Annotated in this window: 43 protein-coding genes; 26 read left to right on the plus strand and 17 right to left on the minus strand. The window is 31.3% G+C overall.

All coding sequences use genetic code 11. From position 1 onward, the window contains the following. The first annotated feature begins 42 nt into the window (after positions 1–42). From K8Z87_RS11985 to K8Z87_RS12010, 6 genes are all read left to right on the plus strand, one after another. Complete coding sequence (locus K8Z87_RS11985) at positions 43–387, plus strand: hypothetical protein (protein WP_227477809.1); 345 nt, start codon at positions 43–45, stop codon at positions 385–387. A gap of 123 nt (positions 388–510) precedes the next feature. Then, the gene (locus K8Z87_RS11990; protein ID WP_227477810.1) at positions 511–1,320 is read left to right on the plus strand and encodes a GLPGLI family protein; all 810 of its coding nucleotides are present in this window, start codon (positions 511–513) and stop codon (positions 1,318–1,320) included. A gap of 54 nt (positions 1,321–1,374) precedes the next feature. After that, the gene (locus K8Z87_RS11995; protein WP_227477811.1) at positions 1,375–4,047 is read left to right on the plus strand and encodes an outer membrane beta-barrel family protein; all 2,673 of its coding nucleotides are present in this window, start codon (positions 1,375–1,377) and stop codon (positions 4,045–4,047) included. A 119-nt stretch (positions 4,048–4,166) separates the two neighbouring features. Continuing rightward, on the plus strand, positions 4,167–6,026 hold the full coding sequence (locus K8Z87_RS12000) for a DNA topoisomerase IV subunit B (protein ID WP_227477812.1): 1,860 nt from the start codon (positions 4,167–4,169) through the stop codon (positions 6,024–6,026). Then, a complete protein-coding gene (locus K8Z87_RS12005) occupies positions 6,023–6,502 on the plus strand; it encodes a hypothetical protein (RefSeq protein ID WP_227477813.1) in 480 nt (159 codons plus the stop codon). The genes K8Z87_RS12000 and K8Z87_RS12005 overlap by 4 nt, the downstream gene beginning before the upstream one ends. Before the next feature lie 6 nt (positions 6,503–6,508). Further along, positions 6,509–9,205 carry a DNA gyrase/topoisomerase IV subunit A gene (locus K8Z87_RS12010; protein ID WP_227477814.1) on the plus strand — a complete coding sequence of 899 codons (2,697 nt, stop codon included), beginning with the start codon at positions 6,509–6,511 and terminating at the stop codon, positions 9,203–9,205. An 84-nt stretch (positions 9,206–9,289) separates the two neighbouring features. On the opposite strand, the gene K8Z87_RS12015 is transcribed toward K8Z87_RS12010, so the two are convergent. Together K8Z87_RS12015 and K8Z87_RS12020 are read right to left on the minus strand one after the other, a co-directional pair. After that, positions 9,290–9,679, minus strand: a complete 390-nt coding sequence (locus K8Z87_RS12015; RefSeq protein WP_227477815.1) for a hypothetical protein — start codon at positions 9,677–9,679, stop codon at positions 9,290–9,292. 45 nt (positions 9,680–9,724) lie between these two features. Beyond that, on the minus strand, positions 9,725–10,087 hold the full coding sequence (locus K8Z87_RS12020; RefSeq protein WP_227477816.1) for a helix-turn-helix domain-containing protein: 363 nt from the start codon (positions 10,085–10,087) through the stop codon (positions 9,725–9,727). A 302-nt stretch (positions 10,088–10,389) separates the two neighbouring features. On the opposite strand from K8Z87_RS12020, the gene K8Z87_RS12025 reads away from it, so the two are divergent. The 3 genes from K8Z87_RS12025 to K8Z87_RS12035 all read left to right on the plus strand — a co-directional run bounded on the left by K8Z87_RS12025 (position 10,390) and on the right by K8Z87_RS12035 (position 12,675). Beyond that, positions 10,390–11,544, plus strand: a complete 1,155-nt coding sequence (locus tag K8Z87_RS12025; RefSeq protein WP_227477817.1) for a M14 family metallopeptidase — start codon at positions 10,390–10,392, stop codon at positions 11,542–11,544. 62 nt (positions 11,545–11,606) lie between these two features. Then, complete coding sequence (locus K8Z87_RS12030; protein WP_227477818.1) at positions 11,607–12,086, plus strand: Lrp/AsnC family transcriptional regulator; 480 nt, start codon at positions 11,607–11,609, stop codon at positions 12,084–12,086. 82 nt (positions 12,087–12,168) lie between these two features. Further along, positions 12,169–12,675 (plus strand): DinB family protein, encoded by a 507-nt coding sequence (locus tag K8Z87_RS12035; RefSeq protein WP_227477819.1) that lies wholly within the window; start codon positions 12,169–12,171, stop codon positions 12,673–12,675. Between the two features lie 15 nt (positions 12,676–12,690). Here K8Z87_RS12035 and uvrA read toward each other — a convergent pair whose 3' ends face one another. Continuing rightward, complete coding sequence (gene uvrA / locus K8Z87_RS12040) at positions 12,691–15,480, minus strand: excinuclease ABC subunit UvrA (protein WP_227477820.1); 2,790 nt, start codon at positions 15,478–15,480, stop codon at positions 12,691–12,693. A gap of 234 nt (positions 15,481–15,714) precedes the next feature. Between uvrA and K8Z87_RS12045 the strand changes: the two genes are divergently transcribed. Continuing rightward, positions 15,715–16,299: an RNA polymerase sigma factor gene (locus K8Z87_RS12045; protein ID WP_227477821.1), complete on the plus strand. Its 585-nt coding sequence runs from the start codon at positions 15,715–15,717 to the stop codon at positions 16,297–16,299. A gap of 58 nt (positions 16,300–16,357) precedes the next feature. Further along, a complete protein-coding gene (locus K8Z87_RS12050) occupies positions 16,358–16,501 on the plus strand; it encodes a hypothetical protein (protein WP_227477822.1) in 144 nt (47 codons plus the stop codon). A gap of 25 nt (positions 16,502–16,526) precedes the next feature. Here the strand turns inward: K8Z87_RS12050 and K8Z87_RS12055 are convergent, their stop codons facing one another. Both K8Z87_RS12055 and K8Z87_RS12060 read right to left on the minus strand, forming a co-directional pair. Beyond that, positions 16,527–17,072 carry a hypothetical protein gene (locus K8Z87_RS12055; RefSeq protein ID WP_227477823.1) on the minus strand — a complete coding sequence of 182 codons (546 nt, stop codon included), beginning with the start codon at positions 17,070–17,072 and terminating at the stop codon, positions 16,527–16,529. A gap of 42 nt (positions 17,073–17,114) precedes the next feature. Further along, positions 17,115–17,771 (minus strand): endonuclease III domain-containing protein, encoded by a 657-nt coding sequence (locus tag K8Z87_RS12060; RefSeq protein WP_227477824.1) that lies wholly within the window; start codon positions 17,769–17,771, stop codon positions 17,115–17,117. Positions 17,772–17,806: 35 nt separating this feature from the next. Between K8Z87_RS12060 and bcp the strand changes: the two genes are divergently transcribed. Continuing rightward, positions 17,807–18,262 carry a thioredoxin-dependent thiol peroxidase gene (bcp, locus tag K8Z87_RS12065; protein WP_227477825.1) on the plus strand — a complete coding sequence of 152 codons (456 nt, stop codon included), beginning with the start codon at positions 17,807–17,809 and terminating at the stop codon, positions 18,260–18,262. A gap of 147 nt (positions 18,263–18,409) precedes the next feature. Here the strand turns inward: bcp and K8Z87_RS12070 are convergent, their stop codons facing one another. Further along, on the minus strand, positions 18,410–19,861 hold the full coding sequence (locus K8Z87_RS12070) for a TonB-dependent receptor (RefSeq protein ID WP_227477826.1): 1,452 nt from the start codon (positions 19,859–19,861) through the stop codon (positions 18,410–18,412). A gap of 88 nt (positions 19,862–19,949) precedes the next feature. On the opposite strand from K8Z87_RS12070, the gene K8Z87_RS12075 reads away from it, so the two are divergent. After that, complete coding sequence (locus K8Z87_RS12075) at positions 19,950–20,711, plus strand: MBL fold metallo-hydrolase (RefSeq protein WP_227477827.1); 762 nt, start codon at positions 19,950–19,952, stop codon at positions 20,709–20,711. A 2-nt stretch (positions 20,712–20,713) separates the two neighbouring features. Further along, positions 20,714–21,217, plus strand: coding sequence for a hydrolase (locus tag K8Z87_RS12080; protein ID WP_227477828.1), 504 nt, complete (start codon positions 20,714–20,716; stop codon positions 21,215–21,217). Here the strand turns inward: K8Z87_RS12080 and K8Z87_RS12085 are convergent. The 5 genes from K8Z87_RS12085 to K8Z87_RS12105 form a co-directional block, all read right to left on the minus strand. Beyond that, positions 21,214–21,861, minus strand: coding sequence for an alpha/beta hydrolase (locus tag K8Z87_RS12085; protein WP_227477829.1), 648 nt, complete (start codon positions 21,859–21,861; stop codon positions 21,214–21,216). The genes K8Z87_RS12080 and K8Z87_RS12085 overlap by 4 nt on opposite strands. After that, positions 21,862–22,194 (minus strand): hypothetical protein, encoded by a 333-nt coding sequence (locus tag K8Z87_RS12090; RefSeq protein ID WP_227477830.1) that lies wholly within the window; start codon positions 22,192–22,194, stop codon positions 21,862–21,864. Beyond that, on the minus strand, positions 22,194–23,447 hold the full coding sequence (locus tag K8Z87_RS12095) for a dihydroorotase (RefSeq protein ID WP_227477831.1): 1,254 nt from the start codon (positions 23,445–23,447) through the stop codon (positions 22,194–22,196). Before K8Z87_RS12095 ends, K8Z87_RS12090 begins: the two co-directional genes overlap by 1 nt. Continuing rightward, positions 23,444–25,366: a BatA domain-containing protein gene (locus K8Z87_RS12100; RefSeq protein WP_227477832.1), complete on the minus strand. Its 1,923-nt coding sequence runs from the start codon at positions 25,364–25,366 to the stop codon at positions 23,444–23,446. The genes K8Z87_RS12095 and K8Z87_RS12100 overlap by 4 nt, the downstream gene beginning before the upstream one ends. 97 nt (positions 25,367–25,463) lie before the next feature. Further along, a complete protein-coding gene (locus K8Z87_RS12105; protein WP_227477833.1) occupies positions 25,464–26,471 on the minus strand; it encodes a glycosyltransferase family 2 protein in 1,008 nt (335 codons plus the stop codon). A 95-nt stretch (positions 26,472–26,566) separates the two neighbouring features. Between K8Z87_RS12105 and K8Z87_RS12110 the strand changes: the two genes are divergently transcribed. Beyond that, a complete protein-coding gene (locus tag K8Z87_RS12110) occupies positions 26,567–28,459 on the plus strand; it encodes a M61 family metallopeptidase (protein WP_227477834.1) in 1,893 nt (630 codons plus the stop codon). A 51-nt stretch (positions 28,460–28,510) separates the two neighbouring features. Here K8Z87_RS12110 and K8Z87_RS12115 read toward each other — a convergent pair whose 3' ends face one another. The 4 genes from K8Z87_RS12115 to K8Z87_RS12130 are packed head-to-tail and all read right to left on the minus strand — an operon-like array spanning position 28,511 to position 34,024. Next, entirely contained in the window at positions 28,511–29,998 is a 1,488-nt protein-coding gene (locus K8Z87_RS12115) for a S10 family peptidase (protein WP_227477835.1), read from the minus strand. A gap of 28 nt (positions 29,999–30,026) precedes the next feature. Next, entirely contained in the window at positions 30,027–30,797 is a 771-nt protein-coding gene (locus K8Z87_RS12120; RefSeq protein ID WP_227477836.1) for a TIGR02757 family protein, read from the minus strand. A 16-nt stretch (positions 30,798–30,813) separates the two neighbouring features. Beyond that, entirely contained in the window at positions 30,814–31,194 is a 381-nt protein-coding gene (locus K8Z87_RS12125; RefSeq protein WP_227477837.1) for a RidA family protein, read from the minus strand. A gap of 19 nt (positions 31,195–31,213) precedes the next feature. Further along, positions 31,214–34,024: a putative LPS assembly protein LptD gene (locus K8Z87_RS12130; protein WP_227477838.1), complete on the minus strand. Its 2,811-nt coding sequence runs from the start codon at positions 34,022–34,024 to the stop codon at positions 31,214–31,216. 110 nt (positions 34,025–34,134) lie between these two features. Between K8Z87_RS12130 and K8Z87_RS12135 the strand changes: the two genes are divergently transcribed. The 10 genes from K8Z87_RS12135 to bshA all read left to right on the plus strand — a co-directional run bounded on the left by K8Z87_RS12135 (position 34,135) and on the right by bshA (position 46,552). Then, a complete protein-coding gene (locus K8Z87_RS12135; protein ID WP_227477839.1) occupies positions 34,135–35,268 on the plus strand; it encodes an N-acetylmuramoyl-L-alanine amidase family protein in 1,134 nt (377 codons plus the stop codon). 54 nt (positions 35,269–35,322) lie between these two features. Continuing rightward, entirely contained in the window at positions 35,323–36,264 is a 942-nt protein-coding gene (locus K8Z87_RS12140) for an MlaD family protein (protein WP_227477840.1), read from the plus strand. Between the two features lie 12 nt (positions 36,265–36,276). Then, positions 36,277–37,581 carry a 4Fe-4S dicluster domain-containing protein gene (locus K8Z87_RS12145; RefSeq protein WP_227477841.1) on the plus strand — a complete coding sequence of 435 codons (1,305 nt, stop codon included), beginning with the start codon at positions 36,277–36,279 and terminating at the stop codon, positions 37,579–37,581. Positions 37,582–37,617: 36 nt separating this feature from the next. Beyond that, the gene (locus K8Z87_RS12150; RefSeq protein ID WP_227477842.1) at positions 37,618–38,406 is read left to right on the plus strand and encodes a (Fe-S)-binding protein; all 789 of its coding nucleotides are present in this window, start codon (positions 37,618–37,620) and stop codon (positions 38,404–38,406) included. Positions 38,407–38,426: 20 nt separating this feature from the next. Continuing rightward, entirely contained in the window at positions 38,427–38,945 is a 519-nt protein-coding gene (locus tag K8Z87_RS12155; protein WP_227477843.1) for a PH domain-containing protein, read from the plus strand. Further along, a complete protein-coding gene (locus K8Z87_RS12160) occupies positions 38,932–40,419 on the plus strand; it encodes a PH domain-containing protein (RefSeq protein WP_227477844.1) in 1,488 nt (495 codons plus the stop codon). The genes K8Z87_RS12155 and K8Z87_RS12160 overlap by 14 nt, the downstream gene beginning before the upstream one ends. Positions 40,420–40,453: 34 nt before the next feature. Further along, positions 40,454–40,939 (plus strand): ABC transporter ATPase, encoded by a 486-nt coding sequence (locus K8Z87_RS12165; protein WP_227477845.1) that lies wholly within the window; start codon positions 40,454–40,456, stop codon positions 40,937–40,939. A gap of 116 nt (positions 40,940–41,055) precedes the next feature. Beyond that, complete coding sequence (gene serB, locus K8Z87_RS12170) at positions 41,056–42,282, plus strand: phosphoserine phosphatase SerB (RefSeq protein ID WP_227477846.1); 1,227 nt, start codon at positions 41,056–41,058, stop codon at positions 42,280–42,282. Positions 42,283–42,419: 137 nt separating this feature from the next. After that, positions 42,420–45,359 carry a glycoside hydrolase family 3 N-terminal domain-containing protein gene (locus tag K8Z87_RS12175; protein WP_227477847.1) on the plus strand — a complete coding sequence of 980 codons (2,940 nt, stop codon included), beginning with the start codon at positions 42,420–42,422 and terminating at the stop codon, positions 45,357–45,359. Between the two features lie 50 nt (positions 45,360–45,409). Further along, positions 45,410–46,552 carry an N-acetyl-alpha-D-glucosaminyl L-malate synthase BshA gene (gene bshA, locus K8Z87_RS12180; RefSeq protein ID WP_227477848.1) on the plus strand — a complete coding sequence of 381 codons (1,143 nt, stop codon included), beginning with the start codon at positions 45,410–45,412 and terminating at the stop codon, positions 46,550–46,552. A gap of 68 nt (positions 46,553–46,620) precedes the next feature. On the opposite strand, the gene K8Z87_RS12185 is transcribed toward bshA, so the two are convergent. Then, entirely contained in the window at positions 46,621–47,097 is a 477-nt protein-coding gene (locus K8Z87_RS12185; RefSeq protein WP_227477849.1) for a hypothetical protein, read from the minus strand. Between the two features lie 102 nt (positions 47,098–47,199). Here K8Z87_RS12185 and K8Z87_RS12190 point away from each other — a divergent pair, with 102 nt between their 5' ends. After that, a complete protein-coding gene (locus K8Z87_RS12190; RefSeq protein WP_227477850.1) occupies positions 47,200–50,124 on the plus strand; it encodes an FAD-binding and (Fe-S)-binding domain-containing protein in 2,925 nt (974 codons plus the stop codon). An 88-nt stretch (positions 50,125–50,212) separates the two neighbouring features. Here the strand turns inward: K8Z87_RS12190 and K8Z87_RS12195 are convergent. Then, positions 50,213–50,460: OmpA family protein (locus K8Z87_RS12195; protein ID WP_227477851.1), on the minus strand; the 248-nt coding region annotated here is incomplete at its 5' end.

The raw sequence follows: 50,460 nt of genomic DNA on the forward strand, positions 1-50,460 counted from the left end.
TTATTAACCGATTTATATATATAAATCATAAATTTTAAAATCATGAAAAAATTATCATTTATTTTTTTAATGTTATTTAGTATAACATTGTTTGCCAATAATTCAAATCCATTAGTCAAAAAAGATTTAAATCCAGAAACGAATATAGATTCTATTGAGATTGTTGATCCTACTGAAATTTGTGATTGTAAATTTGAAATAACTGAGAAAGATGATATTTATGTAGCATCATGTTGGGGAACAGCAACTAATATGGATGATGGGCGAATTATTAGAACTAACTCTACAGGTTTTGGTACAACTAGACAAGAAGCTATTGATAACTGCTATAAGAATGTACAAGCGCAATTAGAAATTTTAATTATAATATCAGATTTACGAGACTAGATAGTGTTATTTAGTGGAGATTTCTAAAATATTTTTTTAAATAAAAAACATTAACAATAAAGACAAGGTTGTGTTAACATTTTTAAATTAAATAACACAGCCTTACTTATTTCAAATTAAGTTATGACACGACAATATTTTTTTTTAGTTATTGGTTTTTTAAGCCTTTTAAGTTATTCTCAACAAAATGATCAAATAAATTTTTATAAAATTAATTATTTAAAGACTTTTACTTTTGAACATTTAGCAAATCAAAAACATAATTCAAATTATACTCTAAACATATATGATGACTTTAACAAATCGATTTTTCAAAAAGAAAATAACGAGTCTAATCTAGTTGAAAAAAATAAAACTAAAGGGGGTAATCCAAATGTTACTTTTACACCATCGGGTAAAAATATAGGTGTTGTATACAAAGATTATGAACTACAAGATATGATTTACAAATACTCTAACAAGCATATAATGAAAGATTCTATGACTATTTTTGGTTGGAAAATTATAAAGGAAACTAAAAAGTTACTTGGGTATAATTGCCAAAAAGCAACAATGAATTTCAGAGGGCGCGATTATATAGCATGGTTTACAAGTGACCTTCCAGTTGGTGGACCTTGGAAATTTGACGGCTTACCAGGTATGATATTAGAAATTAAATCTACAGATGATTTTATAAAATTTAAAGCGTCTAGTATAAATAGTGCTTACCTAAATGATAATTTAGAAAACCCGTTTAATGCAGTTAATAAATTTATAACATGGCAAGAGTATAAAGACAGATATAGAAAGAAAGCAATACGAGCATTAAGCTATAGACCAACAGCATCTTCTCGAGGATTTGAATACTCAAGAGGAGGTATAGAAATTTTTATAGATTATGACGATGAAGAGTATAATAAAATTATAAAAAACTACCGTAAAAACAATCACTAAACATAGCGGTGCTAATATCTTCTATTAAGTTACAGTATCATTTATTTATAAAATATGCAGAATTATTATAGCTATGTTAATTTTAGCATTGCATTTTTATGTTTTTTTACTAACGTTTCTGCTCAGGTTATAAAAGGATCTGTTACAGATATAAACAAAAACTCTTTATCTGCTAAAATACTTATTAAACCATTAAACAATCCTAATTTAATTAGTGAATTTGTGATTACTTCTAATGGGTCTTTTTCATACAATTTAAAAAAGGAATACCCTATGGGCTTTATTATAGAGGTTAAATCGACGGGATTTAAAGAAGCTAAAGAAGAAATAAAAGACAATGATAGCTCTAAGCCACTTTTATTTGAATTTATTTTAATTAAAGAAAAAATTGAAAAACTAGAAGAGGTTATTATTAAAGGAAAGAAAAAACCGTTTATAAGAAAAAAAGATACTATAGTATTTCGTGTAGATTCTTATAAAGATGGAACAGAGCGTAAGGTGGAAGATTTGCTGAAAAGGTTACCAGGCGTTGAAGTTGACGATAAAAATGGCACGGTTAAGTATAAAGGAAAATCCATTGAAACAGTAACTTTAGAAGGAGATAATCTTTTTGACTCTAATTACACAATTGGCACAAAAAATATTAATATAGATCTTGTAAAAGAAATAGAAGCTATAGAAAACTATTCCGAAAATAAACTTCTTAAAGGAATAGAAAATAGTGACAAAATTATTTTAAACCTTAAGCTTAAAGATAATAAAACGGACTTTAGTGGTAGTGCAAATGTAGGAGTGGGGGATTTTTCAGGTAGTAAAGAGGTAGCGTCAAATAATGTTGTTAACCTTTTAGGGATTAACAAAAAAATTAAATCCTTCTCCTTAGCTACACATAATAACATAGGTGTTAATCCTTCTCCATTTAATTATTTTGGTAATTCTTTTAGTGCAGAGCAACTTAGGGAACAAGATATTTTTGCTAAAAAAATAATACCAGAAACTATATTACCACAGTTTGCAAATAATAATTTAAGCAACATAAATAATCAATTCTTTGGTAATTTTAATAGCACATTTAATTTATCAAGCAAAATTAAAACAAGAGTTAACCTCTTTTATATTACTGATAAAATTAAAAATAATGAATTTTCTGAAAGTACCATTACTATAAATGACGAGCAGTTTTCAATATTTGATGATATTTTTATTCAAAAAAAACCAAGACAGTATAGAGGAGATGTAGAGTTGAAAGTAAACACTTCTAAAAATGCATTACTGGAATATAATGTGAGTTACAGAAACGAGACTATTGATACAGAAAATTCTATTTTCTCTAATCAAGGAAATAATTTTTCATCTAATTTAGGGACAAAGAATCAGCTTATTAAGCAAGATGTAGAATTCACAAAACGAATTAGTAAAGATAAAGCTTTACAATTCAGGTTAAGAAACACTATTAATAATTTAGACCAAAATTTTAATATTAGTCCTTCAATATTTAATAATTCTGAATTCATTAATGATGTCCAGAAAAATGCCTCAAATAAGGTGCTAACAAGTTTTAATGTTATTTTATTAGGAAAAAAAAATAAAAGTAAATATAATTTTGTTTTTGGTGGAAATTTGGATAGGGAATCATTACAGACTAATTTGTTTAGTCAAAATGATGCAGTGGAGTCTTCAATATCAAATGGATTTAATGACATTAAGTATAGAAAGAATGATTTTTTTTCCTCTGGATCTTATAATTGGAGACTAGGAAGGTTTTTTATATCTCCAAAATATACACTTAGATTTTTAAACCAAAACCTAGAGTTTATAGATAATAATACCTTTGATGAGTTGAGCAGAATTATTTTTGAACCCTCTATTTCTGTTTTATATTATATTAATGATACTTCATTTTTAACTTTAGGTTCTTTTATAAGTCAAAGCCCTAATACAGTAGAGAATTTATTTACTAACCAAGTTATTACTAATAATCGTTTGTCAAAAAATAATATTCCAAGCTTGAGATTAAGGAAAAACCAAACATATAATTTATCCTATAATAATAATGATTTATCTAATCAATTAAATTTATCTATTGGAGCTAATTATACGATAACAGATGGTAACTTTTTTAACAATACTCAAATTGATGAATTTAATACTATAACTACAAACTTCTTTCTGTCTGAAAACACTAGTAATGTTAATTTATACTTCAATTTCTCGAAACTTATCTATCCAATTAAAACTAATATTAAAATTAATTCAAGCTATTCAGTACTGAATTTTAAAAATATAATTAACAATTCTGATTTAAGAGATAATAGAAGCACTTTTTTAAATAATTCAATTTTTTTAAAAACAGCATTTAATCTCCCTGTCAATATAGAAAATACAATAACACATTTGTATAATATTAATGAAAGTCAAGGTATATTTGAGAACCAAAGCATTGAAAACAAATTAAAGTTACTTATTAAACCATCAAAACAGTTTTTTGTAAACATTATCTATAATTTATTTGTTCCTGACATTAATAGTTCAAATAGCTTTTCATTCTTAGAATCGCAATTAAACTACCAGCCAAAGAATAAAAATTGGCAATTAAGCCTTTCAGGAATTAACTTATTAAATGAACGTTTTTTTGAACAGATTTCTACCACAGACTTTTCTATAAGTCGTAATCGCTTTAATTTATTAAATAGATACATTTTATTTAATTTTAATTATAGTTTTTAAATTATAAGTTGAAGTATAATTGTGAAAAGGTAATTGTTAATAACTGCTTGTACCTGCTATTTCATTTTTTAGAGTAGTATCTTATATTAGCCTTTCATCTAAATTAAGTCCTTATTTCTATGGCTGAACAGTCTAACTATACCGAAGATAATATACGCTCGCTCGATTGGAAAGAACATATCCGTATGCGACCAGGTATGTACATCGGTAAACTCGGTGATGGATCGTCGGCAGATGATGGTATTTACATTCTTCTTAAAGAAGTTTTAGACAATTGTATTGACGAATTTGTCATGGGAGCGGGTAAGACTATAGAAATCTCTATTCAAGGCGATAAGGTTATAGTTCGTGATTATGGACGTGGTATTCCCTTAGGTAAAGTGGTGGATGTGGTCTCTAAGATGAATACAGGTGGTAAGTACGATTCTAAAGCCTTTAAAAAATCAGTAGGATTAAACGGTGTTGGTACAAAAGCGGTTAATGCATTATCCTCGTATTTTAGAGTAGAATCTACACGTGATAATAAATCAGCTTCTGCTGAGTTTGAAAAAGGAAACTTAATTAATAAGGAGCTGTTAGAAGATACATCTCGTAGGCGAGGTACCAAAGTGTCTTTTATTCCAGATAACACCATTTTTAATAAATATAAGTATCGTAATGAGTATATCGTAAAGATGCTTAAAAATTATGTGTATCTCAACCCTGGGTTAACCATAGTTTTTAATGGCGAAAAATACTTTAGTGAAAACGGACTTAAAGATTTATTATCTGAAAATATTAAGGATAGTGATATGCTGTATCCGATTATCCATTTACGTGGTGATGATATAGAGCTAGCTATAACACATAGCAAAACACAATATAGCGAAGAATACCATTCGTTTGTTAATGGACAAAACACAACGCAAGGTGGTACACATTTAGCAGCATTTAGAGAGGCGATTGTAAAAACACTAAGAGAGTTCTATGGTAAAAATTATGAAGCTTCAGATGTTAGAAAGTCTATAGTTTCAGCCATTGCTATAAAAGTAATGGAGCCTGTATTTGAGAGTCAGACGAAAACCAAGTTGGGTTCTACAGATATGGGAGGAGATTTGCCAACAGTACGGACTTATATCAATGATTTTGTAAAAACACAATTCGATAATTTTTTACATAAAAACTCGGATGTAGCCGAGAGTATTCAACGAAAAATCCTTCAGGCTGAACGCGAACGTAAAGAATTGTCAGGCATACGTAAACTGGCAAAAGACAGAGCGAAAAAGGCAAGTCTTCATAATAAAAAGTTACGAGATTGTCGCGTGCACTTCGGAGATACTAAAAATGAGCGAAATTTAGAAACCACATTATTTATTACTGAAGGAGATTCAGCATCTGGTAGTATTACAAAATCTAGAGACGTTAATACACAAGCCGTATTTAGTTTAAAAGGAAAGCCGTTGAACTGTTACGGATTAACCAAAAAAATTGTGTACGAGAATGAAGAATTCAATTTGTTACAAGCAGCATTAAATATTGAAGAATCTTTAGAGGATTTAAGATATAACAATGTGGTAATCGCTACAGATGCAGATGTAGATGGTATGCATATTCGTCTGTTATTAATAACATTCTTTCTTCAGTTTTTCCCTGAGATTATAAAAGAAGGCCATTTGTATATTTTGCAAACCCCTTTGTTTAGAGTACGTAATAAAAAAGAAACGATTTATTGTTATTCTGAAGAAGAACGTGTGAATGCTATAGAAAAGTTAAAACCAAAGCCAGAAATTACACGATTTAAAGGATTAGGTGAAATATCGCCAGATGAGTTTAAACATTTTATAGGAGCAGATATTCGCTTAGATCCAGTGATGTTAGATAAAGAAATGTCTATAGAAGAATTGTTATCATTTTATATGGGAAAAAACACGCCTACTCGACAAGAGTTTATTATTAATAATCTTAAAGTAGAACTAGATATAGTTAAGGAAGATGTATGAGAACTGATAATGGAAAAGTAAGAGGCTTTATTATCTCTGTCTATTTTGTTATTATCATATTTGCCATTATATGGGTCACTGTATTTAATGCATTTAAAGAGGTTGCCAATAATCCATTAGCAGTTTTTGGTATTGTAACAGCTTTGCTTTTGGCTTTATTTATTGGAGTGCACGCCATAGCACGTTATTTTGAGTATGACAGCGATGGAGTTAAGGTTGTAATTGTAAATAGGGGTTTGTTATTGGCAGATCGATTTAATTATAGAGAACGTAAAATAGAATTCTATAAAAAGAATCTTGTTGGTTATAAATTTAATAATTATGTATTTTCTAAAATACTAAGAATAGTTATTAGACGAAGTGATGGAAATGTATCTAAGCATCGTTTTAATGTGACTTTGGTAACAAAACGAAAGCGAAAATATGTAAGGCAATCTTTAAGTAAAATACTTAAGGAAAATAAAAAGAATACCTAGGAATAAATGAGTGAAGTAGATGATGATTTATTAGACGGAGAATTGCATAGTGAAGACTCTGGTAATCAGGAAACGATTACTAAAGTTACAGGCATGTATAAAGATTGGTTTTTAGATTATGCCTCTTATGTAATTCTAGAACGTGCCGTACCAGCTATTGAAGATGGCTTTAAGCCTGTACAGCGACGTATTATGCATTCTATGAAAGATCTAGACGATGGACGCTACAACAAAGTAGCTAATATTGTTGGTCATACCATGCAGTATCATCCGCATGGAGATGCAAGTATTGCAGATGCTATGGTGCAAATAGGTCAAAAAGATTTATTGATAGATACGCAAGGAAACTGGGGAAATATATTAACAGGTGACAGAGCAGCAGCATCTCGTTATATAGAAGCAAGGATTTCTAAGTTTGGTTTAGATGTTGTTTTTAACCCAAAGATTACAGAATGGCAAGCCAGTTATGACGGACGCCGTAAAGAGCCTGTAAACCTTCCGGTAATGTTCCCGTTATTGTTAGCGCAAGGTGGAGAAGGTATTGCTGTAGGTTTGTCTACTAAAATATTACCGCATAATTTTATTGAGCTTATAGAAGCTTCTGTGAAACACTTAAAAGGAAAACGTTTTACAATTTTTCCTGATTTTCCAACGGCAGGTATTGCCGATTTTACAGGTTATAACGATGGAAATCGCGGTGGTAAAGTACGTGTGCGTGCTAAGATATCTCAACGCGATAAAAATGTATTGGTCATTTCAGAAATTCCGTTTAGTACCACAACATCTTCTCTTATAGATTCAATATTAAAGGCGAATGACAAGGGTAAAATCAAAATAAAGAAGATTGAAGATAATACCGCTGCTGAGGTAGAGATTTTAGTGCATTTACCTTCGGGGATTTCACCAGACAAAACCATAGATGCTTTATATGCATTTACCAATTGCGAAAGTTCTATTTCGCCATTAGGTTGTGTTATTGAAGACAATAAGCCATTGTTTATTGGTGTGTCTGAAATGCTGCGTCGCTCTACGGATAATACAGTTCAACTTTTAAAACAAGAATTAGAAATAAAACTTGGAGAATTAGAAGAACAATGGCATTTTGCTTCTCTAGAACGTATTTTTATTGAAAACAGAATTTATAGAGATATTGAAGAAGAAGAAACTTGGGATGGCGTTATAAATGCTATAGATAAAGGTTTGCAACCGCATATAAAACATCTAAAACGTAAAATTACAGTAGATGACATTACGCGTTTAACAGAAATACGAATCAAACGTATTTCTAAATTCGATATAGATAAAGCACAACAAAAAATTGATGCTTTAGAAGAGCAAATTGCTGAGGTAAAACATCATTTAGCAAACTTAATTGATTATGCAATTGCTTATTTTGAACGCCTTAAAAAAGAATATGGCGAAGGAAAAGAGCGTAAAACAGAAATAAGAATTTTTGATGATGTCGATGCAACAAAAGTGGTGATTAGAAACACAAAGCTTTATGTAAATAGAGAAGAAGGCTTTATAGGAACATCATTACGTAGAGATGAATATGTTTGCGATTGTAGTGATATCGATGATATTATTGTTTTTACCAATGACGGTAAAATGATGGTAACTAAAGTGGGTACCAAAACGTTTATAGGTAAAAACATCATCCATGTCGCGGTCTTTAAAAAGAAAGATACAAGGACTATTTACAATTTAATCTATAGAGATGGTAAAGGCGGATCTTCATATGTAAAACGTTTTGCAGTAACTTCTATTACTAGAGATAAAGCCTATGATCTTACCAATGGAAACAAAATGTCTCCAGTTCTATATTTCTCTGCGAACCCTAATGGAGAAGCTGAGGTAGTTACTATTAACTTAAGGCAAGTAGGAAGTATTAAAAAATTAAAATGGGATTTAGACTTTGCCGATGTCTTAATTAAAGGGCGTACTTCTAAAGGAAATGTGGTTTCTAAATATACTATAAAACGTATTGAGCTTAAAGAAAAAGGTGTATCAACGTTAAAGCCACGTAAAATATGGTTTGATGATACGGTGCAACGCTTAAATGTAGATGGTAGAGGCGAGCTTATAGGAGAGTTTAGGGGAGAAGATCGTTTGTTAGTTATTAAACAGTCTGGTATTTTAAAAACCATTATCCCTGAATTAACTACGCATTTTGATAGCGATATGATTGTGCTGGAGAAATGGATACCTAAAAAACCTATTTCGGTAATATATTTTGATGGAGACAAAGAACGCTATTACATAAAACGTTTTATTGTTGAAAATGAAGGTAGAGAAGAAATGTTTATCTCTAATCATCCTAATTCTCAATTAGAAATTGTTTCTACGGACTGGCGCCCAATGGCAGAGATAGAATTTAAAAAAGAACGTGGTAAAGATCGAAAAGATAACCTTAAAATAGATCTTGAAGATTTTATTGCCATAAAAGGAATCTCGGCATTAGGTAATCAATTAACTAAAGAGAAGATTAACCAGGTTAGTCTTATGGATCCATTGCCTTATGAAGCTCCTGAAATTGTTCCTGCAGAAGAGATTGAAGTTGTAGATGAAGAAAATGTAAGCGAAAATGAAGCAATTCCTCAAAAAGATGAAAAACCTATAGAAGTCGATCTCGACCCAAAACCAAAGTCTAAAGACGATGACGATTTAGATATTGATGATAAAGGCCAAGTGACCTTGTTTTAAGCTTGAGTATACGACCTGTCATTTATATAAGCGCATTGATTGTCATTGAGTTTGTATTTTAAAACAGGAATAAAATTCAGAATATTATTTTACTTTGTAGGCGATACCTTTTTCGACTCTTAATGGTCGATTAGGCTTTTTTATAGTTAATTTATATTCAAAGGTATATGATGAATCTGTAGTTGATAAGATTTTCATGTGTATAGGAGCTTCTTCAGATTGGTTTTTTGGGTGAAGCTTCTTTAATATAAATTCACAGTCATTAATCCAGCGTATAGACGCAGAATCGGCAATGTTTTCGTAATAGTCAATATTATAAGATTCTGTTCGTACAAAAGTCCCTGTTTTTTCTATACCATCAACAGAATAATTAAAAGAGAACTTTCCGGTTTTATAGTCTGCGCAATTTCTTTCTACTTGGTAACAACTCACCAATAGAAATGTAAATATTAGCAAAACAGAATAATGCTTCATGTAGAATTTATGTTTTACGCAAAAATACATATAAAACGGTAAGAGCTAATTCTCATAACTTTTAAAACTTCCATTTTTATAAAAAATAATAATTTTTTCAATTTCGGAAGATTTTGAAGCAGTTTGTGCTATTTCATTTAAACTTAATTGAGGTTGAATTGGTTTTTGTTCTTTTTCTTGCGGTTTTGGAAATTCACCTTTTCCATTCATTAACCAATACAATTCTACTTCGGGATAGGAGTGGAGGACTTTCATTACAAAATCTAAACTCGGTTTATTTCTTCCAGATAAGATATGTGAAATACTAGAGCGTTGTACGCCAATTTTCTCAGCAAAACTAGAAGCAGTTTCGTCATAAAATTCTATAACTTTTTGTAGTCGTTTAGAGAAATCTAATGTGTTTATCATTGTAAACTAAAATCTATAGCGTATAACGTTACAAATGTAACTATTGTTATGAAATTAATGATATATTTAACTTTAAATAAATAAAAACACATAAACAAAAAGTTTAATTAAAGTTTTTAAATACCTGATAATATGTGCAATATAATATATTAAATAAACTTGTTAAAAATATTTCATAAACACTGAGAGTTCATGCCTTATATGTTAGTAAATGTGTTTACTCTTGTTATCAAAAAGCAGAATCAGATCGTTTACAAATGTAAATTTACAATTGTATACCTTTGTATTCAGATTTTTTAAAAATGACAGAAAACCAATTATTAAATCAGCATATTTCTCATAAAGAAAATTCACTTTTTGGACGCTATATTACTAATGGAATGATAGCTCCAATACTTGATCGATTAGGTGATGATTTTGTAGTTTCTACTATAGGTAAGTCTGTTGAAGAACGACCTATCTATTCAGTAAAAATAGGAACAGGGAAACTAAAAGTGTTGCTTTGGTCTCAAATGCACGGTAATGAATCCACAACAACTAAAGCTATTTTTGATGTTTTTAATACGGTAAAAGCTGAAAAGTCAATTTATAAAGGCATTTTAGAGCAATGCACTTTATTGTTTGTTCCTATCTTAAGTCCAGATGGAGCTGAACGTTATACGCGTTTAAATGCTAATCTAGAAGATTTAAATAGAGATGCTCAAGCTTTAACGCAACCTGAAAGTAGAGTTTTAAAATCATGTTTTGAGTCTTTTAAACCAGACTTTTGTTTTAATTTACATGGTCAGCGTACTATTTTTGGAGCTGGCCAATTGGGGAATTCTGCTACATTATCGTTTTTATCGCCAGCAGAAGATGAAATCAGATCCATAACCGATACACGTAAAAAAGCAATGTCTATTATTGCTTACATCAATAAACATTTGCAAAATGATTTAGAGAATGGAATAGGACGTTATGACGATGGGTTTAATATCAATTGTGTAGGAGATACGTTTCAGTCTTTAGGTGTTCCAACAGTTTTGTTTGAAGCAGGTCATTACCTTAATGATTACAATAGAGAACAAACAAGATTATACATATATAAATCTTTATATCATGCTTTGTCCTATATATCAAATGGTGTTGAAGTTAATGATCATGTACCTTATTTTGATATTCCTGAAAATGAAAAGAACTTTTATGATGTCATTATTAGAAATGCTATAACAGGTTTAGAGAATGGACCTGTTGATATTGCTATTCAATTCAGTGAGGTTTTAATTAGTAATACTATTGAATTTATTCCTAAAGTTGAAAAAATTGAAAATTTAGATTCTTACTTTGGGCATAAAGAAATAAATGCAGATGGAAATTCTGTTTTAGACCAAAACGGCAATCCTTTATCAATAGGAAGCGAAATCGTTTTCGTTATGTTAAATAATAGTAAAATCTCTATAAAACCTTTAAAAACATAATATTTAATGTGTTTTTCTTAACAAATTTGTCTTATTATTGCATATAATTTAATAAAATCGCTATGCCAAAATTCAAATTAGACGAAATTGATCATCAAATTTTAGAAATGTTGATTGATAATACACGTATTCCATTTACAGATATCGCTAAAAAATTACTGATATCAGCAGGTACGGTTCACGTTCGTGTTAAGAAAATGGAAGAAGCAGGTATTATTAAGGGGTCGTCATTAACTTTAGATTATAAAAAATTAGGATATTCTTTTATTGCTTATGTAGGAGTTTTTCTTCAAAATACATCTCAAACTAAATTTGTTTTACAACGCATTAATGAAATCCCTTATGTTACTGTAGCGCATATTACTACAGGGAAATTCAATATTTTCTGTAAAATTAGAGCTAAAAGTACAATGCATGCAAAAGATATTATTTTTATGCTAGACGATATAGAAGGTGTTTATAGAACAGAAACTATGATATCTTTAGAAGAAAGTTTAAATGACAAAAAACGCTTAATGCATACTATTTTTAATGAGATATAAGCATTAGCTATAATTTATATAAACCCTTAGTAGAAATGCTAAGGGTTTTTTATTATGTTTACTCAACCTAATAAAATAAACTATGAAATTAAATTCTGACGAATATAATCCTTACTATCAACCTTTTATTTCTAAAGCTACTGAAGGCTCTATTTCAGAAGCACTAACAAACAATTGTAAGACTGTTATAGAGTTTTATAACAATATACCTCAAGAAAAGCTAGATTACGCTTATGCAGAAGGAAAATGGACGATTAAAGACATGTTAATACATTTAATTGATACAGAGCGTGTGTTTTCTTATAGGGCTATGCGAATAGCTCGACAAGACAAAACAGAAATGGCGGGTTTTGAGCAAGATGATTATGTTATGGCAGCACAAACCAATACAAGATCTATAGAGGATTTGCTTAATGAATATAAGGCTGTAAGACAAGCAACAATAGCTTTGTATAAGTCATTTTCTGAAGAAGAGCTTAAGTCTATTGGTACAGCGAGTGGTTCGCCAATATCAGTAAGAGCAATTGGTTGTATTATTACAGGACATGAGAATCATCACAACAATATGATTAAGGATAGATATCTTTAATAAATAAGATATCGGTTACAATTTTTCTGCAAGATATTTCCCAGTAATAGAATTCGGATTTTCAACGATTGCTTCAGGCGTGCCTTGTGCTACCAATTGACCTCCATGTTTACCACCTTCAGGTCCTAAATCGATAATATAATCTGCACATTTTATCAGTTCAATATTATGTTCTATTACAATAATAGAATGCCCTTTACCAATTAAAGCTTGAAAAGACGTTAATAATTTTTGAATGTCATGAAAGTGAAGTCCTGTTGTAGGCTCATCAAAAATAAATAAGGTATTATCTCCTCGAGTTCCTTTTCCTAAAAACGAAGCAAGTTTAATACGTTGCGCTTCACCACCAGAAAGGGTAGAAGAGCTTTGTCCCAAAGTGACATAACCCAAACCAACATCTTGCAATGGTTGTAGTTTGCCGTGAATTTTTTTCTGACCATTGGTTTTAAAGAAATCAATAGCATCATCAATCGTCATATTAAGAATACTGTCAATCGATTCTCCTTCAAAAGCAACTTCTAAAACCTCTTTTTTAAAACGTTTGCCATGGCATACATCACAGGTTAAATGCACATCAGCCATAAACTGCATTTCAATAGTAACTTCTCCTTCGCCTTTACAGGTTTCACAGCGTCCACCATCGACATTAAAGCTAAAGTGTTTAGCTTGGTAATTGCGTATAGTGCTCAATTTTTGATTGGCATAAAGTGCACGTATATCATCGTAAGCTTTAATATAAGTTACTGGGTTTGAACGCGAAGATCGCCCAATAGGGTTCTGATCTATAAATTCTATTTGTTTAATATTAGTGTAGTTCCCTTTTAGCTCAGTAAACTGTCCAGGTTTGTCGCCAAAACCTGTGAGTTGTTTTTGCAACGCAGGAAACAATAGTTTTTTAACTAAAGTACTTTTGCCACTACCAGAAACACCGGTAATAACTGTTAGCATATTTAGCGGAAAAGTAACATCTATATTTTGAAGATTGTTTTCTCTAGCTCCAATAATATCAACTTGGTATTTTGAAGTTCGACGTTTTTCAGGCACTGCAATTTCTAAGTTGCCGTTAAGGTATTTTGCGGTTAACGTATCAGATTTTAAAATACCTTTAAAATCACCAACAGCCATGACTTCACCACCAAAAGTACCTGCTTGCGGACCAATATCAATAATGGCATCAGCAGCTTTCATAATGTCTTCATCGTGTTCAACTACAATAACGGTATTGCCTAAATCGCGTAAAGATTTTAAAACATCTATTAAACGTTCGGTATCTTTTGGATGTAATCCAATACTAGGTTCATCTAAAATATACATAGAGCCTACAAGGCTACTTCCTAATGATGTTGCTAAGTTGATACGTTGACTTTCTCCACCTGACAATGTGTTAGAGCGTCTGTTGAGTGTTAGATAATTCAATCCCACATTTGCTAAAAACTCTAGGCGAGTATGTATTTCCTTTAATAAGCGCTTTCCAATTTTAGCATCGTATTCATTTAAAGATAGTTCTTTAAAAAAAACAGCCAATTCATCTAAAGGTAAATCTACTAGATCTGTAATGGTTTTGTTTTCTACCTTAACGTAAGCAGCTTCTTCTCGTAGACGCTTTCCTTTGCATACTGAGCATTTTGTTTTTCCGCGGTAACGGGATAACATAACACGATTCTGAATTTTATAAGCCTTAGATTCAAGTTCAGCAAAGAAACTATTTAAGCCTTCAAAATGTTCATTGCCTGTCCAGATTAATCCTTTGTGTTCTTCGCTTAATTGAAAATAGGGTTTATGTATAGGAAAATCGAATTTATGAGAGTTATTAACCAATTGGTCTCTATACCAGCTCATACTTTCTCCACGCCAAGGAAATACGGCATTTTCGTATATAGATAGAGCTGTATTTGGGATGACCAATTCTTCATCTATGCCAATAATATCACCATAACCTTCACATTTTGGACAAGCTCCATACGGATTATTAAAACTAAACAGGTGTGCATTAGGTTCTAGAAATGTTAGACCATCAGCTTCAAACTTATTATTAAATAAGGTTTGATTTTTATCTGACAAAGATTCTATAATACAAGTACCATTGCCTTCAAAAAAAGAAGTTTCAATAGCATCTGCTAGGCGATTTAAAAAATCCTCTTCATTTTTATAAATAATTCGATCGACGACTAAATATAAATCTTTATCCGTTTTTATAGCTTTAGTTAAGGCATCTTCAATTCGTAAAACTCCCTCTTTGTATTTTATACGAGCGTAACCTTGTTGTGCTAGTGTTTGCAATTTATTTTCTACAGTGCGTCCTTCTTCAAGAGTAATAGGCGAGAGTAGTAGTAATTTAGAACCTTCTTCAAATTTGGAGATAAAGTTAATGACGTCTGATGTGGTATGCTTTTTTACAAGATCTCCAGAAATAGGAGAATAGGTTTTACCGACACGAGCAAACAATAATTTTAGATAATCGTAAATTTCTGTAGTGGTACCAACTGTAGATCTAGGATTGGTGGAGTTCACCTTTTGTTCAATAGCTATTGCTGGTGCAATCCCTTTAATATAATCAACTTTAGGTTTATTTAAACGCCCTAAAAATTGACGGGCATAACTGCTTAAACTTTCTACATAACGACGTTGGCCTTCTGCATACAGTGTATCAAAAGCCAAACTAGACTTCCCAGAACCCGATAAACCCGTAATAACTACCAACTTATTTCTAGGAATAACAACATCTATATTTTTTAAGTTGTGCAGTCTAGCACCTTTTATAATAATATTTTCTTTAGGACTAACGTCTAAAACGGTGTTGTTCATAGGTTTTTTGCTGTATAATTTCGCAAAGATACCATAAGTATTTTACAGGACGAAATGGATAAATAACAGATTAAATGTTAAATATTGGTGCGAAATTTTGTTTTTTCGGAATGATTGTTGTTATATTGTTGTTATAATTTTCATAAAAACAACTGCGTATACATAATATTACTTTAAGAAACAGCTAAAACCCCAAGTAGAAAAGCCTGCTTTTCTGCACTTAAAGTACTTATTATGAAACAAAATCTTATCGAAGACGCAGTTCTTGTCAAGAATTACATTAAAGGAGACGAAAACGCATTATCAATTTTGGTTAAGCGTCACAAACAAAAAATTTACAGTTTTATTTACTCTAAAGTTTACGATAGAGATATTACTGAAGATGTTTTTCAGGACACTTTTATTAAAGTGATTAAAACACTAAAACGAGGAAAGTATAACGAAGAAGGCAAATTTTTGCCATGGGTTATGCGTATTGCGCATAACTTGGTTATTGACCATTTTAGACGTAATAGCAGAATGCCTAAGTTTGATAATACTGGTGAATTCAGTATTTTCTCAGTACTTAGTGATTCGTCTTTAAATGCAGAAAAGAGCATTATTAAAACTCAAGTAGAATCTGATGTAAGGCGTATTATTGAAGAATTGCCAGAAGACCAAAAACAAGTGTTATTGATGCGTATGTATCAAGATATGAGCTTTAAAGAAATCTCAGAACGCACAGGCGTTAGTATTAATACAGCATTAGGACGTATGCGTTATGCATTGATCAATCTAAGAAAGGTTATCGATCAAAATAACATAGTTTTAACGAATTAATACAATAAAGTTAATTTTGTTACGTTATTGTTTTTGAATGAACCCATAAACATAACAAATGGCAAAAATTTACTCTGACTGTACCCCAAAAAATGTTAACCTAAACCCAAAAGACGAAACAGTAGATTTCATCTTAAATTATTCTAAGGCTTTAAGTGTTATAAGTTATAATAAATTGAAGTTTGAAGCACTTCTGAATTAAATTAAAAACGCCGTAACTCTTTGAGTTAGGGCGTTTTTTTGAATAACACTTCGGCGTATTCGTGTGTGGTTAAATATTCTTGTTTTAAACTTTTTAAGTAATTAATAACGCTTTGTCTAAATGGATAAACTGGGTTTAAACAATTATATCCATCATTATCCATAACGGTTAATGCTAAATACCAAGTTCCTGTTCTAGAGGTATAAATACTTGAAAGGTCTGTAGCGAAATCTCCATTAGATGTGGCAGCATCAATGGCAATAGGTACTAAATTTATAGTTTCGGTAGATTTTTCAGCTTCATAAAAAGATAAAAAGTATTGAACCCCATCAATCTTAAATGGCACATCGTAATCTACATCAATATGATTTAACTGAAACTTAGTATCGATATAGGTGTAAAATTCATTAGCATCTTTAGGATCTTTAAAGATAAAAGCATACTGTTCTGGAAGTTGTCTTTTAAATTTTTTAGCGACCATAATTTTTTGATCTTCAATTTTTGGAGCTATTCTAATAGGAATACATGATGTTATTAGTAGAAGCGCAACTAAAAAATAAAAATGTTTCATGGATTAGGTTTTGCTTTAATCCACAATTACTATACCAGACTATTATTTATGTTTCTTATAATAATCATCTAAAACGGTTTGTCTACCAATCGTTTTTGTAATAATATCTTTGTCTAAATCCCAACCACGAGCAGGAGAATATTGACGACCATACCATATAATTTGAAGGTGTAAATCGTTCCAAAGTTCTTCAGGAAATAAACGTTTAGCATCTTTTTCAGTTTGCACCACATTTTTACCATTGGTTAAATTCCAACGGTACATTAAACGATGAATGTGTGTGTCTACAGGAAATGCAGGAATACCAAAAGCTTGTGATAATACTACTGCAGCCGTTTTATGGCCAACGGCAGGCAAGGCTTCTAAGGCTTCGTATGTTTGTGGAACTTCACCATTGTACTTATCTATTAAAATTTGAGACAATCCGTGTATGCCTTTACTTTTCATAGGAGATAAACCAACAGGCTTTATAATCTCTCTAATCTCTTCTACGGTCAGTTTTACCATATCGTATGGATTATCAGCACGCTCAAAAAGTAAGGGTGTAATTTTATTAACACGTACATCGGTACTCTGTGCCGACATTAATACGGCTATTAATAAAGTATATGGATCTTTGTGATCTAAAGGAATTGGGATTTCTGGATATAGCTTATAAAGAGTATTGATAACAAACCTTACCTTTTCTTGCTTCGTCATTTCGTTGTATTTTTGCAGAAACAAATTTACATAATATGACACACTTAAAGGTTGGTGATGCTGCACCAAATTTTTCAGCTTTAGATCAAGATGGAAATACAATAACACTTAACGATTATAAGGGCAAAAAATTAGTTTTATTCTTTTATCCTAAGGCAAGTACACCAGGTTGTACAGTAGAAGCATGCGATTTAAGTGATAACCATGCTCGTTTTGAATCTCAAGGTTATGCAATATTAGGTGCTAGTGCTGATAGCCAAAAACGCCAATCTAACTTTAGAAACAAATACGGATTTCCTTATCCTTTATTAGCAGACGAAGATAAATCGGTAATAAATGCTTTTGGAGTTTGGGGGCCAAAGAAATTTATGGGTAGAGAATACGATGGTATTCATAGGACGACTTTTGTAATTGATGAAAATGGTATTTTAGAAGATGTGATTACTAAAGTAAAGACGAAGAATCATACGGATCAGATTCTAATCCAATAAAAAAGCTGCCTAAAAAGTAATTTATTTTACCATTCATAACTGTTACATTGAGTGCAGTCGAAATGGAAGCGAGGTCATTGAATTTAATAAAATTCTTTATCCCAATAGCTTTCGAGACATTCTGAATGGCATTTTTATAAGGTTTCTCTATTTATGTAGAATCTCTTCAGATTCGTAACCAAATAATGCTTTTTCTTTAATGAGCTTAGCAACACCTTCAGGTAGCATAGTTTCCCAACCAGGTTCTCCATCGGCTATCATTGCTAATACTTTACGAGAGAAAATACTTAAAATAGAGTTGTCGTAATCATTAATATCTACAACTTTACCATTGTATTTAAAGAACTTATAGAGTTCTTTCATTCTAGGATGAACTTTTAATGTTTCACTATTTGTAATAGATCCATCTTCATTTTGCATTGGATATAAATACACTCTTAAGTCTTTATAGAAGAGTTTTCCAAAAGCTTCTAAGATACCACCACTTAAATGACGGTAATATTTTTCGTCAAAAATATCAATGAGGTTGTTAACTCCCATAGCTAGACCCATTCTACTTTTAGAATATTGTGAAAAATATTCCACAAGTTTATAGTATTCCTTAAAATTAGAAATCAACACCGTTTGTCCTAGAGAGCAGAGTAGACGTGCTCTATCCATAAAATCTTGCTCGTCTATTTCGCCTTCGGCACGGAGATTAGATAAGGTAATTTCAAAAATAACTTGTGTTTTTTCAATATCAACTTTATTTTCTTTTATGAACATTTCATAAGATTTCTGAAACATGTCCATATTTACCTTTGTTACAGGTCTAAAACTACCTCTTAATGTTAATATGTTCTTTTTATAAAGTACACGTGCAGGCAACACATTATTACCATCTGGGGCAAACATTACGGCATCTGTCATTTCATTTTTAACCAGTTGTAAGCTCATTAATCGATTATCAACTTCTTCAAAAACGGGTCCAGAGAAATTAATCGTATCGATTTCTATCTGATCTTTGTCTAAATGATCGTAGAGGTATCTTAATAATTTTTTTGGTTCGTTATACTTGTAAAACGCACCATATATAAGGTTTGTACCTAACTTTCCTAATGTTTCTTGTTGCAATCTAGCATCATTTTCTTTAAAACGAATATGCAAAACAATGTCATTATAATCTTGGTCTGGTTTTACTTGGTATTTAATACCAACCCAACCATGACCTTTGTATTTTTTTGCAAAATCAATAGTTGCAACAGTATTGGCGTAAGCGAAAAATATTTTGTCAGGATGCTTGTCTCTAGTAATACGTTGCTCCATTAGAGCCATTTCATGATCTAGCATTTTTCTTAAACGCGCTTCAGTCACATAACGCTTATCGTTTTCAATACCGTAAATGGCATCACTAAAATCTTTATCGTAAGCAGACATGGTTTTTGCTATAGTGCCAGACGCACCACCAGCTCTAAAGAACTGACGTACTGTTTCTTGTCCAGCCCCAATTTCAGCAAAGGTTCCGTAAATATCTGAGTTTAAATTAATACGTAGACATTTATCTTTTAAGGAAGGAATGTTTTCAAAACCTTTATCTGATCTATACTTAATTTCAGTCATAATGCTTTAATTAATAGCAGTTACAAAGGTATCAATTTAGTATAGCAAACAAAAAAATAAACTTATTTTTGTCTTAAACTTAACACACTTGAAAATAACATTTTTAGGCACTGGTACATCGCAAGGAATTCCTATTATAGGAAGCACACATCCTGTGTGTTTAAGTGACAATCCAAAGGATAAACGATTAAGAGTTTCTGTGCTTATTGAGTGGAGTGGTTACAGTTATGTCATTGATTGTGGACCAGATTTTAGGCAGCAGATGCTAAATGCTAAATGCACTAAACTTGATAGCATTCTCTTTACGCATGAGCATGCAGACCATATTATGGGATTGGATGATATTCGTCCATTTTTTTTTAAACAAGGAGCTATAGATATTTATGGGCATCCTAGAGTTTTTAAAGCTTTAGAACGTTGTTTTGATTATATTTTTGAAACAGAAAACAAATATCCAGGTGCGCCTAGTGTTAATACACATGCGATTACTAATGCAGTTTTTGAATTAAATGGTATAAATGTTATGCCAATTGACGGTTTGCATAATAAACTTCAAGTATACGGCTACCGTTTTAATGATTTTGCGTATTTAACGGATATGAAAACTGTTCCAGATGCTGAAATAGAAAAACTCTATAACCTAGACGTTTTGGTCGTTAATGCATTGCGAGAAGCACCGCATATTTCTCATTTTAATTTAGAAGAAGCTTTAGCTTTTATTGATAGGGTGAAGCCAAAACGTGCATATTTAACACATATTAGTCATCTTCTTGGGTTTCATGACGAAGTGCAACAAAATTTACCAGAAAACGTTTATTTAGCTTATGATAATCTTGAAATCACTATATAATTATGAAGCGTAGAATTTTTATGTACTTGTTTATCTTTTCAGTTTTACTGATTATTTTTCAATATGTGAATTCAAAAAACATCATTGATAAATATGAGAAGGATATAAAAACCTATAAGTCAAAGAAAGAGAAGTATGAAAAAGACATTAGCCAACTCGAAGAAGAAAAATTTGAATTGTCTTATTTTTCTATAGATAATAATGAAGAAGCCTTAACTTATTTTGAAGATTTAGGGTATGATACTGCGACGCTTATTCCAGCAATTATAGATGGACTTTTAAGCATGAATGTTTATGAAGGTGAAGATCATCCTATTGTACCTTTTGCATCTATGACTTCTTCTAAAATATTGATTAATAAAATAAAAATCTTAAATCATAAGTGGATTATAGCAAATTTCACTGATGGAAAACATTGGGGCGAAATTTTTGTGAATTATGAAATTGATGAAAAACAAGAATTAAAATATACGCTTACCGATTACTTTTTATATCCAGTAAACTAGATACGTTTTATAAGCCAATCTTTTAGTTCGTAAAAGTTTTGTGGTGCAACACCATGGCCTACTGGGAACTCAGCATATTTGTGCTTAATATTTAATTCGTTTAAAAACGGAGATGCTTTTCTTGCCCAGTCTACAGGAATAACCTGATCTACACTTCCATGCGAGCAATAAAAATCTAAATGAGAATAGTCTTCAGTATTTGAATGCGCTTCAATAATATCGGTATTAATATAACCACTAAGTGCTATCACCTGTTTTACTTTTTCAGGGTAAGTCAACGCTACAGCGTAACTTAAAATAGTACCTTGACTGAATCCTAAGAGTGTAACATTGTCGCTATTAACATGGTATTTAGTAGAAATATCATCTATAAAATTAGAAATTATATCTCTAGATGATTTGGCCTGTTCATCATCACTCCATTTATTTTGATTAGCGTCAAAGTTGATAGCATACCAGGCATTTCCATAAGGTTGAAGCGAATATGGAGCACGTACGGATACGATAAATAATTCTTCGGGTAATTCTGATGCAAACGAAAACAAATCGTTTTCATCACTACCGTAACCATGACACATAATTAGCAAAGGTGCATTTTCGGTTAAGGTTGATGGGCGTGTAATATAATGTAAAGAGTCACTCATTTATCTACCTACATTATAAAACCATTTCTGAAACAACTCACCAATCATCGGTACAGTCTGCACTTTTCCCATAAAAGCATTTATAAAACCATAGAGTAGTAGCGATCCAAATCCTACCCATAAACAAAGGCGAAGCATAGAAGAATCAAAATTGCTAATACTAATAGCACATATAAAATAAAACAACCAAATGCCTATAGATTGTCTGATATGGAAACTCGTAAATTCGTTTTTACGATCGTTATTTAAAAAATAAGCAATGACTATTCCAAAAATAGGTAAATAGCTTACCCAAGCTAAGGTTTTACCTTCTTGTATTGTTTGTTCGGTCATTAGTGAATTTCAATTTTATCATTTGCTATAATACCATAAGACTTACCTTTAAGCTTAGTATTTATGAAGCAACTATTTTTAGATTTTGAAAGTATATCGGATTCAGAAAATGTATAAGTAATATCTGGATTAAAAAGCGTTAAGTTAGCTTTATTACCTTCTTGTATTGATGTAGCATCAAAACCAAATCTCGATTTTCCTTGCGTTAACAGACTTACTGTTTTCTTAGTTGTAAATAAAGTTTGCAACGCTCCAAAAGCAGACTCTAAGCCAATTGAGCCATTAATTGCATAATCGAATTCAATTTTTTTATGTTCTATATCAATAGGGTTGTGGTCTGAGGTGACCATATCTATAGTTCCATCTCTTAAACCTTCTATAAGTGCGTCAATATCTGTTTGTGTTCTTAAAGGAGGAGTAACTTTAAAATTAGTATCAAAATCTTGAAGCTCATTATCTGTAAACATAATATTGTGTATGGCAACAGAACATGTAACATCTAGGTTTTTAGCTTTAGCTTCTCTAATTAGTGCTACTGATTTTGCGGTTGAAATGGTTGGAATATGTAGTTTACCTTCTGTATACTCTAATAAAAACAAATCACGTGCTATTTGTAATTCTTCCGCAAGAGCAGGATTTCCTTTTAAACCTAATTTGGTGCTATTAATATGCTCATTCATTACGCCAAGTCCGGTAATCTGAGATTCTTGAGGAAATGAGAATACCAGCCCATCAAAAGTACTAGCGTATTGCAACGCAATTTTCATTAGATTAGGATTAGTTATTGGCTTTTGATAATCGTAGAAACCAACGGCTCCCGCATTTTTCATGTCAAACAGCTCAGCGAGATTAATACCATTACTATTCTGCGTTAATGCACCAAGTGTTTTTAAAGCAACTGCATTTTCATTAGCTTTTGCATTTACAAAAGCAATATCAGCATAACTGTCAATAACAGGATTACTATTCGCATTTAAAACGACACTAGAGAATCCTGATTTTGCAGCGGTTTTTAAACCATTGTTAATCGTTTCTCTTTCTTCAAAACCTGGCTCACCAAAAGATACAGAACTATCAAACCATCCTTGAGATACATGGAGGTTTTCTAATTTAATTTCTTGATAATTTTTAGGGTTAGGAATGCGTTTTGAAATCTTGCTAATGTTTCCGTTTTCAATTAAAATATCAACCTTTTGATTGTGAAAATCACTTTTAGAATCAACGATGGTTGCAGATTTTATGAGTGCGTTCATTTAAGATATTTTAAGATTAGCATCTCTATAATTAAAAATACTAGGGCAAAAATAACAAACCATTTCCATAGCGCGTTAATATTTGTATTACTTTTTATATCATCCATAACCGTTGAGAATGATGAATCTACTGTATATGCTGCATTGAGGTCTAATTTGTGATATGTAAGATTGCTTTCAACTCGGTTATAATTAAAACTTAAGTTCTGTAATGGTTCTAACTTATTTTTAACTTCAACTATGCCTGCATTATTTGGGTAATCGTTTACGGTAATTGCTACATAATTACTATAAGTTTGCTGTAAAGGAATAGTAGAATTTTCATTAGAAACAAAAGTTAGAATATCATCTTGTGCTAGTTGGGTGCTGATATCTATAGTGTTTGGAGTACCAATGGTATAGTATAGTTTTGGCAAGGCTAAACTTTGCTTACCAAGATTATATAATATTGGGACTATTAAAGGTGAATTTTTAAAGTTGCTATTGCTTTCATTTATAGCTGTAGAAAACAAATAGCTTTTAGAGTTACCAACTAAAAAGGCGTTGCCATCCTCAAAATTAAAAATTGCATTTGCATTTGAACTTAAATTATAGGTAGTATTTACTTTAGGATATTGAAAATTTGATACACGATTATAAAATGCGTTTTCTATTATAGGGTGATCATAATTAATAGCAGTTAAGCGTTTTTCTATACTGTTTTGTTTTGTTAAACTTGGCAGAGAAACAGCATTAAGTAATTGATTATAAGATTCTAAATTAGATTCAGTTGAAGGAATAATTAATAGTGTACCTCCATCGATTTTAAAAGCTCTCAACGCATTAATTAAAGCATTAGGTATGTTTTTTAGTTCATTTAAAATTATTAAGTTTTGTTGACCTATAATAGTATAGTTAAGTGCACTAGATTCAAAAGATTGAAAATTAAACTCATCATTGGTATATAATTTTCTTAGAAAACCATCTGATGCTTCATTAATACTTAATACATTAATTTTTTCTGGAGCGTTAATATTAAAATACAAACGGTTATCATATTGTAAGCCTGCATCTTCAATAGAAATCTCTCCATTTATAATTTGGTTATTTGGTAATGTAAAAGTAGTGGTAGTCTTACCATCAACATTTACGGCTGTTTTGGCAATTAACTCGTTATCATTTATTAATGAAACAGAGACATTATCTACAGGGTTACCTTGGTGTGACAGTACAACATTTAATTCAATATTTTCACTAGTATTCTTTGCTATATATGCGCTATCAATACTAATATTATTAGTAATTATAGATGTGGGTTGTACTAACTTTAAAGTTACTGTGCTATCTACTTCAAAATCTAAGGGTTTACCTTTTTGTTGAAAATCAGAAAGCAAAACTAGATTTTTTACAGAAGTAGGATCGTTAGTAAAATATTGTTTCCCTTTTATATAAGCAGACTCATAAGTTAATTGACTTGTAGAATATTTTAACTGAATTAAATCGTTGCTAATACTTTTTACAGTTTCGTCTCTAAATACATCTTCGTTAGTATAAATAGTGACTGATTCATTTTCAGGAACATTACTAATTATTGATTGTACAGCTTCATTTAATAAACTACCATTATTGCCTTTAGCTTCCATGCTAAAGGAATTGTCTATATAAATAACAGTTTCACTTTTGGTAGAAAAGTTTTCTAAATTAGAAGTAAATGGCTGCGCAAATGCAATAACAGCAAATAGTATTATTAATAAACGCGTTATTAAAGTCAACCATTTTTTTAATTGAGAACTCTTGCGTGTTTGAAGTTTTACATTTTTTAAAAACTTAACATTAGTAAACTCAACATTTTGAAAACGTCTAAGCTGAAATAGATGAATAATAATAGGAATGAGCAGTAGAAGTAGAGCCCATAGAAGTTCTGGATGTTTAAACTGCATTCCTTAAGTTTCGCGTTTTAAATTTATTTATCAATTCAAATATAGACAAAGGTTGTAGATTATAACGATGCGATTTTGACAATTTTAACTTTTACCCTTAACAGAAGAAAAAATAATCAATCATTGATTTCATATTTAAGTTTTTAAAATAGTCTTTAATCTGCAGTTGTTCATTATCATTTGCCACAGTAACAATGGTTTGAGGTAAATGAAATTCCTTTAAAACTTCAAAAGGCAGAAGTTTTTGCCCGTAAATATCTTTTCCAATTTTTTTTGGATTATCACAAATCCAAAAAAATGGAATATGTTTTTTAACTAATGTTTTTGCAATAGATTTCCCCTTAAATCCGGCTCCCCAAACAGTTAATGGACGAGTGGAATCGTAATCTAATTCTAAAAAATAATGGAGTTTAATGTCTAAAAAATAATTTTGAGCATAATGTATATGTGTTCTAGAGGTTCTGGTACTATAATCGCGCCAATGATGCAGAGTTTTATCATTTGGTATACATATGTAACCATGTTTATAAAAGCGAAATGTTAGGTCGTAATCTTCAGGATAACGGTTGGGTATAAAAGCACCACATGCTATTAAATCCTCTCTGTAAATCATCCAACACGGTGAAGCAATTGAACATTCTTTATATATTTCAGAATAATTTAAACCTAATTTTGTCAATCGATTTAGCCATGCTTCGTATTTAGCATAACCATTGCTAATTCCTTCAGCACTAAAATATTTAACGAGACCTAAAGCTACATGACCTTTACCATAATCTAAGAGTTGATTAGACATAATTTCAAGCTTATCAACTGACATTACATCATCACTATCCATACGTGTTACAAATATTCCTTTACTATGCTTAAAAGCTGTTCTAAGCGCTTCAATAATACCGAAACCTTCGTTTTTTAAAAGTTTTATTCTTGAATCTTTTTTAGCAAATTTCTCAACAATTTGGTAGGACATGTCTGAAGAATGATCATCGACAATAAGCAATTCCCAATGGCTATAAGTTTGATTTTTTATAGACGTTAAGCAATCCTCTATATATAAAGATACATCTTTAAAAGGTGTTAAAATACTTATTAGAGGTTGCTGCATTTGGCTAATATAGTAAATGCCATTTTAACAAATACTTAGTTGTTAAAATGCAATAGAGTTGTAGATTTGTAACATTAGAAAAATTAATAGTAATTATGAAACAAGTAATAGCCATTATAGGCTTAAGTTTAGTTTTAGTAGGTTGTGGATCAGCTAAAACAGGTAAAGATGATTCAGCATCAAATAACCCAATAGCAACAGCATTAGATCTTACTAAGGTAGATAATGATAGAGTTCCAGTAAGTATTAATCCTGGTCGTTTTTCTCAAGAAAGCGTCACTTATAGATTGCCGAAAGTAGTCCAAGGTACATATTCCGTGAGTGATTTTGGTAAATATATAGAGGATTTTAAAGCTATAGATTACAGTGGTAATGAGTTATCCGTAAATAAAGTAGATGCTAATACTTGGACGATATCTAACGCTACTGAATTAGATAAAATCATCTATTATGTTAATGATACTTATGATATTGAATCTTCAGGTGGTATAGGAGGAGAGCAGCCATTTTCACCAGCAGGGACAAATATAGAACCTACAAATTACGTATTAAATCTTCATGGTTTTATAGGCTATTTTGATTCTTTAAAAAACAATCAATATGCATTAGACGTTACAGCACCTTCTGATTTTGTGCGTACATCAGCATTAGAAGTAAAATCAACAGCACCAACTACTGACGGTAATGCTTCTACTACAAGTTATTTTGCACAGCGTTATTTTGATATTACAGACAATCCTATGATGTATGGAAATCTTGATGTACAAGAGTTTTTAGTAGGTGATATAAAAATTGTATTAAGTGTGTATTCTCCTAATGGAACGCATACGGCAGCAAGTTTAAAACAGACGATGTCCGATATGATGAAAGCACAAAAAGCCTATTTAGGTGATGTTAATAGTACACCGCGATATGATATCTATTTATATTTATCTGATGGAGCAGATACATCACCAAAAGGATTTGGGGCATTAGAGCATCATACATCTACAGTAGTTGTTTTACCAGAAGCTTCGTCAAAAGAAGGTTTAGCTAAATCCATGATTGATGTCGTAGCACATGAGTTTTTCCATATTGTAACCCCATTATCTGTACATTCTGAAGATGTGCATTATTTTGATTATAACGCACCTACATTTTCTAAGCATTTGTGGATGTACGAAGGTGTTACGGAATACTTTGCGCAACACTTTCAGGTTAAAGAAGGTTTAGTCGATGCAGATGAATTTTATAATGTTGTTATGCAAAAAATTAGTACTTCAAGACGTATGAATGATGCTATGAGCTTTACAATAATGAGTGAGAATGTACTTGATGAAAAATATGCGCCAGAATATTTTAATGTCTATCAAAAAGGAGCTTTAATAGGTATGTGTATTGATATATTAATGCGAAAAGAAAGTAACGGCACACGTAGCATGTTATCGCTTATGAAAGAATTATCTGCACGTTATGGTAAAGAAAAACCATTTGTAGACGATAATATAATTACTGAGATTACAGAAATGACGTACCCAAGTGTTGGAGAATTTTTAAAGACGCATGTAGAAGGTGATGTGCCAATTAATTATAACGATTTCTTTACAATGGCAGGTCTTAAATTAGGCGAAACTGAAGTGGAGACCAATTATATATTTGCTGGAGGACAAAATGTTGTTTTTGATGCTGACCAAAGTAAAGGAATTATTTTCTTTTCTCCAGTAGCATTAAAAAATTCGTTTTGGGCTTCTCAAGGTGTAAAGGTAGGAGATGTTATCAAAAAGGTTAATGGATCAGATTTAACATTAGCAAACGCACAACAAGTTATAGGCGGAATGTTTAGTTGGCAAGAAGGACAAGAAATTACAATGGAGTTAGAGCGCGATGGAGAACCAGTAAAGATTGAAACTAAGTTAACTAAAGCGACAGCTAAAAGTGAAGGTTTAGTAGAAGATGAAAATGCTACTGACGCTCAAAAAGAGTTACGTAAAGCATGGCTAAAAGGGTAATAAAACTTTAAATAATATAAAAAAGGCTTCCGAATTGGAAGCCTTTTTTATTTAATACTTAGCAGCTTTACCATTAGCTGAAGATTGCTTTATAAATTCTCGCAAATCATCATTTGCATTTATAAGATCTTCATTGCGTAAATACATCATATGTCCACTACGATAGCCTTTAAAACTAAAACGATCTTTTAATTTTCCACTAGGATCTGTTTGCCATTGACTGTATTTAGCTGCAAAATAAGTCGTAGCTCCGTCATAATATCCAGATTGTGTTAATACTTTTAAATATGGATTTTGCGCCATAGCTTGTCTTAAATCATCGCGAACATTATCATTACTACGATCCCAATTACCAACATTACCAAACACATTGTATTTTACATCTGTAGAAAAACCTAATTCATTTTTTATATAATAATTAATTGCAGGAGCAAAAGAATGTAACCAAGAGGTTAGTTCTGCACTATAATCTGGGCTAATGCCAGTTTCTACTTTGTCTATTCCTATATATCTCGAGTCTAAGCGCCCAATGGTTTGTCCTGTTTTATCACGTAATAATTCCTTCCAAAAAAAACGATTAGGAACATCTAAATTTTGCTGCAAAATTACTTTTTCAGATAAACCTGAGTAGTAGCTCATTTTCTTGGCAATAGCTTTTCGTTCTACATCCGAAATAAATCCACCTTTAGAAATTGCAGGAATTAATTCATTTACCGCAAAATTTTCAGCTTCAGGTAAAATATCTAAAAGATCTTTACTTTGTAATTCAGAAGGTAACATTTTATGATACCAAGCTGCAGCTGTATAATAAGGTAAATTTAAACTTGATGATACAGGACCACCAGTTCGTAACACCTTATAATCTGCAGGAGAGACCATGATTACACCATTTAAATACATCCATTGGCTATTTTGCAACTCTAGAGCAAGCCCCATAACACGCGTACCTCCATAACTTTCACCAATGATATATTTAGGTGATTCCCAACGGTTGTTGCGTGTAACAAAGGTGTTAATCCAGCTTGCTAAATACTTTATATCTGCATTAATACCAAAGAACATGCTATCATCGGCATATTTGCCATCTTTCATCATTACTTTACGAGAGTAACCTGTATTTACTGGATTTACATAAACAATATCTGCGACGTCTAAAATAGAATTAGGATTGCTTTTTACTCCATAAGGTTGAATTGGGTAACCTTCGTCATCGATATTTAAAACTTTTGGACCTGTATAAGCCACATGCATCCATACAGAAGCAGAGCCAGGACCACCATTAAAGGAAATAATTAAAGGACGTTTATTAACGTCTTTTACATTGGTGCGTTTATAATAAGTATAATATAGAGAAGCTGTAACATAACCTTCAGAGTCCCAAACGGGTTGAAACCCAGTCATAGCCTTATAAGTAATAGACTGTCCTTTTATAGTTGTCGTATGATTGGTAACATAAGATGTGTCTACAGGGATTTTTAAATCTTGAGAAAAACTAAGAATTGAGCAACACAGTAAAGCAAATAAAAATTTAATTTTCATAGAAGAATATTTTAAGCACTAAATATACTTAAAAGCCTTCAAAAACTCCTAAACCAAATAGCGCGAAATCGTATTTAACAGGGTCGTCTTTGTCTAATCTTCTAAGATTAGTGTCTAACTCTAATAATGCTTTGCCATCATTTTGTTTTCGTTTTAATAAACTTAATTTTCGAGCTACATTACCCGAATGCACATCTAGTGGGCAACTCAATTGCGATGGAGAAAGGGTGCTCCAGATACCAAAATCTACACCGTTATTATCTTTACGAACCATCCAACGTAAAAACATGTTAATACGTTTGGCTGCAGAATTTTTGAGAGGATCACTGACATGCTTTTTTGTGCGTTCTAAATGTTCTATTTCAAAGAACACTTGTTTAAAATGATGTATACTGTTTTGTAATGATTTAGTGTCCGCATGTTTTGCAAACAGAGTTTCTAAGCCATAATGATTTGTGTAGATATGTTTTAAACTGGTAATAAATTGAATAAAATCAAAACCATTAAATGTGCGATGGACAAAAGGTAAAAGCTTTTTTAAATCAGTTTCTTGATGTTGCATTACAAATTCGTAGGGAGAATGATCGAGTAGGAGCATCATTCGTTTCGCATTATTGATAATACTTTTACGATTACCCCAAGCGATAGTAGCTGTTAAAAAACCAGAAATTTCAATATCTTCCTTTTTAGAGAATAAATGAGGAATTTGAATAGGGTCACTTTCAATAAACTTAGGGTTATTGTATTCTATGACTTTTTCATCTAAAAAATCTTTGAGTTCTGCTTTTTTGAGTTTCAAATAAGAATATTGATTATTACTTAACCGCAATCATGCTAATCTCAACATTTACAGATTTTGGTAATCTGGCTACTTGTACCGTTTCTCTTGCAGGTGCAGTAGCTTCATCAAAATAACTTCCATAAATAACATTGATTTGCCCAAAGTTATTCATATCACTAATAAATATAGAGGTTTTAATAACGTTTTCAAAAGTCATATCGGCAGCTTCTAAAACAGCTTTCATGTTCTCCATTACTTGTCTGGTTTCTGTTTCTATATCATCTAATACCAATTCCATAGTATTGGGATCTAGAGCAATTTGTCCAGAAGTATATAATGTATTTCCTGTTAAAACAGCTTGATTATAAGGGCCAATTGGGGCAGGAGCTTTTGAAGTGTTGATTATTGTTTTCATCTTTTATTAAAATTTATATTTAATTGCCTATACGTTGATCTGGTCTACGACGTTGCTCATACTTTAAATCTTGTAAGAAATTAGATTTTATACCAATAAAGAAATTCCATGAAGCTCGATCGCTAAGTGGTACCCATGTAAAATTCATACGCCAACTCAGCAAATCACGTTCAAAACGTAGTTGTGTAAACGTAACCCCTTTATTTAATAAATCGTAACCAGAAGATGCACCTACTGACCATTTTGGGGAAAGTTCAATATCACCAGAGAACATAAGTGAATGCGAAGAAATTCTATCTTCTCTACGCACATTAGTGTAATTAACAGCATAAGCTAAATTTAGCCTCCACGGTATTTTATAATTATAAAACTCTTGTTTTTCATCTTTTTCATCAGGATTATCTCTACCATTATTACGTATAATTTGATTAGAAAAATCTTGAGAAACACCAAATAAATCATCGGCACGTCCACCAGAACGTATCGACTCTTCTCTGGCACGTCGTTCTGCTTCAGATTCTTCTTCCTCTTCATCATCCTTGTTACCTTTACTAAATGTTTTGTTGCTTAACGAATAACTAATATTAGCATTGGCAGATGTTAGTCTAAACAGGCTCCCGCCATTATTAATATTAAATGTATTAATCTTATTGTTGTTATTGTCTAGCGCGTATGGATCTAGAGTTGCAGAAAAATTAATATTCATTTTATTGTTAAGAATTTGAGTGCCGCCACTCATTCTAACAGGAGCTAATTGCAAAGAATCTGCAGCAATATCGTAGCTAGTAGAAAAATTAAGATTGTTTAATAAAATAATTTTTTTTGGTTCTGCGTCAGTCGAATCTTTAGAACGGACTTTTGCTTCTATATTATTACCTATAGATAAGCCTATAGAACTAGACAATCGATTACTAGGAGCGCCGAATAATGACCGTTCAAAACGTGTAAACTCAACTTCATCAGTTGTGGTTCCGTCAGCATCAACAATTTCAAAAGTTTCATAAAATTGATCAAAAGCAGGACTCAACGTATAAGTTAAAGCGGGTCTAATAACATGCCTTATTTTTTGAACTAAAGGGTTTTTGCCTTCTCTTTCAAAATCATAGAGGCCATAAATAGTAGTCCCAATACTAGTACTAAAATTATAAGTTCTAAAGCTATCAAAACCATTAACATCTGTTGTAACTATTTCTTGAGTAGCTTGATCAAAAAAACGATTTATGGTATTTAATGTCCAATTCTCTTGATAATTACTACTAGCACTAACACTAAAATGTTTAAACAACTTAAAGTTAGTTGTTATAGGTATTGTATGTTGTATGCCTGCTAATGCATCATCAAACATGGCACTAGTACCAAATAAAGAATCTGTAGTGGAAATGCGATATTCACCTCTAGAGTTGTATTGAAAATTTATATTCTGAAGAATTCCTTTTTTAGTACCATTTTTAGGAGCAAATGGAAAAACACGACCGACAGAGGTTTGGAATGTAGGTAATGTTAAATCAATCTGTTCTGTCTGACTATTTTGGGTATGTGTTGCAGTTAAGCTAACGTTAACTTGCGGTTCTCCTTCAAATGTTTTTGAATAAGAAACTGAAGATGATAATGTGTTATTTAAAAACTGATTAGTATTTAGTTGATTTACAGATTGTTGAAAAAACTGACTACTTCCTAAGTTAACCGATGCCGAGAATCTAGAATTAGGACTTGCCTTAGGGTCTTGTGAATGCGTCCAACGAATATTATATATCGTATTTTGAGAAAAATCAGGAAAACCTCTTTCGCTATTTAATAAGTTTTCATACCTAAAACTAAAATTACCATTAAATCTATAACGATTAGCATAATTACTTTCTAGACGTAAACCGTAACTACCATTAGTATAATAATCTCCCAAAACCGCTAAATCTACATAATCGCTAATGGCAAAATAATAACCACCATTTTGGATATTATACCCACGATCGTTTCCGACATCATCTCCAAAAGTCGGAAATATAACTCCAGATTGCCCTTTAGAGTCGGTATTTAATGGTGCAAAAGCAAAGGGGAGCGCAATAGGTGTAGGCACACCAAATATTTCCATATGCGAAGGTCCCAAGACTAATTTTTTGCCAGGAACAAATTTTAACTTTGAGACTATAATTTCATACTCTGGATCATCTAAATTTTCTGAAGTAGTTAATCTAGCATTCCTCATAAAAATGAGCGAGTCATTTTCACGTTTTGTAATCGGTGCCTTTATATTAAAACCACTTTGCTCGGTTCTAGAATTAAAAATAACAGCTTTTCGTGTTTCTTTATTAAAAATTATAGAGTCAGGCTCTATAACATTTTGGCCTTGTGTAAAAACAGGCCTTTGGCTATAACCTGTAGAATCTTTAAGGCGTCCGGCGTAGATTAAATTTGTATTATTATCAATAACAATGGTACCTGCCGTAATTTCCATATCTAGGTATTTAACTATGGCATTATCATGTAGTGTTACCTTTTGAGTTTTGTTGTTTAGGGATACATAACCTTCTGCATCATAATAAGTTATATCCTCTAATAATTCCTTTGGTTTATTTATAGAATCATTTTTAATAGTATCTTGTTCCTTAAGATTAACTAACTTTTTAAGTGTAGAGTCAGCAGGGATCCTAACAGTATCTTTTTTTATAGTCTTAGGTTTTATTTCTTTTTTAGGTGGAGGAATATCTTGCGCGAAGCTAAAAGTGTTGATAAACACTGTAAAACTTAGGGCTAAAAGTATCTTAAGACTATTTGTACGCAATCCTTTTAAATGTATTTTTGTAAAAGTATGGCTCGGTTTTTGAAACGCCAAAATTACATATATTTTTTTGTGAATGTTTTATTAACGCAGTTAAAATTTAAAATAAAATACGGTATAATTTTTATAGTAATAAACACAGTTTTTTAGCCGTTTAATGAATTATGAAAACGCATATAAACTACATATTAGTATTTTTAGTTGTAATTTTTAGTATAGGTTTAACTCCTAAAGTAAAAGCACAATCTTCTGCAGATAAATTTATAGTAGTTTTAGATGCTGGTCATGGAGATGGAGATCCAGGGAATTTAGGTAACGGTTATAAAGAAAAAGACATTGCACTTAAGGTTGTTTTAGCATTAGGGAGAGAGTTAGAAAAGGACAATAAAATTAAAGTAATGTATACACGCAAAACAGATGTTTTTCTAGAATTACATGAGCGTGCAGATATTGCAAATAAGGCAGATGCTGACTTATTTGTGTCGATTCATTGTAATTCGGTGAGTAATTCTAAACCTTACGGAACAGAAACTTTTGTATTAGGAGCAAAAAATTCACAAAGAAATTTTGAAGTTGCAAAAAAAGAAAATGAAGTTATTTTTCTTGAAAAAGATTACGAACAAAATTATGCTGGGTTTGATCCAAGATCACCAGAATCTACAATAGCTATAGGAATAGAGCAAGAAATTTATGTAGAGCAAAGTATTGTTTTAGCACGTAAAATTGAAGACAATTTTGTTAATGTAGCTAAGCGTAAAAGTAGAGGATTAAAACAGGCAAGTTTACTTGTTATAAGAAACACATATATGCCAAGTGTGTTAGTAGAATTAGGGTTTTTAACAAATAAACGCGAAGGAGCGTATTTAAATTCTAAAGCCGGACAGACAAAAATGGCAAACTCAATTAAAGAAGCTATCCTGTCATATAAAAACGAAATTGATCAAAATGTAGGAGACCGTTTTGTTATTGATAACTCAAAAACAGTAGTTAGTACAGATTCGGAGACTGAAGAAACAACTTCTCAGATTATTAAAAATGTACATTTTAAAATACAAATCTCTGCTAGTTCAAAACGTGTAGCTACTAAATCGTATAATTTTAAAGGTTTAAATACTATAACTCGAGAAAAACAAGGGGATTTATATAAATACTTTTATGGAAATACTCAAGATTATAATATAGCTAAAACCTTAAAAGAAGAAGCTAAAAATAAAGGCTATAGCACCTGTTTTATTGTGGCTTATAAAAACGGAAAAAAAGTAAGTGTTGATGAAGCTTTAAAATCAGCTTCGAATTAAATGGGTTAATTTTAAATTAATTCCTAATTTTGTTATCAATCAAAGCAATTACCATTGAAAATCTCAAGAGAAATTAAAGCCGCAATATTAGTCATTACTGGTGTACTGCTTTTTGTATACATGTTCAACTACCTAAAAGGTAAAGACTTATTTTCTAGCACTGTCAATTTTTACACCGAATTTGATTTTAATGCATTAAGCACTTCATCTCAAGTTACTGTAAATGGAAATGCCATAGGTAAAGTAGAATCTATAAATTATATGTATGAAACAGGCAAAACTAGAGTGTCTTTTTCAGTAAATCCAAAATTTGAATTTTCTAAAAGCAGTTTAATCCGTATGTACGAGACTGGTATTATGGGAGGTAACGCCCTAGCTATTATCAACTCTCATGAAGGTGAACTGGCTAAAAGAGGTGATTTTATTGCATCTGAGGTACAACCTGGTTTAATTACAACTCTAAAAGATAATTTTTCAGGTTTAAGTACTAACCTAGATAAAACATTGCGTTCTGCTGACACGTTAATGACAAGTTTAAATTCAGTAATTCAAGACGATTCAAATACAGGTTTAAAAGCTACGGTTGCAGAATTTAAAGCAACATTAATATCATTTAGAAATTTATCAAACTCTATTCAAGAAGTTGTAAAAGAGAATGATGAAAAAATCGCATCTGTTCTAGAAAATTTTGATAAAACAAGTTCTAGTCTTGCAGAGTTATCAGAAGATCTTAAAAAAGTTGAATTGTCTAAAACGATTAACGATTTTGATACTACGCTTTTAAATATGAATACTCTCTTGAAAAACCTTAATGCAGGCGAAGGAACTATGGGTAAATTATTAAGTGATGAAGCACTCTATAATAATCTCAATGCTACTATGAATGAGATGGAAGAATTATTAAGAGATATTAAATTGCATCCTAAACGTTATTTCAGAATACTATCACGAAAAGAGATTCCTTACGAAGACGAAGAAGACAACCAGAAAAATTAGAAACCTAATTTAATGACTTACTTACCAAATATAATATTTGCCGTTATTCTTATCGCCGGGATTGGCTATTTTACTCGTAATATTAAAAAGATAATCCAAAACATTAAATTGGGGCGAGAAGTAGATACTAGTGATAATAAAGCACAGCGCTGGAAAAACATGGCGCGTATTGCGCTTGGACAAAGCAAAATGGTAAAACGTCCAATCTCTGGTTTTTTACACGTTATTGTTTACATCGGTTTTATTATTATAAATATTGAAGTTATAGAAATCATTATTGATGGTCTTTTAGGTACGCATCGTATAGGTTTAGATGTATTGCCAGCTCAGGTTTACGGCTTTTTAATTGGAAGTTTCGAAATCTTAGCTATACTTGTATTTGTAACTGTAGTTGTATTTTGGATACGAAGAAATGTGATTAAAATTAAACGTTTTATGAGTGCTGAAATGTCTGGTTGGCCAAAAAACGATGGTAATTTTATTTTATATTTTGAAATGGTTTTAATGGCATTATTTCTTATAATGAATGCTACAGACACTACATTTCAGAGTCTAGAAACAGGGAATATTATAAGTCAATACTTATCTCCATGGTTTGGTGATAATGCAGAAACACTTCATTTAATTGAACGCTCAGCATGGTGGTTACATATTGTTGGTATATTAATTTTCCTTAATTACTTATACTTTTCTAAACATTTACATATCCTTTTAGCATTTCCTAACACATATTTTGGAAGAACAAATTTAAAAGGGCAGTTTAATAATCTTGAAGCCGTTACAAAAGAGGTTAAATTAATGATGGATCCAAATGCAGATCCATTTGCTGCACCAGCAGAAGATGAAGGTGATCCTGAAAAGTTTGGTGCTAGTGATGTTATGGACTTAAATCGTATTCAATTATTAAATGCATATACCTGTACTGAATGTGGACGTTGTACTAGTGAATGTCCAGCAAATCAAACAGGTAAAAAGTTGTCTCCTCGTAAAATTATGATGGATACCAGAGATCGTTTAACTGAAGTTGCTAAAAATATCGAAACCAATAAAGGCGAATTTAAAGACGACGGAAAGCAACTATTAGGCGATTATATTACGCACGAAGAGATTTGGGCTTGTACAACATGTAATGCATGTGTAGAAGCTTGCCCGGTAAGTATAGACCCATTGTCAATTATTATGGAAATGCGTCGTTATTTAGTGATGGAAGAAAGTGCAGCACCTATGGAGTTGAATAACATGATGACCAATATAGAAAACAATGGAGCGCCTTGGCCTTATAACCAACAAGACCGTTTAAACTGGGTTAATGAATAATATAGAGTTCAGTGTTTAAATGATAAACTAATAATGATGAGCGAAGAACTAAAAGTGCCAACCATGGCAGACTACATGGCAGAAGGTAAACAACCTGAAATTTTATTTTGGGTAGGTTCGGCAGGGAGTTATGATGATAGAGCTAAGAAAATCACTAAGGCTTTTGTAAAACTTTTAAATAATGCTAATGTAGATTTTGCAGTTCTTGGGCCAGAAGAAAGCAATACAGGTGATGTAGCTAAGCGTGCTGGGAATGAGTTTTTGTTTCAGATGCAAGCAATGATGAACATAGAAGTTTTAAATGCCTACGAAGTAAAGCGCATAGTAACTTGCGATCCACATTCTTTTAATTGTATAAAAAATGAATATCCTAGTTTAGGTGGCACATATAATGTAGTACATCATACACAATATATTAAAGAGTTAATTGATTCAGGTCGATTATCAGTAAAAGGTGATGTGTATAAAGGTAAACGCATAACATTTCATGACCCTTGTTATTTAGGGCGTGCTAATAATGAATTTGAAGCTCCACGTCATGTTTTACAAAATACCAATGCGACATTGGTAGAAATGAAAAAAAATAAAAATTTTGCATTGTGTTGTGGTGCTGGAGGCGCACAAATGTTTAAAGAACCTGAAAAAGGAGATAAAGACATTAATGTTTTAAGAACCGAACAAGCTTTAGAAACAACACCAGATATTATTGCTACGGGTTGCCCATATTGCAATACTATGATGACTGATGGTATAAAAGCTAAAGAACAAGAAGGAAAAATAACAGTACTTGATGTTGCAGAACTAATAGCTAACACGCAATGTTAGTATTCTATTAGTTATTACAAATGTTTACAAATTCTCAAATAGACATAACAACACTTCCCAAGTTAGAAGATTTAAAATTAGAACCTATATCTCCTAAGTATTTTACAATTATTATAATTAATGTACTAGTTACATATCTAAGTTTTATAGGAGCACTTGTAGTATTAAAATATTTTATTGAAGATGATGATGGATTTCATAGCGTGTTTTGGTATATAATAGTAGTACTAATACTAGCTTCTATATCTCAAATGATTATTTATAAGCTTGGGTTTAAAAAACGCAAGTATGCATTAAGAGAAAAAGATATTATCTATTCGTCTGGTTATATAGTTAATAACACCACAACTTTACCTCTAAATAGAATTCAACACCTTGAAATAACACGCTCTTTTATGGCACGCCGTTTAGGTTTAGCGACTTTAAAAATATATTCAGCAGGCGAGTCTGGTGGTGATATTGCAATAAAGGGATTACCAAATGCCATTGCAGAAAAGCAATATGCACATTTAACTTCGGTATTAAATGACCGCGTTTAATTTTGAAACTCCATCACGGCAATCTGCAAAAGGAATTATTGTTAACCTTGGAGTTAGTACTTATAGATTTATTAGAGGTACAATAATAATTATTGGAGCATTTTTTATACAATATATTCGGAGTGACAAAGTCTATGATTTCACAACCCCTAAAGTTATCATACCCGCTATAGGTTTTATTGTTTTTATGATTGTCTTATCTATTCTAAGGTACAGAAATTTTAAGTTTCATGTCACTACAGAACATTTTGTTTTAAAACAAGGAGTATTTAATAAAGAAGAAATTTCTGTTGCTAAATCTAAAATTCAGAATGTTTTAATTAAACAAAATGTATTGCAGCAGATTATAAATGTTGTGTCTTTAGCTATTGAAACTGCTGGCGATGAAAAAACAGAGATAGAGATTACAGCATTACCAAGAGAAAAAGCAAATGCTTTAAAAGAAACATTATTATCTCATCAAAATATAGAAAGACAAGAAATAGAAATTGAAACAGAAGTGTTTTTTAAAGCTTCGACGAAGCTATTGGTGTTAGAAGGCATAACCGAAAACCACTTAAAAAGCTTTGTTGTAATCTTTGCATTTATCGTTGGTACTTATAGAGATTTAAAAGATTTTATAGAAAATTTAAATATCAGTAATCAAATAAAATCTAATTTTAATTTAGATGACGAATCATTGATGTCATTATTGTTATTTAATGTATCAATAGTTATAGTAATTCTAATACTTGCTTTTTTATATTCATTAACAAAAACTGTAATTCAAAATTTTAATTTAGTAGTTAAACAAAAAAAAGATGACTTAGAGATATCTAAAGGATTGTTTAATAAAATTAATATTGGGCTTATAGCATCAAGGCTTCAAACCACAACATTAACTACAAATCGTTTTAAGCGTGCATTAGGACTTTATCAATTAAAGTTTACGCAGGCTATGATGAATAAAAAACAGCAACTTAAGTTTAATATAATAGGGCTTAATAAAATTAAAGTTGATGAGCTTCTAGAGCGTTTTTACCCTAAAGCTCTGCCATTAGTAGAAAACCATAAACCAAATTCTTATATTATATACAGAGTTATAATAATAAGCTTAATTCCGTTATTAATTATTAATGGTTTTTTAATATTCGCACCACCTTATTTATACTTGATAAATGTTCCTATAGTAGCATTATTAGCCTATAACACTTATTTTACATATAAGAAACTCTACTATAGTATCGATGATAAATATGTAGTAGTAGGAGGCGGAGCGCTTATTAATACAACAACAAGTTTCTTGGAGATTTCTAAAATACAAGCTGTAACCTTAACACAAAGCATTTTTCAACGTCGTAGAGGTCTAGCAACAGTAGAAATGCATTCTGCATCTAAAGATTTAAATATTCCACATATTGACATGACGACTGCTTTAAATATTAAAAACTATTTATTGTATAAAATAGAATCAGAAGATAAAGATTGGATGTAAATCTTTATTTTTGATTTCTGAAATAATAACATTTATGCTAGTAAATTTTGATACATTACCTGATGAATCTAGAGTTTGGATATACCAAGCCAGTCGCTCTTTTACAGAAAATGAAATCTCTGAAATTGAAGGAAAATTAGCTGAATTCATAGAAGCTTGGACTGCGCATGGGCAAGACTTACAAGCAGGTTTTAAAATAGTCTATAAACGATTTGTCATACTCGCATTAAATCAAAATTTAAATTCGGCTACGGGTTGTTCAATTGACGCATCTGTTCATTTTATTCAAAATTTAGAAAAAGAATACAATGTAGATTTAATGGATAAGATGAATGTATCTTATAAGCAAGGAGAATATATTGCTTATAAACCGCTTTTAGATTTCAAAAAAATGGCAAAACAAAAAGCGGTATCTAAAAATACAATTGTATTTAACAACTTAGTAACCAATATTGCTGAGTTTAAAGAAAATTGGGAAGTTCCAGCTAGTGAAAGCTGGCATAGCCGCTTTATTAATTAATAATTTTACGGTATTATTAATTTATACCCGAATAATTATAAATTTCGCATTTCAAATAATTTTTATTTCTCAATTAGAATACCCATTTTTACTCTTATAGAATTCGTAAGCATATAATGGACGGTACTGATATCTTTTTAATGAATATTTCTGGGCAAGATAAACCAGGATTAACGTCTAATTTAACTAAAGTTTTATCTGAGTACGATGCCAAAGTTTTAGATATTGGTCAAGCTAATATTCACGATACTTTATCTCTAGGAATATTATTCCAGATAAGTTCTGGTGAAAAATCTGCTGCAGTTTTAAAAGATTTATTATTTAAATCTTACGAATTAGAAATCAGTGCTAAATTTACTCCAATTTCTCATGAAGATTACGAAAATTGGGTAGGGCTTCAAGGCAAAGACCGTTATATCATAACCATTTTAGGAGAGAAATTAACAGCTAAGCAAATCTCTGATGTTACCAAATTAATATCAGATAAAAATTTGAATATTGATTCTATAAAACGTTTAACAGGCAGAACATCTTTAATTAAATCAGAAGAGTATCCTAGAGCGTCTATTCAATTATCTATTAGAGGAAAATTGAAAAACAAACGTGAATTTACCAAACAGATATTAGAAATTTCAAGACTTTTAGATGTAGATATAGCATTTCAGGAAGATAATATTTTTAGGCGTAATCGACGCTTAGTTTGTTTTGATATGGATTCAACACTCATACAAACAGAAGTTATTGATGAATTGGCAGAATTAGCTGGCGTTGGTAAACAGGTAAAAGCTATTACTGAAGCTGCAATGCAAGGAGAAATAGATTTTAAAGAAAGCTTTAAACAACGTATGCAACTTCTTAAAGGTTTATCAGAAGAAAAACTACATAATATAGCTGTTAATCTACCGATTACAAAGGGAGCAAAACGCCTTATAGATACCTTACATCAATACGGTTTTAAAACAGCAATTCTCTCTGGCGGTTTCGCATATTTTGGGAATTATTTACAAAAAAAGCTAGATATCGATTATGTATATGCCAATCAATTAGAAATAAAAGATGGCATACTTACAGGTGGTTATCTTGGAGATATTGTGGATGGAGATAAAAAAGCAGAGTATCTTAAGGTCATCGCAGAAAAAGAAAAGATAGATATCAATCAAACTATAGCAGTAGGAGATGGAGCTAATGATCTCCCGATGCTAGATTTAGCAGGCTTAGGCATTGCTTTTCATGCGAAACCCAAAGTTAAAGATAATGCCCAAAACTCTATATCTAGTATAGGGTTAGATGGTATTTTATATTTATTAGGTTATCACGATCGTCATATAGATCTTATGGATTAAGATTTAATAGGCTTCAGATTTATTAGTTGTTAATTAAAGTCTTTATAAATCTATCTTAAAGTCTTTTTTACTTCTTGTTAATTGTGCTAATTTGGCATAGTATTCGTTATATTGATTATAAAGCCAAAAAAACACTAATGCGTTACATTGCCCTCATCTTTTTATTTATAGGTTTTCAGACCACTTACGCTCAAAATGAAACTCCTAATCCTTTGTTATCCGAAGACATTGAAGCACAACAAAAATGGGTTGATAGCTTGTATGATAGTATGTCTTTAAAACAACGTGTAGGTCAATTATTTATGGTGCAAGTATTCTCAGAGCAAGGAGTTAAACATGAAAATGAAATATCTAGCCTTATACGCAATCAAGAAATTGGAGGTGTTATATATTCTAAAGGAGGTCCAGGTCGGCAAGCCAAATTAAATAACAAATTACAAGCCATTTCTAAAATACCATTACTTGTTGGTATGGATGCTGAATGGGGTTTAAGTATGCGATTAGATTCTACCTATGCTTTTCCGTGGAATATGACACTTGGCGCAGTCTCTAATAATAAATTAATAGAACAAACAGGGTATCAAATAGGAGAACATTGTAAACGTGTAGGTGTACATTTTAATTTTGCTCCTGTTGTAGACATAAATACAAATCCTAATAACCCAATTATAGGTAATCGCTCTTTTGGTGAAGATAGAGATAATGTCACCGAAAAGGCATCAGCATTTATGAAAGGCATGCAAGATGCAGGTGTGTTGGCCAATGCTAAACATTTTCCAGGCCATGGAGATACAGATAGTGATTCTCATAAAACATTACCTACAATTTTATTTAATGAAAAACGTATAGATTCTATTGAATTATATCCTTATAGAAAATTAATAAAAGAGGGTTTGTCTAGTGTTATGGTAGCACATTTAAATGTACCAGGATTAGAACAACAGAACGGAAGACCTTCTTCATTATCAGAGTATATTATTACAGATATTTTAAAAGAACGCTTGGGGTTTAAAGGGTTGATTTTTACGGATGCGTTAACCATGAAAGGTGTATCTGAGTTTATTGAGCCTACTGTAGAAGGTTCTAAACGTGGTGAAATAGATTTAGCTGCTTTTAAAGCCGGAAATGATGTAATGTTAATGTCGCTTGATGTTTCCGGTGGTATCGATAGAATTAGTAAAGCCGTAGAAGATGAAGACATTACTGAAGAACGTTTAGCACATTCAGTAAAGAAAATTTTAATGGCTAAATATAAAGTTGGACTTCATAATTATAAGCCGCTTAGTCTTATCAATATTGATAAAGATATTAATCGTATTAAAGATGATGTATTGTATGGTCAGCTTATGGAAGAAGCCATAACTGTAGTAAAAAACAAGAATGAACTTTTGCCAATTCGAAATTTGGAAACTAAAAAAGTAGCTTATGTTGCTTTAGGAGATGATAAAGGATCAGATTTTTTAGATGAGTTAAAAAAATACACTAAGGTTCATGAAATAAAAGCAAATAAGCTAGATGAACTTATCTCTAAACTTCAAAATTATAATACCGTAGTTGTTGGTTTTCATAAATCTAATGAAAACCCTTGGAAAGGCTATAAATTCTCAACAAGAGAATTAACATGGTTGTACGAAATAGCAAGAACAAACACGGTCATTCTAGATGTTTTTGCTCGACCTTATGCGTTATTAGATTTTAAATCTGAGGAGAATATTGAAGCTATTGTCGTAAGCTATCAAAACAGTGAAATTGCACAACAGAAATCTGCACAATTAATATTTGGAGCAATTGGGGCTAGAGGTACATTACCAGTATCTGGAGGAACCTCCTTTAAAGCAGGTGATGGTTTAAATTATAATGCGCTAAATAACCTTAGTTATGGATTGCCTGAAGATGTAGGTATTGACACTAAGTTGTTAGAAAAAATAGATTCTGTAGCTAATTATGCAGTAAATAAAAAAATGACACCAGGGTTGCAGCTATTAGTAGCTAGAAAAGGGAAAGTGATTTATAATAAAAACTTTGGAGCTCATCGTTATGATAACAAAAATAAAATAGAGTTTAATGATGTTTATGACGTTGCATCTTTAACTAAAATTTTAGCAACATTACCTTTAATAATGGAGCTAGAGGAAGAAAAAGCAATAACTCTAAATTCTACTTTATCATCGCTTTTACCGAGTTATAAAGGCAGTAATAAAGAAAGTGTAACAATAAAAAAAATGCTTTCGCATTATGCAAAATTGAAACCTTGGATTCCTTTCTATATAAAAACGTTAGATTCAATCACAAAAAAACCATCAAAAACATTATACCGATCAAAAAAAGAAGGTGATTATAATGTAGAAGTTACCAATACACTTTTTATGAAAGAAGAGTATCAAGATTCTATTCAAGATATTATTGTAGAATCTGATTTGCTCTCCAGGTTGAGATACCGTTATAGTGATTTACCATACTATATATTAAAGAAATACATTGAGAAACATTATGGCAAAGGTTTAGATGAATTAGTCCAAGATCATTTCTATCAATCTTTAGGAGCTAATTATACAACTTATAAACCTAGAGATAAATTTAGTTTAAAAGATATTGTACCTACAGAAGTTGATGACTATTACCGTTTTCAAGAAGTACATGGTTATGTACACGATATGGGTGCAGCAATGCAAGGTGGAGTTGGCGGACATGCAGGTGTTTTTAGTAATGCTAATGATGTAGCTAAAATTATGCAAATGTATTTACAGAAAGGATTTTATGGTGGTAAACGCTATTTTAAATCTGAAACTATAGATAAATTTAATAAATGTTACTATTGCCATAAAAATAATAGACGTGGTGTAGGTTTTGATAAACCCCAATTAGGCGATGAAGGATCGACTTGCGGATGTTTATCTATGACTAGTTTTGGGCATTCTGGTTTTACCGGAACATATGCTTGGGCAGACCCAGAAGAAGAAATAGTATATGTGTTTTTAGCAAATAGAACACATCCTGTAGCTGGAAAAAATTTATTGCTGCGCGAAAATATTAGAACTGAAATTCAACGCCTAATTTATGAGGCTATTATAGACTAATATTATTAAACTTAACTAACTTTAACCATCATTAAAATTTAGAGCTTAAAATGAAAATAGGAATTGTATGTTACCCAACATTTGGAGGAAGTGGAGTTGTGGCTACAGAATTAGGATTAGAACTTTCTAAACGTGGGCACGAAATTCATTTTATCACTTATAAACAACCTGTTCGTTTAGAGTTATTGACTAATAATGTACATTTTCATGAGGTACATGTTCCAGAATATCCTTTATTTCATTACCAACCTTATGAGTTGGCCTTATCGAGCAAATTACTTGATATGGTAAAGCTTCATGGTATAGAATTATTACATGTACACTACGCTATTCCTCATGCTTATGCAGCTTATATGGCACAACAAATGTTAAAAGATGAAGGAATTTTGGTGCCTATTGTAACTACTTTACACGGAACAGATATTACATTAGTTGGTAGTCATCCATTTTATAAACCAGCGGTAACATTTAGCATTAATAAGTCTGATGCTGTGACTTCAGTTTCTGAAGATTTAAAGCAAGATACGTTACGTCTTTTTAATATTAAAAAGACGATTGATGTTATCCCTAATTTTATAGATTTAGATAAGCATCAAACTAATTTTACAGATTGCAAGCGTAGCGCTATGGCTGAGGAAAATGAACGTATAATAACCCATATCAGTAATTTTAGAGAAGTAAAAAATATACCAGATGTTATTAAGATTTTTAATAATATCCAAAAACTAATCCCTGCTAAATTAATGATGGTAGGTGAAGGTCCAGAAAAGGAGAATGCAGAAAAATTAGCAAAGAACTATGGTATTAGTGATCGCATTGTATTTTTTGGGAATAGTAATGAGATAGATCGTATTTTATGTTTTAGCGATTTATTTCTATTACCTTCAAAAACGGAAAGTTTTGGACTAGTAGCTTTAGAAGCTATGGCTTCTGGAGTGCCAGTTATATCTACAAATTCTGGAGGATTACCCGAAGTAAATATACATGGATATTCAGGGTATTTAAGTGATGTTGGTGATATCGATGATATGACGCAAAATGCTATAAAAATAATTAAGGATTTAGATGTTTTAAAAACGTTTAAAGCAAATGCAAAAACGCAATCACGTAATTTCGATATTCATAATATAGTGCCGAAATACGAAACAATTTATCAAAGCACACTCAAAAATTATTTAATAACTCATAAATAATTTCAATCTAACTTTAACAAAAAACCATCTCAATAAGAGATGGTTTTTTAGTTTTTATAATACCGTTATTAAAATTGATATCGTATACTTAATGCAATATCAAAGTCTAAATCGTCATTAAAATCTCCAAAACCAATTTCGGGCCTAAAATCTAAAGATAATAATAACGGAATATCAAAATTATATTCTATACCAACATCTCCGGCAATAAAGAAAAAAGTTTCGCTATCATTTATTGGTGCGTCAAAATCAAAAGTACCTAAACCTCCACCAGCACCAGCATACCAGTTAAAACCACCATCGATGTTCCATACCCATTGATATAGACCAGTAAGCTTAAATCCGTCAAAAGTGTCTCCACTTCTCCAGCCTAAATCAATCTCTAATCGATTTTCGCTATTTAAAGCACGTTGATATGAGATTTCTGCTCCAAAGCCATCACTATCGCCAAGTCGTAAACCTATGGCATTATCTTCAAACAATTGTGCATTAGAAAATGTTACAAAGCCAAAAATGGCGATTGCTCCTAAAAATAATTTTTTCATTGTATTTCGTTTTTTATTGATTCGATTAATATTTACAAAAATAACGCCAAAACTAAATTTATAATATATTTCTTCATAGTTTTATAAACAGATTTTTTATAAATGAGTTTAAGTATTGCATTCACCGAATTAGAGTCTCAGTTAACAGGAGAACTTTATTTCGATGATTTAATGCGCGGTCTTTATGCAACTGATGCCTCAGTGTATCGTATGTTACCACAAGCAGTTGCAATACCAAAAACCATAGATGATATTAAGAAGCTTATCGGTTTCGCAAAAGAGAATCATACCTCTTTAATACCAAGAACAGCAGGTACTTCTTTAGCTGGGCAATGTGTAGGCGAGGGCATCGTTGTAGATGTTTCTAAACATTTTACAAAAATTATAGAGGTTAATACTTTAAAAAAAACAGTTAAAGTTCAGCCAGGTGTTATTAGAGATGCGCTTAATAATTATTTAAAGCCTTACGGCTTATTTTTTGGCCCTGATACATCAACATCTAATAGGTGTATGATTGGAGGTATGGTTGGTAACAATTCATCAGGGACTACGTCAATTCAATACGGTGTAACAAGAGATAAAGTTATTGAATTAAAAACGCTATTAAGTGATGGAAGTGAAGTGATATTTAAGAGCTTAAATGCTAATGAATTTCATTTAAAATGTAAACAAGAGGATACTGAAGGTTATGTATACAAAACGATTTATGATGCCTTAATTTCTGAAGACATTCAAAATAATATTAAAAAACAGTTTCCAAAGCCAAACATACATAGAAGAAATACAGGCTATGCCATAGATGAATTAATTAAGAGTTCTACATTTTCTGATGAGCCTGTTGACTTTAATATGTGCAAGCTATTATCTGGAAGCGAAGGCACTCTAGCTTTTACAACAGAAATTATATTACAACTAGATGATTTGCCACCAAATGAAAATGCTATAATTATATTACATTTTAAAACTATTGAAGCGTGCTTAAAATCTGTAAGCACAGTAATGAAACATAATTTGCATACGTGCGAAATGTTAGATCGTACAATTCTAGATTTAACAAAACATAATAAAACACAGCAAGAAAATAGAGTTTTTATTGAAGGTGAGCCTGCAGCTATATTAATGTGCGAGTTAAAAGCGCATTCAGAATCTGAGCTTCAAACAGAAATAAGAGCATTTTTAAAAACAGTTGCTGAACTTAATTTAGCTTATGCTTTCCCTGTTTTAAGAGCAAATAATATATTTAAAGCAATGGAATTACGTAAAGCAGGTTTAGGCTTGTTAGGAAATATCATTGGAGATAAAAAAGCAGTAGCTTGTATAGAAGATACAGCTGTAGCACTAGAAGATTTATCAAGTTATATAAGCGAGTTTACTACTTTGATGAAACGTTACAAGCAAAAAGTAGTATACTATGCGCACGCTGGTGCGGGTGAATTACATTTAAGGCCAATACTCAATCTAAAACAGAATGAAGATGTAAAACTATTTAGAAAAATTACAACAGATATAGCGCATTTAGTTAAAAAATACAAAGGCTCAATGTCTGGAGAACATGGAGATGGTATTGTTAGAGCTGAGTTTATTCCATTAATGATTGGTGAAGAAAATTATAAAGTATTAAAACAGATAAAGTCCGCTTTTGATCCTAATAATATATTTAACTCAGGTAAGATTATAGATGCTTATCCGATGGATCAGAATTTACGTTACAAGATTGATAGAAAAGAACCAGAAATAAGCACGCTTTTTGATTTTTCAGCATCTGATGGTATTTTGCGCGAAGCAGAAAAATGTAATGGATCGGGAGATTGTAGAAAACTACCAGAGTTTGGCGGAACGATGTGCCCCAGTTATAGAGCTACAAAAAATGAAAAGGATACCACTAGGGCTAGAGCAAATGCACTTCGTGAAATTTTAACACATTCAGAAAAAACGAATAAATTCGATTCTAAAGTCTTAAAAGACGTTTTTGATTTGTGTTTAAGTTGTAAAGCTTGCGCTAGTGAATGCCCAAGTAGTGTTGATGTAGCCACTTTAAAAGCAGAATTTCAGTATCAATACCAAAAGGTAAACGGATTTAAGTTTAAAGATAATTTTTTTGCAAAATCAACAAAATATAATAAAATAGCTTCTAAAGCTCCAAAATTTTATAATGCGCTTTTTCAAAACAAATTAAGCTCTAGGGTTATCAAAAAAGTATTAGGTATCCATTCTAAACGTAGCTTACCAAAAATTTCAAAAGCATTTGCAAGTCATTATTCAGAATATATAAATGGGCAAATAGATCCGCTTAATAATCCGATTAAGACGGTATATTTATTTGTAGATGAATTTACAAACTATTTAGAATCTGAAATAGCTATTGATGCAGCAATTTTATTGACATCATTAAATTATAAGTTTGAATTTATTCATCATGAAGAAAGTGGTAGGAGCTATTTATCTAAAGGGTTTTTAGATGAAGCAAAACAATTCGCCAATAAAAATATTTCTATTTTTAAAGATATAATTACTAAAGAAACTCCTTTAATTGGGATTGAACCTTCTGCGATTTTAACATTTAAAGATGAGTATATACGATTAGCAGATGATAAAGATTCTGCAAAACAAATAGCAAAACATACGTTTTTGATAGAAGAGTTTATTCAGCAAGAAATTGAATTAGGGAATATTACTTCAGAGCAGTTTACAGAAGAAGCTAAAACTATTAAATTTCATGGGCATTGCCATCAAAAAGCATTGCGTAATCAAAAATCGAGTTTCGATATTTTAAACCTTCCTAAAAATTATAAAGTAACCATTATACCAAGTGGTTGTTGCGGTATGGCTGGTAGCTTTGGTTACGAAAAAGAACATTATAGTGTAAGCATGCAGATCGGAGAGCAAACGTTATTTCCAGCAGTACGCAAAGCTTCAATAGATACCATTATTTCTGCTAATGGCACAAGTTGCAGACATCAAATTAAAGATGGTACACGTAAAGTAGCATTGCACCCTATAACCGTTTTAAAGCAAGCACTTCAATAAGTAAATATAAAAAGGAATAGCTTTTACATTATACCATAAAAAAAGACCTTCTAATTAGAAGGCCTTTTTTATATATAGAGTATGTTTTTTATTGTTTTAAGATATAGAAGTACGATCTTCTATTCTTTTGATGTTCATCTTTGGTACATTTTACCCCATTAGAACATTTGTTAAGCAATTGCGATTCGCCATATCCAATGGCAGATTCAATTCTATTTTCAGCAATACCTCTAGACAAGATATAATCTCTAGTAGATTTAGCACGTCTATCAGATAATTTCATATTGTATTTATCACGACCACGGCTATCGGTATGCGATTCAATTTTAATAACCA

This window comes from Winogradskyella immobilis, from assembly GCF_021887715.1.
GTDB classification, from domain to species: Bacteria; Bacteroidota; Bacteroidia; order Flavobacteriales; family Flavobacteriaceae; genus Winogradskyella; species Winogradskyella immobilis.

Coding starts and splice junctions, on each gene's coding strand:
- K8Z87_RS11985 (WP_227477809.1), top strand. CDS start 43: ATGAAAAAATTATCATTTATTTTTTTAATGTTATTTAGTATAACATTG.
- K8Z87_RS11990 (WP_227477810.1), top strand. CDS start 511: ATGACACGACAATATTTTTTTTTAGTTATTGGTTTTTTAAGCCTTTTA.
- K8Z87_RS11995 (WP_227477811.1), top strand. CDS start 1,375: ATGCAGAATTATTATAGCTATGTTAATTTTAGCATTGCATTTTTATGT.
- K8Z87_RS12000 (WP_227477812.1), top strand. CDS start 4,167: ATGGCTGAACAGTCTAACTATACCGAAGATAATATACGCTCGCTCGAT.
- K8Z87_RS12005 (WP_227477813.1), top strand. CDS start 6,023: ATGAGAACTGATAATGGAAAAGTAAGAGGCTTTATTATCTCTGTCTAT.
- K8Z87_RS12010 (WP_227477814.1), top strand. CDS start 6,509: ATGAGTGAAGTAGATGATGATTTATTAGACGGAGAATTGCATAGTGAA.
- K8Z87_RS12015 (WP_227477815.1), bottom strand. CDS start 9,679: ATGAAGCATTATTCTGTTTTGCTAATATTTACATTTCTATTGGTGAGT.
- K8Z87_RS12020 (WP_227477816.1), bottom strand. CDS start 10,087: ATGATAAACACATTAGATTTCTCTAAACGACTACAAAAAGTTATAGAA.
- K8Z87_RS12025 (WP_227477817.1), top strand. CDS start 10,390: ATGACAGAAAACCAATTATTAAATCAGCATATTTCTCATAAAGAAAAT.
- K8Z87_RS12030 (WP_227477818.1), top strand. CDS start 11,607: ATGCCAAAATTCAAATTAGACGAAATTGATCATCAAATTTTAGAAATG.
- K8Z87_RS12035 (WP_227477819.1), top strand. CDS start 12,169: ATGAAATTAAATTCTGACGAATATAATCCTTACTATCAACCTTTTATT.
- uvrA (WP_227477820.1), bottom strand. CDS start 15,480: ATGAACAACACCGTTTTAGACGTTAGTCCTAAAGAAAATATTATTATA.
- K8Z87_RS12045 (WP_227477821.1), top strand. CDS start 15,715: ATGAAACAAAATCTTATCGAAGACGCAGTTCTTGTCAAGAATTACATT.
- K8Z87_RS12050 (WP_227477822.1), top strand. CDS start 16,358: ATGGCAAAAATTTACTCTGACTGTACCCCAAAAAATGTTAACCTAAAC.
- K8Z87_RS12055 (WP_227477823.1), bottom strand. CDS start 17,072: ATGAAACATTTTTATTTTTTAGTTGCGCTTCTACTAATAACATCATGT.
- K8Z87_RS12060 (WP_227477824.1), bottom strand. CDS start 17,771: ATGACGAAGCAAGAAAAGGTAAGGTTTGTTATCAATACTCTTTATAAG.
- bcp (WP_227477825.1), top strand. CDS start 17,807: ATGACACACTTAAAGGTTGGTGATGCTGCACCAAATTTTTCAGCTTTA.
- K8Z87_RS12070 (WP_227477826.1), bottom strand. CDS start 19,861: ATGACTGAAATTAAGTATAGATCAGATAAAGGTTTTGAAAACATTCCT.
- K8Z87_RS12080 (WP_227477828.1), top strand. CDS start 20,714: ATGAAGCGTAGAATTTTTATGTACTTGTTTATCTTTTCAGTTTTACTG.
- K8Z87_RS12085 (WP_227477829.1), bottom strand. CDS start 21,861: ATGAGTGACTCTTTACATTATATTACACGCCCATCAACCTTAACCGAA.
- K8Z87_RS12090 (WP_227477830.1), bottom strand. CDS start 22,194: ATGACCGAACAAACAATACAAGAAGGTAAAACCTTAGCTTGGGTAAGC.
- K8Z87_RS12095 (WP_227477831.1), bottom strand. CDS start 23,447: ATGAACGCACTCATAAAATCTGCAACCATCGTTGATTCTAAAAGTGAT.
- K8Z87_RS12100 (WP_227477832.1), bottom strand. CDS start 25,366: ATGCAGTTTAAACATCCAGAACTTCTATGGGCTCTACTTCTACTGCTC.
- K8Z87_RS12105 (WP_227477833.1), bottom strand. CDS start 26,471: ATGCAGCAACCTCTAATAAGTATTTTAACACCTTTTAAAGATGTATCT.
- K8Z87_RS12110 (WP_227477834.1), top strand. CDS start 26,567: ATGAAACAAGTAATAGCCATTATAGGCTTAAGTTTAGTTTTAGTAGGT.
- K8Z87_RS12115 (WP_227477835.1), bottom strand. CDS start 29,998: ATGAAAATTAAATTTTTATTTGCTTTACTGTGTTGCTCAATTCTTAGT.
- K8Z87_RS12125 (WP_227477837.1), bottom strand. CDS start 31,194: ATGAAAACAATAATCAACACTTCAAAAGCTCCTGCCCCAATTGGCCCT.
- K8Z87_RS12135 (WP_227477839.1), top strand. CDS start 34,135: ATGAAAACGCATATAAACTACATATTAGTATTTTTAGTTGTAATTTTT.
- K8Z87_RS12145 (WP_227477841.1), top strand. CDS start 36,277: ATGACTTACTTACCAAATATAATATTTGCCGTTATTCTTATCGCCGGG.
- K8Z87_RS12150 (WP_227477842.1), top strand. CDS start 37,618: ATGAGCGAAGAACTAAAAGTGCCAACCATGGCAGACTACATGGCAGAA.
- K8Z87_RS12155 (WP_227477843.1), top strand. CDS start 38,427: ATGTTTACAAATTCTCAAATAGACATAACAACACTTCCCAAGTTAGAA.
- K8Z87_RS12160 (WP_227477844.1), top strand. CDS start 38,932: ATGACCGCGTTTAATTTTGAAACTCCATCACGGCAATCTGCAAAAGGA.
- K8Z87_RS12165 (WP_227477845.1), top strand. CDS start 40,454: ATGCTAGTAAATTTTGATACATTACCTGATGAATCTAGAGTTTGGATA.
- serB (WP_227477846.1), top strand. CDS start 41,056: ATGGACGGTACTGATATCTTTTTAATGAATATTTCTGGGCAAGATAAA.
- K8Z87_RS12175 (WP_227477847.1), top strand. CDS start 42,420: ATGCGTTACATTGCCCTCATCTTTTTATTTATAGGTTTTCAGACCACT.
- bshA (WP_227477848.1), top strand. CDS start 45,410: ATGAAAATAGGAATTGTATGTTACCCAACATTTGGAGGAAGTGGAGTT.
- K8Z87_RS12185 (WP_227477849.1), bottom strand. CDS start 47,097: ATGAAAAAATTATTTTTAGGAGCAATCGCCATTTTTGGCTTTGTAACA.
- K8Z87_RS12190 (WP_227477850.1), top strand. CDS start 47,200: ATGAGTTTAAGTATTGCATTCACCGAATTAGAGTCTCAGTTAACAGGA.